The organism is Lachnoclostridium sp. An169 (assembly GCF_002160525.1).
Classification (GTDB): Bacteria; Bacillota; Clostridia; order Lachnospirales; family Lachnospiraceae; genus Mediterraneibacter; species Mediterraneibacter cottocaccae.
The window spans coordinates 57,672-115,342 of record NZ_NFKT01000014.1; the positions used below are offsets into that span (position 1 = coordinate 57,672).

A 57,671-nucleotide genomic window follows, 5' to 3' on the forward strand; every position below is an offset into this window, starting at 1 on the left:
TCTTATGCATATGTTTTACTTCAAATACTACTTCATTCATAATTTCCCTCCATACGTGGCTACTGTTGTTTTCTCCTTTCATCAGATTTTTGATCTGTTGTTATTCTAGCACGTATTTTTCTATTTTGTTATAACAATAATGGTTATAATTAGAAAAATTTTGTACCATTTTTCATATTTATAGCTGTTTTTATCATATTTTGTATTGACCTATGCGGAAATTATGTTAAGATACTGTCAAACCATTTTTTACTATTTTGGGGAAAAGAAGAGGTACATCGCCATGAACCACACAACAGTCTATTTTATAAAACGTCTCCTTCAGGATGCACTTTCATTGAATTTTAATTATCTGATTCCGCCTTTTGAAGATCTTTCTGCCGTTGATATCGGACTGCGGCGGGGCCTGAAATCTTCGGAAGAGCTGTACCGGAATTTCCGGGATATCCTGTCCGGAGCAGAACACAATATTTTTTATCTGTACAGCGACCGATATGATATCAATTATATTTTCTGCCTTCCCTATCCGGACCGGAAAGACCTGATCGTCGTCGGCCCTTTTCTCCGGAGTACAATCGATCAAAGCTTTATTAATTTTCTGATCGAACAGCATCACCTGAACCACACAGAAATCGAAAGCATCCGCGGTCTGCTTTACCATTTCCCGGTGATCGATGATAATTTCCGGCTGTTTTCCATTATGTCAGATATTATTAATTATATCAGTCCGGGACATGACTTTAACACCAGGACAGTAGATAATTCTCCGGAAAACGACATGAACACACCTTATGTTCCCGCAGACGACTATACACTGAACATGTCTTCCACAGAAGAGCGTTACGCCCTGGAAGAGCCTCTGCTCCAGGCAATTGCACAGGGGAAAACTGCAGAGGCACTGGCGATCACCCGCCATTTTATGAGTATCGTATATGCTCCCAGAATTAACGATTCCATAGCGGACAAAAAAGCATCTTTGTATTCTACCAACACCATGCTCAGACTGGGGGCAAAGAGAAGCGGAATTCATCCCATTTTTCTCCACGAGCTGTCCAGCAAATATGTAAAGCAGATCAGTATGTGCGGCTCTCTCCCCCAACTTGACCGGCTGCACGAAAAAATGGTACGCGGATACTGTCTTCTGGTACAGAATAAGGCCCGCAGCCAGTATTCCAGACTGGTCAGAGATACTATGAATTATATCGACCTGAATCTGAGCCATCCGCTCACGCTCCGAATTCTGGCAGAAAACAGCCATGTCAGCCCCTCTTATCTGTCCAAATCATTTAAGCGTGAGACCGGAACCACTATTACCGATCATATCGCCTCATGCCGGATCCACAGTTCACTGCACCTTCTGAATACAACGAACCTGCCGATCCAGGAAATTGCCTTCTATGTGGGAATAGAAGACTACAATTACTATACAAAAATATTCAAAAAGGTTATCGGATGTCCTCCCAGTGAATATCGGAAAAATCTGAAGAATAAAAAACAGAATGAGCAGGTGTAATGAATGGATATTAAAGACAGCTTGCGCAGCAGCATCTACAGTAAAACCCGGAACCTTGTTTCCTTCGGAAGCTATGAAGAACATGTCGCTTCCATGATTAAATCCGGCGTATTCTCCGCCGGCAGACATCAGCGGAGTATGCAGGACCGCTTTTCCCTGACCGGCTGGCATACCGGACCTTCCAGCAATATCCAGGAGGTATTCCTGTCTTATCTGTCCACAGAGGACTTCTATGCATGGAATACACCTTATATAAGCGGAATGTGTACTCCGGAGCACGCCCATTCCTGCCTGGAACTGTTCTATGTGGCAGATGGTTCCCTGAAGGTCCATGCTGCCGGGAGGGATCTTTCTCTTGCCCGTGGAGAACTCCTCCTGATCCGTCCCGGCGTTATGCACGCAGAATATCTGTACCCGGAAGAAAGCACCGTCTTTACCCTGGGGATCGACAAAAGTCTGTTTTTCGATTTTCGGTCTCGAAAAGGGACCGGACGGGACTTCCTTCTGTCCGGCGGCGTCCAGGGAAACGCAGAGCAGATCCTTTGTGCAGTATTTACCCCTAAGTCAAATTCCGGCGCCCTTTTTCATATTCTCTGTAGCATCTTTTACGAGATGAAGAACCGTCTTCCCGGGGGAAAACATCTGATCGCAGGTTCCGTTGAACGGATTCTTTACCTTATGGGTGAATGCTGCCATATGTGCGCCATATCAGAAGATCCGGAAGATTCCCGCAGCGGTCTGTTCCTGGAGATACAGGATTATATCCGCTGCCATTACGCCGATACTTCCGCAGCAGAAATCAGCCGGATCTTCTACTATAATTCAGATTATCTGAACCGGATCTTCCGAAAAGCAAACGGGGTATCCCTTTCCGTGTTCATTCAGAACGTCCGGCTGGAAGAAGCCTTTCGGCTGCTCTCCGGAACAGAACTGCCGGTCAGCGAGATCATCAGGCGGACCGGATATCACAATCAGGGATTCTTTTACCGAAAATTCCGCGAAAAATACGGCTGTCTGCCGGGGGATATAAGAAGACAATGACCGCTTTTCAGAACAGCTTTTTCAAACTCTTCTGAGGCGGACCGCCATATATTCCCGTCCCGGCAGTTCCACTTTCGTATAACCGCTGTGTATTCCCATATCGGTTACTGTCATATTCCAGGTATCGATCACTTCGACCTGGTATTTCTGATCCGACGGGAGTTCAAATTCCCTCTCTGAAGGTCTTCCGAAGCCGTAATAATGGATTTCATAGTCTGCGTATTCCACCGGTTCGAAGAACGAACGGGGCTTTACTGTCGTCTGGTACGGAACGCCAACCACCTCGTCAAAAGCCCGGTTCACACATTTCAGGAATTTTCCGGGCGTCTGTTCCATGATTTTCCTGAGGAAACGGATCCTCGGCTCACTGGTTCCCCGAAGCACACCGCCGTGGCTCCACCAGATCTTGTTTCCCATGTATGTCTCACCATGTCCGGCATATCCGCCGCGGACAAAAGCTTCCCAGAATCTTCTGACCAGTTCTTCCCCGGAGATATTGCCCCAGCCCTGGCTGACGTTTCCTTCATAACAGATCTCGTCCCAGACAACCGGCTTGTCATATTCCTCCATATACCGGTCTGTCAGTTCCACATGCTTATAATAGTCTATCCGCTGCATACTGCAGTGTGTAATCCATTCTTTTCTGTAATCATAAAACTTCATACAGTTGTGTATGGAGATCATGTGCCCGTAGGGATCGGCCTGTCTTATCGTCTGCGCCAGATCTTCCCACTCCTGCTCCGTTTTTGTCATCAGATCATATTCGTTTGCCATCGACCACCACACATTACGGTATGCACCATACCTTGCGGCGACATAGTTGAGATACAGCCGGTCACACTCCGAGGTCATATTTGCAAATCCCCATTTATCATAGGGATGCATCAGGATCAGATCCGCCTCGATCCCCATGTCGCGCAGTTGTTCAATCCTCCGGTCGAATTTTCGGAACATTTCCGTATTAAAACGGCAACAGTCAAAATCCGTAATATCTTTCACTTCAGTCTGTGTATGGAACGGCATGATCTTTGATTTCTTCAGCCTTTCTTCATCAATTCCCGCCCTGCTGCCGCGAAGATACGGATACATCTCCGGTTCTTCTTCGTTAAACCGGTAAAACTTCGGAAAAATACAGAAGCGGATCTTATTAAACCAGCTCGATCCCAGGGTGCGAAGAGTCTGTTCCTGCAGTTCCCGGTTCTGATGAACCCAGGCATAGCAGGTCGTCCCCACTGAATAATACGGCGTCCCGTCCGAATATTCCAGATAGTGCCGGTCCAAAACCCGAACCATACCGTGGTTGTTCCGACTGACAGGCTCTGTAACCTCTATACTCCCCTCGCTGACTCCGGCTCCGAAAGTACCATCCACACGGTAATGATAGACTCCTGTTCTCACCGGCATAAACCGCACCTTATAGATTCCCTCTCCATCATAAAACCCTGATACACGGACAATCTCTCCCTCTCTGGTAAAATCAGCGTGTATCTCATAATCTGTAAACGGATTTCCATCCTGCTTTCCGCTGAACGTAAGTTCAATCATCCCCCACTGTTCTGTTCTTTCCATTGTCTTATATCACCTCTCCTGTTTTTGACCTGAAAATTTCACATATTTTACGTCTTCATCTTATCCGTTTACATCACTAATTACAATGCCGGTTTCCTTCCTGTATACTCCATCCTGATTTACCAAATCCGACTTTTGTTCATCCCGTACTTTCCATGCAGATTACCATTCCAGACAGATCGCTGTTATCCGGGTTGACTGTTTCCGGAACTATCTGCGCCGTGCAAAAAAAAGACGGCAGCATGCCGTCTGTCTGATATTTTATATTACAGGACATAATCCATACCATCCCGCGGTGACCTGCGGACAGGCTTCGCTTTACCCGTCTGCAGGCCACGTGGGAAAAACATTTTCCTACCCCTGAATCTCCAGCAGCTTATTCTTGAGCTCCACTTCCATATTCCGAAGCTCTGCTTCCGCCTCCTGGCGTCTCTGCCTGCCTTCCTTCTGGATATTGAGCACTTCATCCAGGGTGGAGATCAGCGATTCGTTGGTTGCCTTGAGTGTCTCCATATCGACGATGCCGCGCTCGGACTCTTTCGCTGTGTCGATGGTTGCCATCTTAAGCTTCTCCGCGTTTTTGCGCAGCAGCTCATTTGTCATATCCGTCACCTGGCGCTGTGCCTCCGCCGCCTGCGCGGAGTGCTCCACTCCCAGGGCGAGCACCATCTGGCTCTTCCAGAGAGGAATCGTGTTCACTACCGTTGACTGAATCTTCTCCACCATCAGCGTATCGTTGTTCTGCACAAGACGGATCTGAGGCGCCGTCTGAATGGAGATCATCCTTGTCAGCTCCAGGTCATGGATCTTCTTCTCAAACCGGTTGCACATGGAGTCCAGATCCTTCGCCGCCTGGGCATCCTCCGGAAGACCGGACTGCTGTGCTTTCTGCATCAGCTGTGCCAGCTCTGTGCTGCGCACTTCCTGGAGCTTCTTCTTTCCTGCCAGAATGTACATGGACAGTTCCTTGAAATATGTGAGGTTCAGCTCATACATCTTGTCCAGAAGAGCCACATCTTTCAAGAGCTGCACCTGGTGGGATTCCAGCACTTTGACGATCTCATTGATATTCGTCTCCGCCTTGGCATATTTTGCCTTCATATTCTCGATCTTGTTGGAAGCCTTTTTGAAAATTCCAAAGAATCCCTTTTCCTCTTCCTCGTCAAAATTTTTCAGTTCCTTTACCACGCCGGTGAGAAGCTCGCCTACTTCGCCCAGATCTTTTGACTTTACATTTTCCAGGGCAGACTCGGAGAAATCCGCCATCTTTTTCTGGGTTCCCGCCCCGTACTGAAGTACAAGCTGGGAATTGGTCAGGTCGATCTGTTTCGCAAATGCATCGACAGTCCTGCGTTCTTCATCCGTCAGAATACTGTCATCCAGTGCAGGCTCTTCCTGCTTTACCGGAACTTTTTTCTCCTCCTGCGCCTGAAACGGGTCCAGTGTCAGGGTCGGTGCCGTGCTTACATCCTGAAAATCATTGCTCATTGTTCTTCCTCCATATAAGTTATTTTATGTGATTTCTGTTTCTTCACCGCTTTATATCATTACCGCCGCCTCACCGCTTTACCTTCAGCCCGTCCTCTGTCAGTCCTTCCTGGGCAAGCATCGTGTTGAGCACGGAGATATCAGAGGAGAGATCCCACGCCGTATCCTGGAAGAGGTCGTCCAGAAGCTTTTCAAATGCAGTGTTCAGCGTATCCAGCGTCTTTTCGATCTCGTTTTTCGCAGAAATAATATTCTCGCCCTGCACCGGCTGGGCATCCAGATCCTCATAGGCATCCAGGAGCTTGATGGTAGTGGGCAGATAATATTCCATCAGCCTGCGGATATCGGAGATCGAATCCGGATTCTCCTCCACCCTGTCAAAGATCCGGTCAACCAGCATCTCCATCCGGGAGATCTTCGCGGATATTGCCTCCCCGGGAATCGCATCGTTGGCCTCCCGGATCTTCCGCACATACTCGTCTCCGGCGTCCACAATCTTCTGCACCTCGGGGGAAAGTTTCTCATAATCCCGGCGTGCCTTGTCGGCAGCGGCTTTTGCCCGCGATTCTGCTGCCTCTTTCTCTTCCTTCTCTCTTCTCATTCTGTCCATCAGCCCGGTGTACTGACGGTAAGCGTCATCGCTGACCATAAGGCAGGTACCCTGCTCATCCAGATGCCCCTGACGGAACCATCCTTTTTTGATCATTTTACGCAGGTCTTTGGCAACTGCCTTCGCAGACCTGCCGGTCTTCTGCGCCAGTTCCTTTACATCACAGAACTCCCGCTCTTTCAGGATTCCCACATATTTCCGGAACCTTCCCACGCTGCACGCCATACCTGTCCCGATCCCCGCCATCACGGCAAATGCAATGACAAAGATTCCGAACAGAGACGCCACCATTCCAAATACCAGATCCCATCCGGTTGCCACTGCTCCGATCACAAAGAGGAGCAGAAAGATCAGTGCTCCTATCCCGAACACATAGCCTGTGGCCGCCAGAAACACACCGCCGATCCGTGTGGACGTAGCCTTGAGATAAAGTCCTTTTTTCGCAGGCTGCATCTGTGTCCCGCCGCCTGCAGCACCTGCAGGCTGCTGTGCGTTCCGCGCCGGCTGCCCCGGTGCAGGTCCGCCGTTCCATCCGGATGCCGACTCCGGTCCGTCCGGTTTTTGGCTGTTTGGATTCTCCCTGTACCAGCCTCCGTTTTTCAGGCCCCTGGAAACGTTATCCATTGCCTGTCCGATGGTATCGGTCACCGTCTGGTTCAGTCTGGTGAAATCCCTTGAATCCACGGCATCCTGTATTGTCCTGCGGATCTCATCCCCGAACCGTTCCCATTCATTATTTATCATGATTTTCTGTGATTTCCTCCTTAAACGCTTGACCAGATTTTTCTTTTATATGATAATCAGTTTAGTCGGAACGACCAGAAAAGTCAAGAATTGCAAAGCACAAAGGAGCATACATTATGAACTCTTTTTCATCAGGGAAAACTCTCCCGGATATCATACTCTACGAAGACCGCGATATCATCGTGTGCCACAAGCCCGCCGGCATCCCGGTACAGACGGGCAGGATCGGGACACAGGACATGGCCAGCATCCTGAAAAACCACCTGGCTTCTGAACAGGAAACGCCCGGGAAGGCCGGCCGTGAGCCCTATCTTGCCATAATACACCGACTCGACCAGCCGGTGGAAGGGCTGCTCGTATTTGCCAAAACGCCCTCTGCCGCAAAGGAACTGAGCCGGCAGCTCACTTCCTCCGGATTCGGAAAATATTACCGGGCACTTGTCTGCGGTCATCCCCATCCTGCGGAAGGCACTCTGGAAAATTATATGGTAAAAGACGCGCGCACCAATTCTTCCAGAGTCTGCACGGAGAACACGCCGGGCGCCAAAAAGGCTCGGCTTCATTACCGCACCATGGAAACTGCTGAAGAAACGTCCCTCCTGGAGATCCATCTGGATACCGGCAGACATCACCAGATCCGCGTGCAGATGGCAGCCCTCGGCTGCCCCATTGCGGGCGACCGCAAGTACGGCAAAGATCCCGCCTGCCAGTCCAGCACCGCCGCAGCACCATCCGCGGCTTCCACGGACCGCATTCCGCTGCAGCTGTGCGCATACCGCCTGGAATTCCGTCACCCCGCTTCCGGCCGCCCCATGCATTTTGAGCTCCCATGGCAGCCTGCGCACTGACGCCGGGCATTTCTCCGGAAATTCTCCGAAAAAACTGCCGTGCAGGCAGTATTCCCGCACGGCAGTCTCATTTTTTTACATCTCATCAACAACAGCTTCTTCGGGCTCTTCCTCAAGAGCCTGCTCATATCTCTGCAGAATTGTTGTCTGGATTCTCTCTCTTGTCCCGGAATTGATCGGATGAGCGATATCACGATATTCACCATCCAGGGCTTTCTTGCTTGGCATCGCAATAAACAGCCCTTTCTCCCCTTCTATCACCTTAATGTCATGAACGACAAATTCGTCGTCGATGGTAATAGAAACCACCGCTTTCAATTTTCCCTCTTTTGCGACTTTGCGCACACGTACATCTGTAATCTGCATACTCTCCAGGTCTCCTTTCTCCGTCTGCATTAGCGGCGCCGCATTCTTTTGTTCTTCTGCCTGCACCTTTTGTAAGTATTTTTAACTATAATGCATAACGTTCGTTTTTCTCAACTACCACTTTCACGCCGTTCTCACCGACATGACGCGTATTCGCCCTTATCGTATCGCGACTCTCCACAATGCAGTTCTCAATATATGTGTTATCTCCGAGATACACGTCATTGAGAATGATGGAGTTCTTGATCACACAGTTATTTCCCACGAAAACCTTCTTGAAAATCACGGAATTTTCAATGGTTCCATTGATGATGCTTCCGCTTCCGATCAGGCTGTTTTTCACTACTGCGCCCGGATTATACTTTGCCGGGGGCTGGTCGCTGACCTTGGAATAAACGCTCGGAAGCTCCTTAAAGAAGTAATTCCGCACCTCGGGTTTCAGGAAATCCATGTTTGTCCGATAATACGCGTCCACCGTTGATATGTTGCTCCAGTAGCTGTTTATTTTATAACCGTATATCTTCTTCAGGTTCTTATACCGAATCAGAATGTCGGTTACAAAATCGTGTCTCTCCTCCTCCGCACAGTGCTCCACAAGATCGATGAGCTGCCTGCGGCGGATGATGTAGATACCTGTCGATACTGTCCGGGAATGTGCAACCATCGGTTTTTCCTCAAACTCTTCGATCCTGCACGCCTCGTTCATGCGGATCGTCCCAAACCGTGTCGCATCCTCCTCCGGGCCGAGTTCCTTACACACCACTGTAATATCTGCTTTCTTTGCTATATGGTACTCAAGTACCTTGTTGTAATCCATTTTATAGACGGCGTCCCCCGATGTAATGATCACATAGGGTTCGTGGCACTTTCTCAGGAAATCAAGATTCTGGTAGATCGCGTCTGCGGTTCCCCTGTACCAGTATCCGTTGTCCGCCGTGATCGTCGGCGTAAATACATAGAGTCCGCCCTGCTTTCTTCCGAAATCCCACCATTTTGATGAATTCAGGTGTTCGTTCAGTGAGCGGGCGTTGTACTGCGTCAGCACCGCAACTTTCTGAATATGAGAGTTCGTCATATTGCTGAGTGCAAAATCAATCGCCCGGTAACTTCCTGCAATCGGCATCGCCGCTGCTGCCCTCTTCGCCGTCAGCTCATGCATTTTTCTGCTGCTGCCGCCTGCCAAAATGATACCTACTGCCCTCATAACCTGTCACCTGCCTTTATCAATGTCTCGCCGCTCTCCAGAACACCGCCCACATAATCCTCCGGCACGGTCACTCCGCTGATGGCGGTATTCTTTCCGATCTGTACGCCGGACGGAATCACGGAATTCTCTCCGATCGTAGCCAGACCGCCGCTGTAGATATTCGGTTTTGTCTTGTTCGGCACCTCGCCTCCGATTCCAATTGCCACATTGTCGCCGATAACCGTATCCTCCGCGATAATTGCCTTGTCAATCACGCAGTTCTCACCGATGGTCACTCCCTGCATGATGATGGAATCCCTGATAATGCTTCCTTTTCCTATCACAACGCTTCCGCCGAGCACAGAGCTGTGTAGCTCTCCGTAGATCTCCGAACCGTTGCTGATAATACAGCGGTCCACCACACCCTGTTCCGCGATATACTGGGGCGGGATGTTGGCGCTGTTCGTGTAGATCTTCCAGAACTCCTCATAGAGATTGAACTCCGGAATGATATCGATCAGCTCCATATTTGCTTCCCAGTAGGAACTCAGCGTCCCCACATCCTTCCAGTATCCGTTGTACTCATAGGCGAAAAGCCTGTCCCCTTTTGCGTGGCAGTAGGGGATCACGTGCTTTCCGAAATCACAGTTCGGCTGGTCTTTCAGAGCGATCAGCGCTTCCTTGAGCACCGGCCAGCTGAAGATATAGATTCCCATGGACGCCAGATTGCTGCTCGGCTTCTCCGGCTTCTCCTCGAACTCCTTAATCTTCCCGTCGCTGTCTGTCACCACGATTCCGAAACGGCTTGCCTCCTCCATGGGCACCGGCATGGCAGCAATCGTAACATCCGCCTTGTTGGCCTTGTGGTAATCAAGCATCACTTCGTAATCCATCTTATAGATATGATCCCCTGACAGAATCAGCACGTAATCCGGATTGTAAGTTTCCATATAATTCATGTTCTGGTAAATCGCATTGGCAGTCCCCGTATACCACTCGCTGTTCGAGCTCTTCTCATACGGCGGAAGAATCGAAACTCCGCCCACATTGCGGTCCAGATCCCAGGGAATGCCAATCCCAATATGCGTGTTCAGACGCAAAGGCTGATACTGGGTCAGTACTCCCACAGTATCGATACCTGAATTAATACAGTTGCTCAGTGGAAAATCAATGATTCGGTATTTCCCGCCAAATGCCACGGCCGGTTTTGCCACCTTTGCGGTGAGAACCCCCAGCCGGCTGCCCTGTCCTCCCGCCAGAAGCATGGCGATCATTTCCTTTTTATACATTGCGTCACCTCATTTCTAGTTGGTTTCATCTATTATACCATATATTTGTCTTTAGCCAATCATTTTTTACAATAATTTTTCATCATTTTTTCTTTTTTTGTATAGTTCCAACAAAAAGAAACTTCTTTAATTTTTCTTCATATATAGTATAATATAAGCGACTGAAAGATTTTATGACTGCTGTTTCAGAAAATAGTAAAAAAAGTCAACTAAAAAGGGGTATTAATCATGTATAAAATCGATTTTGAGAAACCGATACACATTCATTTTATCGGGATCGGCGGCATCAGCATGAGCGGACTTGCCGAGATTCTTCTGGAAGAAGGATTCACGGTATCCGGATCCGATGCAAAAGAATCTCCGCTCACAAAAAAGCTGGCATCCGAAGGTGCACGGATCGCATACGGACAGTGTGCGGAAAATATCACGGATGACATCGACTGTGTCGTGTATACCGCTGCCATCAACCGCAGCAATCCGGAGCTGATCGAGGCGGTAGCCCGCAAGATTCCCATGCTGACCCGCGCCGAGCTTCTGGGACAGCTTATGAAGAATTACGACATGCCGATTGCCGTATCCGGCACCCACGGGAAGACAACGACTACATCCATGATCTCCCATATTCTTCTGGAGGGCGATCTCGACCCGACCATATCCGTGGGCGGTATTCTGAAAGCCATCGGCGGGAATATCCGCGTGGGGAATTCCGAGACATTCATCACGGAAGCCTGCGAGTACACGAACAGCTTTCTCCACTTTTTCCCGAAGATTGCCGTGATCCTGAATATCGAGGAGGATCATCTGGATTTCTTCAAAGACATCGAAGATATCCGCCACTCCTTCCATCAGTTTGCGGCGCTTCTGCCCTCTGACGGCACGCTTGTCATCAACGGCGACATCCAGGACTACACGGAGATCTATGCCGGTCTGGACTGCCATGTGGTTACCTACGGCTCGTCGGCTGATTTCGACTACAGCGCAGACAATATCTCTTACGATGAGAACGGCCATGTCTCCTTTGATCTGATCAAATACGGCGAGAATGCCGGGCACATCCAGCTCTCCGTGACAGGCGACCACAATGTTTCCAACGCCCTGGCCTCCATTGCGGTAGGGGAACTTCTTAACATTCCCGGGGAGACCATCAGAAAAGGGCTGCTGTCATTTACAGGGACTGACCGGCGCTTTGAATACAAAGGCGAGTTTAACGGGGTGACTGTGGTGGATGACTATGCGCATCATCCCACCGAGATTGCAGCCACGCTGAAAGCGGCGAAACACTACCCGCACAACGCGGTATGGTGCGTATTCCAGCCCCATACCTATACCCGGACGAAAGCTTTCTTCCACGAGTTTGCCGAGGCTCTCTCCCACACGGACCATCTGGTTCTCGCTGACATCTATGCCGCGCGGGAGACAGACACGCTGGGGATTTCTTCGGCGGATCTGGCCGAAGAAGCAAGAAAACTGGGAACGGATACCCACTACTTCCCAAGTTTTGCCGAGATCGAACAATTTTTAAGGGACAACTGCCGTCCGGGCGACCTGCTGATCACAATGGGTGCAGGAGACGTTGTGAATGTCGGTGAGGACCTGCTCAAATAAGGTTTTCACGGGCTTTGCACAGGATATCCACAGGTTATCCACACTTTCTGCACATAGTTATCTACAAAAAACCCGGATTTACCCACGAAAAAAAGCTTTTTAACCGGAGCGTTAGATGATATATTATTGAAGTGACACAGGCAGTTTCTTACAGACTGCCATACCAAGGATAGAAAAAGAAAGTGGGACGGGATGACATGAAGACATTGACATTAAAAAATAAATTTCAGACAAATGCGACACTGCTGCCGAACGATTTCATTGACAATTACATGGTAAATGCAAACGGAGAGTTTGTAAAAGTTTACCTTTTCCTTCTGCGGCACCTGGACGATCCGTGCTCGACGCTGACCGTATCGACGATCGCCGACTGCCTGAACAACACAGAGGCTGATATTCTTCGTGCATTCCGCTACTGGGAGTCAGCCGGACTTCTTCTGCTCGAGCATGACGCCGAGGGAAGAATCACCGGTCTGGAGCTCCAGAAAGCGTCCATGAAGCAGATCGCACGCTCCGGATCTGAGGCAGGTAAAACGGAAGGCAGCACCAATGCCGGAACGCTGCGTGGCGCCGAAGCACAGACTTCTGCCGTATCTCTTCCGTCTGAGGCCGGAACCCCGGACGTGCCGGCGGTTTCCGCGGCGATGACTGCGGCGGTTTCTGCCCCGGCTTCCCGCAGGACAGTGGCAGTGGATGCCCTCCGTGCCCAGAAGGAACTGAAATCTCTGCTTTTCATCGCAGAACAGTATCTCGGGAAGACACTGACCCGCACAGAGATCGATACAATTACGTACTTCTATGAGACGCTCCACATGTCGGCAGATCTCATCGAGTATCTGCTCGAATCCTGTGTGGAAAACGGACATAAGAGTATGCACTATATCCAGAAAGTTGCATTCTCCTGGACAGAGGCCGGAGTCGAGACCGTCTCTCAGGCGAAAGAGCAGTCCATGCTTTACAGCCGCAGCTGCTTCACGGTTCTCAACGCTTTCGGCATCAAGAACCGCGGGCCTGCCGCTTCCGAACTGGTCTATATCAGAAAGTGGTCGGAGGATTACGGTTTCTCCTCGGATATCATCGAAGAGGCATGCCGCAGGACAATCTCTGCCACCCACCAGCCCAGTTTTGAGTATGCGGACAAGATTCTTACGAAATGGCATGACAGCAACATCCGCCACCTGAAGGATATCTGCACGCTTGATGAAGCTTACCAGAAAGAGAAAGCCTCATACAGAACTTCCGGCAAGTCCAGATCTCTCACGAAAAACCTGAACAATTTTGAGAGACGCACATACGATATGGACTCTCTTGAGGAGCAGTTGTTAAACAGTAATTAAAGGAGCCGATTCCCATGGGACTAAAAACCTCACAGTACAATGCAATAATGCGTGAGTATGAACAGCGGCAGCTTAAGAATCACAATATCCAGACTGCACGCTACAAGGAAGTCTACGAAAAACTTCCGGAGTTCAAAGAACTCGATGACTCGATTTCCATCCTCTCCGTTCAGTACGGCAGGAAGCTTCTGGGCGGAGATGAGAAGGCTGTCGATTCCCTCAAGGAAGAGCTCGCCATTCTCAGAAGCAGCAAACGCAGCCTTCTCGTCTCCGCCGGTTTTCCGGAGGATTATCTCGAACCGATATATGACTGCAAAGACTGCAAGGACACCGGATATATCGGAAACAAGAAGTGCCACTGCTTTAAAAAAGCCATTATTAAACTTTTATACGAGCAGTCCAATATCAAGGGATTTCCCGTCGAGGCATCTTTTGACAATTTCAGGCTTGATTTTTATCCCGCAAATTATTATGATAGAAAAACGGGACGCTCTTCCCGCGCTATCATGGAGGATACCCTCCGGATCTGCCACGAATTCATCGATACATTCGGGGAAGATTTCCGGAATCTCTTCTTCTACGGCAGCGTGGGGGTGGGAAAGACTTATCTTTCCACATGCATCGCCCGTGAGATTATGGACAGAGAATTTTCTGTTCTTTATTTGTCTGCGCCCCAGCTTTTCAATACACTGGCGCAGAATGCGTTTGACAAGAAAGACATCGACGCGAAAAATATGAATGAGTATATTTTCAACTGTGATCTTCTGATTATCGATGATCTCGGAAGCGAATATACCAATTCTTTCATTGCATCGCAGTTCTTTACATGCATCAATGAAAGACTGATACACAGGAAATCAACGATTATCTCGACAAATCTCTCCCTGGAGGCTCTTGCCGACCTCTATACCGAACGTTCATTCTCCAGGATTACGAGCAGTTATACTCTGTTGAAAATAATCGGTGATGACATACGAATTAAAATGAAGTTAAAAGGCAGGGAGGATCACTCATGTTACGTCGAACAGAACGAATCTTAGAAAACATTCCGGTGGGAAGTCTCGGGCTTATCACACTGGCGGGCTGTGAGGAACTAGGAAAAAAGGTGGATGACTATCTGGTAAAATGGCGCCACGAAAGCGGAAATGAATACCGGGACGACATTGCATTTTCCGGTTATGAAAAAGACACTTTTCTGATTAATGCAAAGGTGCCGCGTTTCGGTTCCGGAGAGGCAAAAGGAATCCTCGGAGAATCCGTCCGCGGCAAGGACCTCTATATTATGGTGGATGTATGCAACTACAGTGTCACCTACTCTCTGACGGGTCAGACAAACCATATGTCTCCGGACGACCATTTCCAGAATCTCAAGAGGATCATTGCGGCGATCGGCGGTAAAGGCAGACGGATCAACGTTATCATGCCATTCCTCTATGAGAGCCGTCAGCATAAGAGAAGCTCCCGGGAGTCTCTGGACTGCGCGCTGGCGCTTCAGGAGCTGGTCCGCATGGGTGCTGAGAACATCATCACATTTGACGCCCATGACCCGAGAGTGCAGAACGCCATTCCGCTGAGCGGATTCGAGACTGTGGCTCCCACATATCAGTTTATCAAAGGACTTCTGCGCACAGTCAAGGACCTTCAGATTGACAGCGACCACATGATGGCCATCAGCCCGGACGAGGGCGGCACGAACCGCGCGGTATATCTTGCCAACGTGCTGGGGCTTGACATGGGAATGTTCTACAAACGCCGCGACTACACCAGAATCGTAAACGGACGCAACCCCATCGTTGCCCATGAGTTCCTCGGAAGTTCCGTGGAGGGCAAGGACGTGATCATTATTGACGATATGATCTCCTCCGGAGACAGCATCATCGACGTTGCCACAGAGCTGAAGCGCAGGAAAGCGAAACGGATCTACGCGGCAGCCACTTTCGGACTGTTTACCAATGGTCTGGACAAGTTTGACCAGGCATATGAGGAGGGAGTCATCAACGGTATCCTCACAACAAACCTGATCTATCAGACGCCGGAACTGCTGTCCAAACCCTATTACATCAACTGTGACATGAGTAAATATATTGCCCTGATTATTGACACACTGAACCATGATGGCTCGATCAGCTCGATCCTGAGCCCGAATGAACGAATTCAGAACGTACTCAGAAAATACAAGAACGGAGAGCCGGTTTAATCCGGCTCTTCCTGCACATTTACTGCTTATGAAACGACGGATTATTTCAGATATACTTTTTACTGCGCTGATGCTGCTGGCTGCGACCGGACTCTCGTTTCTGTTTTTTCACTTTGGAAATAAGAATTCCGTCAATATTGCCATAGTATATATACTTGCGCTTATTCTGACGGCACTCAGGACCTCCGGTTACATCTATGGAATAGTTTTGTCCCTGTTCTGCGTGGTTGCCGTCAACTACTTTTTCTCCTACCCGTATTTTAAAGTGAATTTTTCTCTTGCAGGATATCCGGTTACATTTATCGGCATGCTTGCCATCTCGCTGATCACGAGCACCACCACCACCCGTCTCAAACGCCAGCGGAAAGCCATTGCCGAGCGCGAAAAAGCCCTGGTGGAGGCTGACCGTGAAAAGCTGCGCGCCAACCTGCTCCGGGCTGTTTCCCACGACCTGCGCACACCGCTGACGAGTATTATCGGCTCCGCCTCCTCCTTTCTGGAAAACGGGCAGGAACTTACCGAAAGCGAACGCACGGAACTGGTGGCAAACATCAGGGAAGACTCGGAATGGCTGCTGAATATGGTGGAGAACCTGCTCACTGTTACGCGTATCAAGGACGTCCCGGACAATCAGGTGAAGAAAACCTCCGAGGTCGTGGAAGAAGTCGTCTCTGAGGCCATTCTGCGCCTGCAGAAGCGTCTTCCCGACATAAAGATAAAGGTGACGATGCCCAATGATTTTCTGATGCTGCCCATGGATCCCACGCTGATCGAACAGGTGCTTATCAATCTGCTGGAGAACGCCTTTATCCATTCCGGGAGCTCGGAACCGGTAGATCTGATCATCTCGGAAGAGCCGGATCATGTCACCTTCCGGGTGCGTGACTACGGGCGCGGAATTGACGAGAGACGGCTTCCCTGCATTTTCGACGGACAGCAGGCCTCCTCATCGGATACCGACAGCCACAAGGGCATCGGAATCGGTCTGTCCATCTGCAAGACAATCATCCAGGCACATGGCGGAACCATAAGTGTCGCAAACCAGGAAGGAAAAGGGGCGGAGTTTACCTTTACCCTGCCGAAAGAAAAGGAGCTTTGAACTTATGCCAAAATTTTCTGTTCTGATCATTGAAGACGAAAAAAACATACAGACTTTTATGTCGAAAGTACTGAAGCGCCACGACTACCGTGTCACCTGCGCGGACAACGGCACACAGGGGCTTGAGCTGATCCGCTCCCAGTGCCCGGACATCATTCTGCTGGATCTGGGGCTTCCTGATATGAACGGGAACAATATCATCAGCGAAGTCCGCACCTGGACGAGCACGCCGATCATTGTTATTTCTGCCCGCACTGCCGAGCGCGAAAAGGTAACTGCGCTGGATCTGGGCGCTGACGATTACATCACCAAACCTTTCGGCACGTCCGAACTGCTTGCCAGAATCCGTGCTTCGCTGCGGCACAGCAACCGCCTGAGGACAGATGAAACACTGTACATCCGACCGTACCGGCACGGCGAGATGACACTTGACTTTTCAAAGAGACTTCTCACAATCGGGAAAAAGGAGATTCATCTGACCCCCATTGAATACAAGATTGTGGCATGCCTGGCACAGAACTCCGGTAAGGTCATCACTTATGCCTCTATCATCTCGGAAGTATGGGGACCTTACGCAGACAGCGACAACAATATTCTCCGCGTAAATATGGCGAATATACGCAGGAAGCTGGAGCGGGATCCCGCACAGCCGGAGTATATCTTCACTGAGGTGGGTGTCGGCTACCGCATGGCGGAGGACGAGGAAGAATAGGATTTCCCCTGTTTTCGCGCATTTGAAAAGATTACTCCAAACGTTAAGATTCCGCTAAGAACCCTTTTATTTTCTTTCCGCCCTTTCTGAACTGTTGTAAAATAAATTCTGGTTTTGTTTTTAGGAAACCTGCAGAATTACAGAAACCTGAATGATTACCGACTAACAGTCAGAAGGGATGTGCAATTATGAATATCGGTTTAATTCTCCTTATGATCATCGGCGGAGCAGCAGGACTTTTTTCCACACTGTACATACTGATCAGCCTTCCATACATGATCATTAAGAAAATTTACAGAAAAGCTCGTTTCGGGATTTCACTTTTTAAATAGGATTCCCCGCATTTTTCACATGTTTTATCTATCTCTAAGCTTTTTATAAAAAATATCCTCTGTCATAAGGCAGAGGATATTTTTTATGATCTGTGTGCCCGAAGGCACACATTTCTTTTATTGTTTTTTCATTCTTCCACAGGAGCTTCTGTTTCCGGCTCTTCACTTTCATCCAGTGTGATCTCGTCATCCAGATCAAGTTCATCATCCATCTGAATGTCTGTGTTCAGTTTTACGTCACGGTATTTCTTCATACCCGTACCTGCCGGGATATGCTTACCGATGATGACGTTCTCTTTCAGGCCTACCAGATGGTCTACCTTTCCGTTGATTGCAGCCTCGGTGAGAACCTTTGTCGTCTCCTGGAAGGAAGCTGCGGACAGGAAGGAATCTGTTGCCAGAGACGCCTTGGTGATACCAAGCATGATCTGCTCTCCCACTGCCGGTGTCTTTCCTTCTGCTGTGAGCTGTTCATTGACATCCTCGAACTCGAGTACATCCACCATAGTGCCCGGCAGGAATTCGGAATCTCCTCTTTCCTCCACACGCACTTTCTTCAGCATCTGACGCACAATAACCTCGATATGCTTATCGTTGATATCAACACCCTGCAGACGGTAAACTCTCTGTACCTCGCGGAGCATGTAGTCCTGAACAGCGCGCAGACCCTTGATCTTCAGAATGTCATGCGGATTCACACTACCTTCTGTAAGCTCGTCGCCCGCCTCAAGCATAACGCCGTCCTGGATCTTGATTCTTGATCCGTAAGGAATAAGGTATGCCTTGGACTCTCCTGTCTCCTCGTTCGTGACGATAACCTCGCGCTTTTTCTTTGTATCGCTGATTGTCGCCCGTCCGGCAAACTCTGTGATAATTGCAAGTCCCTTCGGCTTTCTTGCCTCGAAAAGCTCCTCCACACGGGGAAGACCCTGTGTGATATCGTCACCTGCGACACCTCCGGTATGGAAAGTACGCATGGTAAGCTGTGTACCAGGCTCACCGATGGACTGTGCGGCAACAATACCGACAGCCTCGCCGACCTGAACCACTTCTCCGGTAGCCATGTTTGCACCATAGCACTTGGAACATACACCGTTCTTGCACTTACATGTAAGAATGGTACGGATCTTGACTTTTTCGATGGGTTCACCGTTTTCGTCAACACCGTTCCTGATCACCCGCTCTGCACGGCGCGGTGTAATCATATGGTTTGCCTTGACGATTACATTGCCGTCTTTATCTTTGATATCCTCGCAGGAGAAACGTCCTGTGATACGATCCTGCAGGCTCTCGATCTCCTCGTTTCCGTCCGTAAATGCATGCACATACATGCCCGGAATCTCCTGATTCGGTCCGACACAGTCTGAATCATGAATGATCAGCTGCTGTGAAACGTCTACCAGACGTCTCGTAAGGTAACCGGAATCGGCTGTACGAAGCGCCGTATCGGAAAGACCTTTACGTGCTCCATGGGCGGACATGAAATATTCCAGTACGTCCAGACCTTCACGGAAGTTGGACTTGATAGGCAGCTCGATAGTACGTCCTGTCGTATCCGCCATCAGTCCGCGCATGCCGGCAAGCTGTTTGATCTGCTTGTCAGAACCACGGGCTCCGGAATCCGCCATCATATAGATGTTGTTGTATTTATCCAGACCGGAAAGCAGGGCCTCTGTCAGTTTGTCGTCGGTTGCTTTCCATGTCTCTACGACTTCTTTGTAACGCTCTTCCTCTGTGATAAGACCACGCTTATAGTTCTTTGTGATCCTGTCCACCGTGTTCTGTGCTTCCTCGATCATCTGCGGTTTCTGCGGCGGCACGGTCATATCGGAAATGGATACGGTCATGGCTGCTCTCGTGGAGAACTTGTATCCGATAGATTTTACATCATCGAGTACTTCTGCCGTCTGTGTCGCGCCGTGTGTGTTGATAACCTTCTCGAGGATCTGTTTGAGCTGTTTCTTTCCTACATGGAAATCAATCTCCATGAGCAGCTCGTTGCCCGGTACGTCACGGTCTACGAAGCCGAGATCCTGAGGAATGATCTCGTTGAAGAGCAGTCGTCCGAGGGTCGCATCGATGGTTCCTGTCTTCACAGTGCCGTCCGGCATTGTCTTGGACACGCGGACCTTGATCTGAGAGTGAAGGGTGATATAGCCGTTCTCGTAAGCAAGAATTGCCTCGCTCACACTCTTGAAGAACATTCCCTCTCCCTTTGCTCCAGGTCTTACCTGAGTCAGATAGTAGATACCGAGGACCATATCCTGGGAAGGGACAGCCACCGGACCTCCGTCTGAAGGTTTCAGCAGGTTGTTCGGCGAGAGCAGGAGGAAACGGCACTCAGCCTGCGCCTCTACAGACAGCGGTACATGGACAGCCATCTGGTCACCGTCGAAATCGGCATTGTAAGCTGTACAAACAAGGGGATGAAGCTTGATCGCCTTACCTTCCACAAGGATCGGCTCAAATGCCTGGATACCCAGTCTGTGCAGCGTGGGGGCACGGTTCAGCATAACCGGATGCTCTTTGATAACCTCCTCGAGCACATCCCATACCTCCGGCTGAAGTCTCTCAACCATCTTCTTTGCATTCTTGATATTGTGTGCTGTGCCGTTTGCCACAAGCTCTTTCATAACAAACGGTTTGAACAGCTCGATTGCCATCTCTTTCGGGAGACCGCACTGATAGATCTTCAGCTCCGGTCCTACGACGATAACGGAACGTCCGGAATAGTCAACACGTTTTCCGAGAAGATTCTGACGGAAACGTCCGGATTTACCTTTCAGCATGTCGGACAGGGACTTCAGCGCCCTGTTTCCCGGTCCTGTGACCGGACGGCCGCGGCGTCCGTTGTCGATCAGGGCATCGACAGCTTCCTGGAGCATACGTTTCTCGTTGCGCACGATGATATCCGGCGCACCAAGCTCCAGAAGTCTTTTCAGACGATTGTTACGGTTGATGATCCTTCTGTACAGATCATTCAGGTCAGACGTCGCGAAACGTCCGCCGTCGAGCTGTACCATAGGACGAAGATCCGGAGGAATGACCGGGATCGCTGTGAGAATCATCCACTCCGGACGGTTGCCGGACTCGCGGAACGCCTCTACCACTTCGAGACGTTTTACGATCCTTGCACGTTTCTGTCCGGTAGCGTTCTCCAGGGCTCCCTGAAGCTCTGCATACTCTTTCTCAAGGTCGATCCCCTCAAGGAGCTCCTTGATCGCCTCAGCACCCATTCCCACACGGAACGCTTTGCTTCCCCATTTTTCTTTCTGCTCCTGGTACTCTGCCTCGGAGAGGATCTGCCTGTTCTGCAGATCTGTCTCGCCTTTATCCAGCACAATGTAGGATGCAAAATACAGCACTCTCTCCAGAGTACGCGGGGAGATATCGAGGATCAGTCCCATGCGGCTCGGGATTCCCTTGAAATACCAGATGTGGGACACTGGAGCGGCCAGGGCGATATGCCCCATCCTCTCACGGCGCACGCTGGATTTTGTGACCTCTACTCCACAGCGGTCGCAGACCACGCCTTTATAGCGGATCTTCTTATACTTTCCACAGTGGCACTCCCAGTCCTTGCTCGGTCCGAAGATCCTCTCGCAGAAAAGACCGTCTTTCTCAGGTTTCAGTGTCCTGTAGTTGATGGTTTCCGGCTTTGTTACCTCTCCTCTGGACCATTCCAGGATCTTTTCCGGTGAAGCAAGGCCGATCTTGATCGCATCAAACGTTAACGGCTCATATTGTTGTTCATTGTTATTTGGCATAGAAACGGCTCCTCCTATTCTTCCTCATCACCCAGGTACTCGTCAAAATCTATATCCTCAAAATCGCTGTCATCCGGCTCTTCTTCCGGCTCAACATCTTCCAGGTCTTCGCCGACAAACTCCTGCTCGGTATACCCGTGATCCGCAAAGGACTCATTATCATCGCGGTATTTTCTGTCTCCCTCGATAATATGGCGCAGGTCTGTCTCACCGTAGTCCACGTTCTCCATAATCTCGACCTCTGTATTGTCATCGCGCAGCACACGCACATCAAGCGCAAGAGACTGCAGCTCTTTTAAGAGAACCTTGAAGGACTCCGGAATACCAGGTTCCGGAATATTCTCGCCTTTGATAATCGCCTCGTAAGTCTTCACACGGCCCACGACATCGTCCGACTTCACAGTCAGGATCTCCTGCAGTGTATAAGATGCGCCATAGGCCTCCAGAGCCCATACCTCCATCTCTCCGAAACGCTGTCCTCCGAACTGTGCCTTACCTCCCAGAGGCTGCTGTGTAACCAGTGAGTACGGGCCGGTAGAACGTGCATGGATCTTATCGTCTACAAGGTGATGCAGCTTCAGGTAGTGCATGTGTCCGATGGTAACCGGGCTGTCGAAATACTCACCGGTACGACCGTCTCTCAAACGGACTTTTCCATCTCTTGAAAGCGGCACACCCTTCCACAGCTTCCTGTGCTCCCTGTTGTCAGAAAGATACCGAAGCACTTCCGGGAGCAGTTCTTCTCCGTGTTTCTTCTCAAACTCATCCCACTCCAGATTCACATAATCGTTTGCCAGATCAAGAGTGTCCATAATATCGATCTCGTTTGCACCGTCAAATACCGGTGTGGAGATATTGAATCCAAGCGCTTTCGCTGCAAGGCTCAGGTGAATCTCCAGGACCTGCCCGATATTCATACGGGACGGCACGCCCAGAGGATTCAGTACGATGTCAAGAGGACGTCCGTTAGGCAGGAAAGGCATATCTTCCACCGGAAGCACACGGGAAACGACACCCTTGTTACCGTGACGGCCCGCCATCTTATCGCCCACGGAAATCTTTCTCTTCTGCGCAATGTAGATGCGGACTGCCTGGTTCACGCCCGGAGAGAGTTCATCTCCGTTCTCGCGGGTAAATACCTTCGCATCCACAACAATACCATACTCTCCGTGAGGAACTTTCAGGGAGGTATCCCTTACCTCACGCGCCTTCTCTCCGAAGATCGCACGGAGCAGTCTCTCCTCAGCTGTCAGCTCAGTCTCTCCCTTGGGAGTTACTTTGCCGACCAGGATATCCCCGGCACGAACCTCAGCTCCGATGCGGATGATACCTCTCTCATCCAGGTCTTTGAGTGCGTCATCGCCCACGCCCGGAATGTCTCTTGTAATCTCTTCCGGTCCGAGCTTCGTATCTCTGGCCTCTGCCTCATACTCTTCGATATGGACAGAAGTATAAACGTCATCCTGCACCAGTCTCTCACTTAAGAGAACGGCATCCTCGTAGTTGTAACCTTCCCAGGTCATAAATCCGATCAGCGGGTTCTTTCCGAGCGCCATCTCTCCGCCGGATGTTGACGGTCCGTCTGCGATAACCTGTCCTGCCTCAACTCTCTCGCCCTTGTCGACGATCGGTCTCTGGTTGTAGCAGTTGCTCTGGTTACTTCTCTGGAACTTGGTGAGCTTGTATGCCTTCTTTGTTCCGTCATCGTGGCGAACTACAATCTGGGTGGATGTGGAGCTTTCCACAACTCCCGCCTGCTCTGCGATCACGCAGACTCCGGAGTCAACCGCAGCCTTTACTTCCATACCTGTTCCGACAACAGGAGCTTCTGTTGTCAGGAGCGGCACCGCCTGACGCTGCATGTTGGATCCCATCAGTGCACGGTTTGCATCATCGTTCTGCAGGAACGGAATCAGTGCCGTAGCCACAGAGAACACCATCTTCGGGGACACATCCATGTAATCGAATTTATTTCTCTCATACTCCTGTGTCTCCTCGCGGTAACGACCGGATACATTTTTATTCACAAAGTGGCCTTCCTCGTCGAGGGGCGTATTCGCCTGCGCCACATGGTAATTATCTTCCTCATCCGCGGTCATGTATACAACCTCATCCGTAACACGCGGATTATTCGGATCAGACTTGTCAACCTTGCGGTACGGAGCCTCAACAAATCCGTACTGGTTGATTCTCGCATAACATGCAAGGGAGTTGATCAGACCGATGTTCGGTCCCTCAGGCGTCTCGATAGGACACATTCTTCCGTAATGGGAGTAGTGAACGTCGCGGACCTCGAATCCTGCACGGTCTCTGGAAAGACCTCCCGGTCCGAGAGCGGAGAGACGTCTCTTATGCGTCAGCTCGCCCAACGGGTTGTTCTGATCCATGAACTGGGACAGCTGGGAGGAACCGAAGAACTCCTTCACCGCTGCGGTCACCGGTTTGATGTTGATCAGAGACTGCGGGGAGATTCCCTCCTGGTCCTGAGTCGTCATTCTCTCACGGACAACTCTCTCCAGTCTGGACAGACCGATTCTGTACTGGTTCTGGAGCAGTTCGCCCACTGCACGGATACGGCGGTTGCCCAGATGATCGATGTCGTCGTCATTTCCCATGCCGTACTCAAGGTGCATGTTATAGTTAATGGAAGCAAGGATATCTTCCTTCGTAATGTGCTTCGGAATCAGATCATGAATATCCCTTTTAATCATGCGCTTCATCTCATCGATGTCGCCTGCGGATTCCTCGATAATTCCGGCCAGAACCGGATAGTAAACCTGCTCTGTCACACCGACTTCCTTCGGGTCAATGTCCACAACAGCCTGGAGATCCACCATCATATTGGAAAGGATCTTGATATTGCGGGACTCATCCTCGCCTTCCACCCACAGATACGGAGCGGCAGAATTCTGGATCGCATCTGCAATCTCGCGGGTAATCTTTGTCCCCTTTTCAGCTACAACTTCTCCGGTCAGCGGGCTCACTACATCTTCAGCCACAATCTGTCCCGTGACACGGTTTCTGAGCATAAGCTTCTTATTGAACTTATAACGTCCCACCTTTGCCAGGTCGTAACGTCTCGGATCAAAGAACATGCTTGTGATCAGGCTCTCCGCGCTGTCCACAGCAAGCGGCTCGCCCGGACGGATCTTTTTGTACAGCTCTAACAGACCCTCCTGATAATTCTCAGCAGTGTCCTTTCCAAAGCTTGCAAGGATCTTGGGTTCCTCACCGAACAGATCGATAATCTCCGCGTTTGTTCCGATTCCCAGGGCACGGATCAGCACTGTGATCGGGACCTTCCTTGTACGGTCAACGCGCACGTAGAAAACGTCATTGGAGTCCGTCTCATATTCAAGCCATGCACCTCTGTTCGGAATAACAGTAGCCGAATAGAGCTTCTTTCCAAGCTTGTCGTGGGCGATTCCGTAGTAGATTCCCGGAGAACGCACAAGCTGGCTTACGATAACACGTTCCGCCCCGTTAATGACGAAAGTACCGGTCTTTGTCATCAGCGGAAGATCTCCCATAAAGATCTCGTGCTCGTTGATCTCATCATTCTCTTTGTTGTAAAGCCTTACCCTGACTTTCAGGGGCGCCGCATATGTCGCATCACGTTCTTTACACTCATCGATCGTATACTTCACATCGTCTTCACAGAGTGTAAAGTCCACAAATTCCAGGCTTAAGTGACCACTGTAATCCGTGATCGGGGAAATATCGTCGAATACCTCTTTGAGACCTTCATCAAGGAACCACTGATAGGAATCCTTCTGAACTTCAATGAGGTTGGGCATCTCCAATACTTCTTTCTGCCTGGAATAGCTCATGCGGAAGCTTTTTCCGGTTTTGACGGGACGAATTCTGTTTTTCTCCATTGACGTTTTCACTCCTCATATATTTTTTTGCTGCAGTGCTGTCAAAACAGCTAGGCCACAGCTAATATGGCATAGCTTTCCATAATAGTGCATTTTTAACTATAACACAAACCCCTTTTTACTGTCAATAGCTTTTTAGGCAAAAACCAAAAGACCGCAGAAGCCGTTTATCTTCTGCGGTCTCATAATCATCTTTCGGTAAGCGATTATTTCAGGTTAACTTCAGCGCCCTGCTCCTCAAGTTTTGCCTTGATCTCCTCAGCCTCTGCCTTGGAAACAGCCTCTTTTACTACCTTCGGAGCGTTGTCAACGAGCTCTTTAGCCTCTTTCAGGCCAAGACCTGTGATCTCACGAACAACTTTGATAACTTTAACCTTGGAAGCGCCTGCAGAAACAAGCTCTACATCGAACTCATCTTTCTCTTCTACTGCTGCTGCCTCTCCGCCTGCTGCTGCAACTACAACGCCTGCTGCTGCGGATACGCCGAACTCTTCTTCACAAGCTTTTACTAACTCGTTTAACTCTAATACTGATAACTCTTTGATCGCTTCGATCATCTCAGCTGTTGTTAATTTAGCCATTTTAATATCCTCCATTTTCTAATTCTTTTTGATTATCTTTTTCGATTATCTTCCGGAGGGTTGTTCCTCCTCATCACGCCGGGATTCTCTCTTCTCCGACGCATATCCTGCCGCTGTTACTCTGCTGCAGGTGCTTCAGCCTCTGCCGGTGCTTCAGCTGTCTCTGCCGCCTCAGCCGGAGCCTCTGCTGCTTCTTCTGCCGGTGCAGCTTCTCCGCCCTGCTCAGCGATCTGCTTAATAACACGCGCAAAGTTTGTAATCGGTGACTGGAGACTTCCAAGCAGCTTGGAAAGCAGTTCCTCTCTTGAAGGAATCTTGGAAAGTTCTGTCAGCCCTGCTGTGTCATAAGCTGTTCCTTCTACGACACCGCCCTTAAGCTCAAGTGCCGGTGCGTCCTTTGCAAATTTGCACAGGATTCTCGCCGGAGCTGTCGCATCGTCTTTGGAAATAGCGATAGCGCTCGGTCCTTCCAGATAGCCCTCAAGCGCCTCGCACTCCGTTCCCTCGAAAGCTCTCTTCATCATCGTGTTCTTGTAAACCTTGTACACGATGCCTGCTTCTCTGAGCTGCTTACGGAGCTCTGTGTCCTGAGCAACTGTCAGTCCGCGGTAATCAACCAGTACAACTGACTGCGCGTCCTTAATCTCTTCTGCGATTGCCTGTACGATCGGCTGTTTTAATTCAACTTTTGCCACTTTCTGGTACACCTCCTTATAGATTCTGCGTGTACTGCCAAAGTCTGTATCCTTCCTGCCCGGGAATCCCGGATTCCCAAAGCGGACGAAATAAAAAACCTCCGTGCCGGAAGACACAGAGGTTTGTAAATTCATACATACGTAATAAATCTAACTTCCCTCGGTAGGCGTTTTGTCCTTACGCTTCACAGCACCTACTGTCTTCGGCAGTTGCTAAATTATAATAGCATATGACCTAACGCCTGTCAAGCATTTTTTTCTGCTTCTTCACCGCGTTTTCCTGCTGAATCCGGAGCATGGTGTTTCCATCCAGAGGATAGAACTTCATGGCGATCAGCGATATCACATGGCAGATCGCCGGGATGCCGAACATACATACCATAAGCGTGATCCGAAGTGCTCCTTCTGCCGGAACGTCCGGTGTAATAACTTTATCGCCATATCCCGCGATTGCCAGCGCAACACCGAGAATAAATGTGCTGAGCGAAGATACGAATTTATCTGCAAAAGAAAACAGGGACCCTACCATTCCCGGAATATACCGTCCGGTACGGTTCAGCTCGTAATCTGCACAGTCCGCGATCATCGGGTTTGAAAGATATACGGACACTGTGGAAAACGCCCTTTCCAGCATAATCAGGAGAAGCAGCGGTATGCCGTACTGTGCATCCGGATGCAGTGCGATAATCCCCAAAATGCTCACAAGGGAACAGACATTTGTTATCACATAGATTTTCTTCATTCCCCGTTTTCTTGCAATCATCGGTCCGATCGTCGTTGCCAGGATCGTTGGAAGAATAGCTGCTGTTGCCAGTGTTCCCTGCATGGAACTGTTTACAAGAATGTTCGCATAAAAATATGTAACGGTGGAATTGTAAATCATCCATCCAACTTTCTCTGTATTTGCGGAAATCATCAGGTAGCGCAGACCTTTATTTCCAACTAAAAGCTTTCCGAACTCTTTCAGAGAGAACTTCATGTCGTTCTTCTCCCCCAGTCCGAAGTATTCCGTCCTGTCTTTCTCCCAGATCCCGATTACGGCGAGCACGGTAAAGAATATCTGTACGCCTACAGCTATAAATACGATATTCTGCCATACAACGGGGTTCAAAAGTCCCCCTTCATATCTCGGCGCCAGAATTGTCGTAAGAAGAAGGCTTAATCCGGCATTGACAACTGATGACGCAATACTGTCGGAGATTGTGAAAAGGGGTCTCTGGGCCGGATCGTTTGTAAGAGCTGTCTGTCCGCCTTTCGTCACACAGGTCTGGCAGGTATAGCCAATAACATACAAAGCATAAAACGCTATGATATAGACTAACTTTGCCACTCCCGGCATATTCTGCGGGCAGAAAAAAATCATAATCATGGAAATATTCATAATCACAGACCCCACTACCATATACGGGCGGTACTTTCCAAACTTTCCGTCAGTCTTGTCAATCATAAATCCGACAATCGGATCTGTTACTGCATCAAACACGCGCATCCCCGTGGCAATAGCGCCTACAAGCACAGACGCCATTCCCAGAATATTCTGTGTAAATACCATAAAAAACGCCATCATGGCAAGGTTTGTATTCGTTGCCGAATTATTAAATGAGAAAAAAGCAACCTGCCATACTTTCGCTCTGTTGATTTCCGTCTTTTTTTCCATTTTCGTTTTCTCCTGTACTTCTTACTTATACTCTGCCGCTGCTTTTGCCCCGCGCAAAAGTGCCTTTACATTCTCAAGGGGCGTCCCGGTCTCCAGATAATCCGAGCAGGCAAAAATGTAATGTCCGCCCTTTTTCCCCACCATCATCTGCTCATACGCACATTTTTCAATCTCCTCCGGGGATGCCTCTTTCAGAAAATGAACCTGATCAAAATTACCGGAAAGAATCAGGTCAGTCCCAAAGTAGTCCTTTGCCTCTTCCAGCACATTGTCACCCTGAGGTTTCGGTGAAACGGTTTCCCAGACAGTGATTCCCAGTTTCTTATACTCCGGATAAAGCACCTTTGCGTTTCCACAGTTATGATATATCGTCGGCTTTCCTGCTCTGATCAGCACATCCAGTGCTCTCCGCTCATACGGCAGTACATACTGGTCAAAATAGTCCGCGCCCATGATGGCGCCGTTTGCAATATTCCCCTGGATTCCGACTGCATCGAAAACACTCCGGGCATATATCTCATTTTCTTCTGCTACCATATCGGTAAAATAATTCATATATTCTTCGTAATACTCCTCATCTGCAAGTGCGTCACAGAGCATATCCTGCACATCCATATAGGTTGCTACGAGATTGTAGACTCCTCCGATCGCCCATGGACAGGTAATCCCCAGGTCTCCTACTTCCTCTTTTGCAATCACACCCTGACTTAAAATGAATTCCTCATCTTCTGAGGAATGCTTCGGGCAGTACTTCCGGAAGGCCTCAAAATCCTCCTGCTCTTTTAACAGATATTCGGTCGTACTGAAATGAATCCCGGAAAGAATTTTTTCATTATACTCCGCTGCTTCCACCTGCTGCAGAGTCCGCTCGGGAGTGACAATCGTTGTTCTTCTGACATAATTATTTCCCTCTTTTCCCTCTGTGATCGTAACCCTCCATCCCTCGGCATCTTTTTTCAGGAAATACGGGATCGGATTGATATACTGCCTTGTGATCAGGTCAAAATCAAGTTCCTTCGCAAGCTGGACCGCATCATAAAGCCGGCTTGTATTCTTCCTGTCAAAATACCAGGACAGATACTCCTCCTGTACAAACGGACTTACCGGAACCCGGTCCGGGATCTCTCCTCTCAATACACATAATAATCTTTCTCTTGGTGTCATGCCACAATATCTCCTTTCATAAATGTTTCTATTTTTTCTTTTTCTTCCGGCTGCGCGGCAAATTTAACACTGTTGTCCATATTTCTGTTCTCAATGACAAGAACTTCTGTGTCTTCTTTCAGGATCAGTATGTGAGGTTCGCCTGCCTCAACCATATAAATCTGTTTTTTTTCAAGCTGAAATACCGACATCCTGCCGTCCTCTTCCGCGCCTTTAACCGCAAGCGCCGCACTTCCCCGAATCAATACAAATACCTCATCTGAATCTCTGTGTATTCCCCATGTCCCCGCCGCTGCCATGCCATTGACCGTTTCTTCGTACACATGATGAGCAATACGCCACTGCCCGCTTTCCTCAAAAACACCGAAACCTTTTTTTCCGTCCCAACTGTATTTTTTCATTTCTCATTCCTTTCTGTTTTGTTTTAGTATATTCTTTTACTAAAACGTTTTACTAATACGAAGTTTATATCATACATTCTTAATTGTCAACATCCTTTCTAATCTTTGGTAATCTCATCCAGATTTCCAGACTTCAATTTATATATTTTCCACAAAAAAGATCCCTCAGAATTTTCCCGATTCCAAAGGATCTCATCTTTGATTCTTTTATGAAATATAATACTGATAATTACTTCTCATGACAATGCCAACAGGGAGATATATTTTCTTCCTGTCCAGTTCTGCCAGGGTCAGGTAGCGGTAAAGAACATCCACCGCCGTTCTTCCCTGTTCCACATTCGACTGATAAATAGATGCATTCAGTATTCCGGAGGAAAAGTACGGTTCCAGTTCCAGAAAAACATCTGTACCGACGCAACATATATCGTGCTTATTCATCTCATCCAGAATTCTGCAGATCGAATATGTATTCCGGGCAGTACAGGAAAAAATACCGGTTATGTGCTCTTTCTTCAGCAGTTCCCGAACCTTTGCTCCTATTTCATCCATACCGAAACCGTCCACAAGAATCATATCCGACTCTCTTCCCCGTGTCCCTTCGAACTGGACAAATCCGCCCGCATACTTTTCATTGCTGTATATCTCCTTATTTCCGGTAAGAACCATGAGTTTACCTTCCCGTTCTCCGCATACACTGTCCAGATATTCTGCTGCCAGCCTTCCGGCAACTTCGTGATCGGCCCGTATACTGCACAGACAGTCTGACTCATCGCTGTAACTGGAAACAGAGACCACAGTCACTCCCTGCTTCCGGAATCTCCGCACCCACGCTGCTGTCTCCTCATCATCTGCAATGGTAATGATTCCATTGATGTCATCCAGAATCGTATCAAACAGATTCTGAAGCTCCAGCGAGATATTGCCGAGTCCGTATGCAGACTCCACATACCGGAACTCAATATTATAGGGGGCGAGTTCTTCTGCCGCATCCTGTATTCCCTTCCACAGTCCCCGGAAATAAAAGCGCTCGTCCCCCTCACACTTCGGGAGCACCACAGCTATAACAAGCGTTTTCCTCTTAATTGAGGCTGCCGCGGAATTAATCTGATAATGCGTCCGCTTTATCTCTTCCAGAATCTTACGGCGCGTTTCCTCCCCCACGCCTGCTTTTCCATAGATTACTCTGTGTACAGTTCCAACGGAAACGCCCGTGTTTTCCGCAATCTCTTTTATTGTTACCTTCTTTTTTCTGTCCATTTCCCGTCTCCGGCATAAATATATGCATTTTGAAAAAGGAACTATCAGACTGTACAGCCGATAGTTCCTCTATATGATTTCTTATGCAAGCTTCAGCGGGTTAACCTTCACGCCAGGGCCCATTGTTGATGTAAGAGTTACACTCTTCAGGAACTGTCCCTTGACTGCTGCCGGTCTCGCCTTGTTGATTGCATCGATAAGCGTCTGGAAGTTGTCCGCTAACTGCTCCTCGGTGAAGGAAGCCTTACCGATCGGCACATGGATAATATTTGTCTTGTCAAGTCTGTACTCGATCTTACCTGCTTTGATATCGTTGATCGCCTTTGTCACGTCCATTGTAACTGTTCCGGCTTTCGGGTTCGGCATAAGACCTTTCGGTCCAAGTACACGTCCGAGACGTCCTACAACGCCCATCATATCCGGTGTTGCAACTACAACGTCAAAATCAAGCCATCCCTCGTTCTGGATTCTCGGGATCAGTTCGTCTCCTCCGACAAAATCAGCGCCTGCTGCCTTTGCCTCCTCAGCCTTTGCATCTTTTGCAAAAACAAGGATGCGAACCTTTTTACCTGTTCCGTGCGGAAGTACAACTGCGCCACGGATCTGCTGGTCTGCATGACGTCCGTCACATCCGGTTCTGATGTGAGCCTCAATCGTCTCGTCAAATTTTGCTACTGCTGCTTTTTTTACTAATGCAACTGCCTCGTCTCTGTCGTAGAGGGTTCCTCTCTGGATCAGTTTGGCAGCTTCGATATATTTCTTTCCTCGTTTCATCTTTACAATAACCTCCTTGTGGTATTAGCGGGATTACCCCTCCCACCTGATTCGATTCTTATGCTTCAGGGCGGCTTTCCTATCCGGCATCCATGCTCCGTACCGGTGCAGAGCCGGGTGTACAGCGCCTACTCCTCTACTACAACACCCATGGAACGGCATGTTCCTGCGATCATGCTCATAGCTGCCTCAACGGTTGCAGCGTTCAGGTCCGGCATCTTTGTCTCTGCGATCTCTCTTACCTGCTCTTTCGTGATCGTAGCGACTTTGTTCTTGTTCGGTACGCCTGAACCGGATTTGATCTTGCAGGCTTTCTTGATCAGAACCGCTGCCGGCGGTGTCTTTGTGATGAAGCTGAAGCTTCTGTCATTGTATACCGTGATAACAACAGGGATAATCAGATCTCCCTGGTCTGCTGTTCTTGCATTGAACTGCTTTGTAAACTCAACGATATTTACACCGTGCTGTCCAAGTGCAGGACCAACCGGTGGTGCCGGAGTTGCCTTGCCGGCAGGAATCTGTAATTTGATGTATCCTTGTACTTTCTTTGCCATTTTAAATAACCTCCTTGTGGTATTGGCGGGATCTCTCCCTCCCACTTTTCATTAATCCATTTTTTTCACTTCTGAAAAACCAAGTTCAACCGGAGTCTCACGGCCAAACAGCTCTACATTGATCGACAGGCTCTTCTTCTGCTCGTTCATGCTCTGTACGACCCCGACGGTTCCTTCCCATGCGCCGCTTAACACGGTCACGGTATCGCCCACGCCGAAATCGACAACCACATCGTCCCGTCTGATTCCGAGATTCTCCATCTCGCTGTCATCCAACGGAACCGGCTTGGATCCGGGACCGACAAAACCGGTTACGCCGCGGGTATTCCGCACGACATACCATGTATCGTCATTCATGATCATATGGATCATAACATATCCCGGCAGCATCTTTCTCTGAACCACTTTCTGAACTCCGTTCCTGAGCTCCGTAACCTCCTCAAGAGGAACACGAACCTCAAGGATCTGGTCTTCCAGATGACGGTTCTCGATCGCCTTCTCAATGTTCGCCTTCACCTTGTTTTCATACCCGGAATAGGTATGGACTACATACCATTTTGCGTCTGACATAAAATCACCTTTCTGCTGCGGTCAACTATTTAACCAATAAGTCAATCCCGTATCTTAAGATAGCGTCGATCACTGCGATGACCGCCCCTAATACTACGGAAACAGCAACAACTGCCGTGGTCTGTCTTGCAAGTGTTTTTTTGTCCGGCCAAATGATCTTCTTAAACTCAGCCTGAAGACCTTTGAACCAGCTCTTTTTCTGAGTCTTCGTATTCTCACTCATAACATCCACTTCCTTCCGAGCATTACTTCGTCTCTTTGTGCAGTGTGTGTGATTTGCAGAATCTGCAGTACTTCTTGGTCTCCATGCGTTCCGGATGAGCTTTCTTATCCTTCGTCATGTTGTAGTTACGGTTTTTGCATTCCGTACACTCCAGAGTAATTCTTGTGCGCACAACTTCCACCTCGCTTTTTACTTATTCATCTGCGTGTTACTGATGGTTGCGAAGCCATCGATTTTTAGGCATAAAAAAAAGACCTACTTCCATTCGCCATGCTATTGTAGCACGGCGCTGTATGGGAAGTCAAGTCTTTTATTTCTTAATTGTCTTAATTACACTTCTTTAACCATATCCGGAAAATACACAGGACCGGCACGAAATACCACGCCGGTCCTCACTCATTTTTATATCTTATTTCTCAGAACATCACTTCTGCTTATCTGAAGCCCGACCTTTTTCTGACTGCAAAAATCACTCCTGCCGCTGCCGCTATAACAACTGCCGCGCAAGCTACCACCGGTGCAGTATCCCCCGTCTTCGGGACATCAGAATTGCTTCCGCTGCCTGCTCCCGGTGTGTTTCCGTTTCCGGCAGAAATATTCATATCTGTCGGAGGCACTGGCTGGGCATCGGAAACAGCCGGAACTTTCTCCACGATCACATCACCGCACACGGAGCACACAGCTTCTCTCTGTCCCTCCTCCGTCTCAGTAGGTTCTTTTGTCACAACCCACTCTCCGTAGGAATGTCCTGACGCCTCAATCACCCGCGTCGTTGTTTCGCCACACCGTGTGCAGACCGATGTTTCTTCACCGTCTTCGGTACATGTGGCAGGTACTTTCACTTCCCAGTCAGCAAAATCATGACCAAGTGCATTGATTCCCCGTACGGTAGTCTCCCCGCACACGGTACACTCAGCCGACTCGACTCCTGCTTCCGTACAGGTCGCCGGGGTCACTACCGTCCACTCTCCGTATGTATGAGGCACCTTTTCTGTTATACGGCTGTCAGTCACAGTACCACAGACAGTACAGGTTCTCTGCTCAAGTCCCTCTTCCGTACAGGTTGCTTCTTTCACTGCCGTCCACTCTCCCGGAGCATGTTCCGTCATAGGGATTTCCTTCACTGTATACTCTCCGCATTCCGGTTCCTTACAGTATACCTTCATACTTCCCGTCTCTGTGCATGTCGCCGGGGTAATAATCTCCTCTGCTCCACTGAAATCATGCACATGTGATTCACTTAACTTCGGAATTCTCTCACTGCGCACATCACCGCAGTTTTCACAGGTAGATGTCTTAAGCCCATCCTCATGGAATGTAGCTTCCTTTTCCACAACCCACTCTCCATAGGAATGTCCTGTTGCCGGAATTGTCTCTTCCCGGGAATAATTGCACCGGGAACATGTCACTTCACGTACACCGTCCTCGGTACACGTAGCCTCCTTTGTGACTTTCTCCACATAATCATGTCCAAGGGCATCTACGTCCGCGTTTTCTGTTTCGCCGCAGCGCCCGCATGTTCTCATCTGCACGCCCGCTTCTGTACAGGTCGGCTTCTTGATCTGGGTCCACTCTCCCCAATCATGTCCGAGAGCGTCGACCGCCTCTGTCTTTGTATCTCCACATACCGTACATGTATATGTAATTTCCCCCTGAGTTTCACAGGAAGGCTTCTCTGTAACTGTTCCCTCATCCCACTGATGGTCACAGTAATCCGCAATCGGGTCTGCGGAAATAATCAGGCAGTCATAGACTCCCCGGTAACGGTCATCCATAAACCATTCCGTTTCAAAGGCTTCATCAAAATCCGCCTGTCTGTCCGGAGCTTCATCCCCGACATAATAATAATTCTGAGCGGGATTTTCCATCTCGTAAAAATAAATATTATACGGGAAATGGTCATCCTCGTAAGATGATTTTGTCACACACGTAACCGTAGAATCCTCTACAGAGAGCGAACCGCCCTCGATACCGCTTCTGCGCAGACCCACGCCGATACCAAAGATTTCACCGTTTACTACTTCTACATTAATATCGGAATTTTTCACAGTCATATTTCCATTCTGTGCATCAATGCCCACGTTCGTGCCTGCGATTCTGGCATCGTCTGCGATGGCACTGTGAATATTGACTTCCGCATTTTCCACGGTAAGATTTCCTGCACCGGTATTCGCATCTTTTGTGATCCCGTAAAAGAACGGCGAATATGCAAAATCCCCGGTAATATTAAGCTCACAGTCCCGTATCGTCATAAAATCATCATACATGATTCCATCGCCGCCTGCGGTCTCTGACATATCAATCGTCAGCGAACCGGAACCGCCAATAGAAGCACTGTCAACCGAAACTGCCGTTACCGTATTGTTTTTCCCGTTGTCCACGGTCAGAACATTTGCACCTTCAAGACGGATCTTGAAATCGTCACCCATACCGCTGCTGTTCAGCACAGTGTCTTCTGACGTCACCTTGTAATCTTTCAGCGTCAATGTGTTTGTCTGCAGATCATAGCTGACTCCATCCGGTGCATTTCCCGTCACTCCACCATATGAGACAATCGGTACGCCTGCGACAGTCAGACTGGCGTAGTAATCCAGTTCACGCGCCGCTGTATTCCCATCCGCTGCGTACACCGGCATTCCCAGTATAAGAGCCGCGGCTCCGGTAACAGCTATTACTCTTCTTCCTTTTCTCATAGCGTGTTTCCTTCCTTTTTTATTGGCATTGCCATTTATATCCAGACTTGATTATACCCCCCCCCCGAATTCTGTCAACCATCTCTTTGCAAAATATTGCTTTTCCGTAAAAGCGCAAAAAACCGGGGAATTCGGACCTTGCAATCCGTTTCCCCGGTTCTCCGGAATTCTACAATCTATCTCCGTGCTATTGCCGCTCATCTGTATTCTGTTTTCTTTCGTGCCCTTCTGCATCCTCTGCTATAATGTCATCCGCCGCCGTCTCCTCCTGCGCTCCCGCTGCCCGCTTTCTCTCCGCTGCCCGCGCCGCCTCTTTTTCCGGCTGACCGTTCTTAATATTCCGGTGCTTTTTCCTCAGATGCTTGTACACACTTGCCCGGAACAGGTTATACACCACCGATACGATGGGAATAAAGATCAGCATCCCGACAATCCCCATCAGGCTTCCGCCGATGGTCACGGCTGCCAGCACCCAGATCGACGGAAGGCCCACCGAGCGTCCTACCACTTTCGGGTAGATGAGATTACCTTCAATCTGCTGCAGCACGAGGAACATGATTATAAATCCGACCGCCTGCAGGGGATCTACCATTAATATAAGAAGAGCTCCCACAAAGCAGCCGATAAACGCGCCGAATATGGGGATCAGCGCGGTAAAGGCGATCAGAACGCTCACCAGAAGGGAATAGGGCATACTGAAGATGTTCATCACCACAAAGAACATCATCCCCAGAATCAGCGCCTCCACGCACTGTCCTGTAAGGAAGTTCGTAAAGGAACGGTTGGTCAGCGAGCACACCTCAAGGCACCACTCCACCCGTTTTTCTGAGAGGAATGCATACATCACTTTCTGCACCTGGACTCTGAGTTTCTCTTTCTGCAGAAGAACATAGCACGCAAACACAAAGGCAATCACAAACGTGGTCACGCCGCTGACAATCGAGCCGATTGCCGACATTGTAGAATTCAGAATATTGCCCGCACCGTTCTGGAAGAAGCCAACCGCGCTCTCCATGATCCGGTCCACATTCAGGTTCAGGCTGTCCAGCCATGCGGAAATCTCACTGTTATCCGTAAAAAGTTCCTCAAGGAAACGCTGTGCCTCCGGCACAAAATCACGGATCGTGATTCCCAGTGACAGAATCGTACGCGTCAGTTCCGGAATCACAACGAACATAACCAGTGCAACGACGCCGATTACAATCAGGAGTGTCAGCACAAGCGACACCGGTCTGGCAAGACGGTTTGCAATCTTCTTATTTTTAAGCCAGCGGTTATAAAATACCTTTTCTTCCATAAAATTCATGGGAACATTCAGTACGAAGGCGATTCCGCCGCCAAGCAGGAACGGGAAAATAATGCCGAACACAAACACGACCGCGTCGATAATGATCCCGTAATTCCACAGTGCGATCAGTACGATAATTGTAAATAAGATCAGCTCTTTTATCTTTCTCATATTTTCCCGGTCAAGATTCATAGTGTTCCTCCTTCTCCATGTTTGTCTATTCTATCACGCGTCCGCCATATGCTTCAACCCCCTGCAGCTTAAAAGTTTCTTAAACTTTTCTAAAGGCGAATATTATTTTCAGAAAATTTCGAAAATTAAAACAGCGCAGGTAATATCCCTGCGCCGTTTTGTTTTCCTTACTGTCCTGTTTTCTCTGATTTCCCGATTCCTAGACTCTTCTCCCCTTTTCCACAAACACCTGGAAAGTATCTGCTCCCCGGAGCTTTCTGTTTTCCGTAATCACCACATTTTTATCTGTAATCACATAGTCAATGTCCGCTCCGGATTCCACGACGGTATCCTGCATCAGCACGCAGTTTCTTACCTTTGCTCCCTTGCGGATCTTAACGCCCCTGAACAGAATACAGTTTTCCACATCACCCTCAATCACACAGCCGTCAGCGACCATTACGTTTTTCGCCCTGGCTCCCGGAATATAACGTGTCGGATTGTCATCACGGATCTTTGTATAGATCTGCCCTTTATCGAACAGGGCATCCAGGTTCGCATCATCGAGCAGCTTCATATTTTCCTCATAATAACTCCTCATATCGCAGATCCGGGCACAGTAGCCATCATACCTGTATCCCTGCACGTTAAGTGTCACAAGGTGAGGTGAAAGAATATCCCGCTCATAGAAAACATAGCCGCGCACAAACGCCTGGCTGATCTGATCAATCAGAAGCTCTCTCTCAATGGCATAAATATTCATGGAAAAATTCTGTACGCCTGCCGCCTTGGAATTGATACGTATATTCGTCACCCGTTTATTCTCAAGTTCCAGTGTGTAATAGAGGGACTTGCTGTTCGTCTCGGACTCCAGGGCACTTGGCGGAAGTTCCTCCTCCCGGTACGCAATGGTTACATCCGCACCGCTTGCAATATGTTCCTCGAGAAAAGCGCCAAAATCAAAATTCACGGCAATATTTGTATCTGCCATCACAACGTATTTCTCTTTCTGGCTCTTCAAAAATCCCAGAATGCTCGCCAGAGCCTCAACACGCCCATTGTAGACCTTTACCGTCTTCTCTGCAAACGGAGGCACAATATTCAGTCCGCCGTTCTTCCTGGTCAGATCCCATTCTCTTCCGGAACCCAGGTGATCCAGCAGGGAGTGGTAATTCTTGCGGACAATAACCGAAACATTGTCAATACCGCAGTTCACCATACTGGACAAAATAAAATCGATCATCCGGTAACGTCCCCCAAACGGAATGGAAGCCATCAGGCGGTCCGCCACAAGATCCGGGACAAGGTCATCATAACTGTTCGGGAAAATGATTCCCAATGCATCAATATTCGAATTTACCACTGCTCTTCACCTTCCTTTACATGATTGCTGACCATGGCATTGGGGCCGATCTTGGCTCCGGCTCCCACCTCTACGCCGCTTCCCACTGTCGCCACGCCTCTGTTGTCCCCCTCAGGCATCGCACCAACCACGGCATTCTCACCGATCGTAACATTCTCCGCCACAATGCAGTGTTTCACCACTGCTCCCGCTTTGATCGTTGTACCGCCCATCACAACGGCATCTTCCACTTCCGCGCCTTCTTCCACTCTCACTCCCGCAAAAAGGATGGAATGTTTTACATGGCCGTTAATCCGGCATCCATCTGTAATCATGGAATTCTCCACAACCCCGGTCTCGCCGATCTTATGTCCGGTCATACCGCTGTTTCTGCTGTAGATCTTCCACTCTTCGTCAAACAGGTCGATTCCGCTGTGCTCCGGATCGAGCACTTCCATGTTCGCCTCCCATAGAGACGGGATCGTACCCACATCTTTCCAGTACCCGCTGAAACGGTAGGCATACATCTTTCTCTCGTCGCGGAGCAGATTCGGGATAATGTTGTTTCCAAAGTCATTCTCGGAATTCGGATCCGCCTCATCTTCTTCCAGATATTTTCTCAGGATATCCCAGTTAAAAATATAGATTCCCATGGACGCAAGGTTCGACTTCGGGTTCTTCGGCTTCTCCTGGAACTCGGTGATCCTGTCGTTCTCATCCGTTACCATCAGTCCGAAACGGGACGCATCCTCCCAGGGCACTTCCATGACTGCCACAGAGAACTCCGCCCCTTTCTCTTTGTGGAACTTCAGAAAATCACTGTAGTCCTGTTTGCAGATCTGGTCGCCGGAAAGGATAATCACATATTCCGGATCATAGCGCTCAATAAAGGAAATATTCTGATAGATGGCATTTGCCGTCCCCTTATACCAGTCGGAACCGGTCGCCTGCTGATACGGCGGGAGCACATGGACGCCGCCGTGCAGCCGGTCCAGATCCCAGGGCTGTCCGTTTCCTATGTACTCATTCAGCACCAGCGGCTGGTACTGGGTAAGGATTCCCACCGTATCAATTCCGGAGTTGACGCAGTTCGACAGCGGAAAATCGATGATACGATATTTTCCGCCGAAAGGAACCGCTGGTTTTGCCAGATTCTGTGTCAGGGCATAGAGACGCGACCCCTGACCTCCGGCAAGAAGCATTGCAATCATTTCTTTGGCCATAATTCTTCCCCCATTCTATATTATTTTGCATTTTTGGGTATAAATCATATTCTTATTATCCAAAACCGCAATATATATGATTAAATTGTACATCATATTCATAGAAATTTGAAGAAAATTTATGCAGAAATAACATTTTCCCATTTTCTTTTTCCCCATTGCCGTCTATTATCGTGGCATGGTATACTTATAATAAGTATGTACTTCAATTGACACATGACACATATTCCGTGCAGGCATACATTCTAAGTTGAACAACCCCATAGAAGCAGACCAGGAGGTGGTGCGGCATGAAGCCAGTTACAACAGGTACAGAAGATTTCAGAGAATTTCTGACAGGGAACTTCTATTATATTGATAAAACCGATTTTATTGAAACTGTCTTTCACGAAAAAGTCTCGCTGTTCACGCGTCCCCGCCGCTTCGGAAAGACGCTGAACATGAGTATGCTCTATTACTTCTTTTCCAACAAAGAACAGGAGAGTGCCCGGTTATTTAACGGAATGAAGATCTCGAAAAATACGGAGATCATGCGTCATCAGAATCAGTATCCGGTTATCTTTCTGACACTGAAGGATATGAAAAATCCGGATTTCAAACAGCAGACTGATTATTTTTCTTTCCTCATTGCACGGGAAGTTCGGAATCATGAAGAATTATTCGAAAGCCCGCATCTTCTGCCAAGCGAAAAGGAAACACTGAAACGTTATGATTTCAGGCAGGCCGACCTGATTGATCTGCAGAATGCACTGCTTAATCTCTGCACCTGCCTTGAAAAGCATTATCAGAAAAAAGTAATCCTTCTGATTGATGAATACGACGTTCCCCTGCAAAGCGCGTTTCTCAACGGCTATTATAATGAAATGTCTCACTTCATCAGCGCTGTGTTCAGCTCTGCCCTCAAAACGAACCCGAGCCTGGAGCGGGGAGTGCTGACCGGATGCCTTCGCATTGCAAAGGAGAGTATTTTTACCGGTCTGAATAATTTCAGCGTATACTCAATCTTCAACAAAGACGCCTCCTCACGTCATTTCGGTTTTACAAACGATGAAGTCGACCAGATCCTGCGGGATTATCAGCTGACCGATTATAAAAACAAGACCGCAGAATGGTACAACGGATATCTTTTCGGGAATGAAGAGATTTACAATCCCTGGAGCGTCCTCAATTATGTGAAGCAGATCGTATACGGCAATGATGCGCAGCCCAGATCCTACTGGGCAAACACAAGCAGCAATGATATTGTCTACAATTATATTAAGACAGGCACATATGAGATGAAGCAGACGTTCGAGGCACTGGTGCAGGGGCATGCGGTTACCGAGCACATAGCAGAAGAACTGACCTACCGGGAAATGGATGATACGGAGAATATTTACAGCTTTATGCTCTTTACCGGATACCTGAAAATAAAGGAATCAGTCTGCGGCACGGATGGCGAACCGCTGCCCGGAATGTACCGCCTGGTCATTCCCAACAAAGAGGTACAGATCATATTTGAGAATCAGTTCCAGAAGTACTTTTCTGACTATGTACGGGACAAAAAAGGACTGCTCCTGGATGATCTGAAAGAAGGCAGGGTAAATCAGGCGAACCTGCTGCTGAATGACATTCTCTTCAACTCTGTCAGCTTTTATGACAACTACGAAGCATTTTATCATGGTTTTATGACCGGACTGTTTGCAGGATATTCTGTAGAATCCAACATGGAGAGCGGCGAAGGACGGTTCGACATCGCTGTTCTCTCTCCCAGCCCGTTTGGCACGAACGTGGTAATCGAATGCAAGAAATCAAAGGAACGGAAAGACCTGAAAACAGACAGCCGGAACGCCGCGCAGCAGATCATTGAGAAAAAGTATATCGAAGGCCTGCATGCGCGGGGTTACGATATAGTACGGGGATATGGGATTGCTTTTTATGAAAAGGGGTGCTATATCACAGCAGCGGAATGACATTCCCCTCTTTAATAAAAATATGGAATTACAAAAATCCGGAAGATTCTCCTGTATCAGCAGAAGTCTTCCGGATTTTCAGGCAATCCCCCGTATCATATAGTTAAAGCTTGTGTTTTGCAAATTGTACCAATATCACATTTCTATCATATTCCTGCCATATTTCCCGCACTTACAATATATTCCCAGAGCGGAGCCGCACAGAGTCTGTGATCCTTATTCTGCCTGTCTACGGCATAAGACAGCCTGTCTTCTTCCAGCTCCTCCAGACGTTCAACCTCTCCGGAGATCCATGCTTCCAGGCGTCTCCGGGCAGATTCCAGGCGGACTGCCACCCCACCGAAACGGATATCCAGCACCTCATATCCAAATGGCCTGCACTCTTCAAACCAGATTTTTCCTCTTAATTCCTTCATTTCTCGCACTTTTTCCACACAGAAACCAATTTTTTCACAGAGTTTTTTCATCCTTTTCCGGTCATTTTCGAGATATGTCTGCCGGATCTCTGTACCCAGCCCTGCTTTCTCCGCAAGCAGCTGCGCCACTGTTCTGTAATAGATGAACAATTCTTTTTCCGGTGTTTCCGCCCTGCCTTCTGTCACCAGTTCCAGTTCTTTTGCCAGGCCGCGGTAATATTTATCCAGTCCCATTCCTTTCGTCTGCTCATCAAAGAGCCCCAGCATGACATCCTGATAGAAGAGAAATTTCGAGGGGTTATCTGCACACTCATTATCCGGAAGAATACCCGCCGGACTGTCGAACTTATCGAGAATCCGCCACGCCTCCGGACTGTACCCGGTCAGCAGTTCCAGCCACTTATTAAAATGTATATCCGCCAGTGTTTTCCGTTCTGTATCTTCTTTCTCCGGCGGATAGCAGAGCCGGGCAAAGTACAGTGCCGAAAAGAACAGTGTCCGCACCGGCGTCTCTGCCCCGTTGTCAAACCAGAATGTACAGAACAGTTTTCTGATTCCCTGTTCCCGGCACGCTCTCACCCCCTCGGCAAGTGTCCGCTCTGCCTTCCGGTAGTTCGGAGACAGACCGTTCCACGTCCATCCGCCTCCTGCAAAGACAATCCTGTCTGTCAGTTTCCGATGCAGGCGGATATTCTTCTCATAGTCGCTGCCGTCATGATGGTAATAGTCCCAGTAGACCAGAGACAGATTGCCGGGGATCTGTATCTTTGCTCCGGGTTGTGCGTCGGAAAGGATAAATTCCGTGTCTTCCGGCAGATCATAATATCCGCCGGAAGGTGATTTCAGCCGGAAGAACATATCGCTCCACATCATCGGCTCCACCCCAAGCTCCTCACAGATCCGGCACACCATCTCCAGATGATCTGTCATAATCCGGTAACGCTCCCGATAGCCGTTATTCCGGAGATACTGCCCCAGTCCGAGCATGGCAGCCTCATCCATTCCCACATGAATCTTTTTTGTGGAAAAAGGCATGGATGCATTCCGGATCATCCTGCGCACAAGCATTTCCGTGTCCGGAGATCCTGCCAGAAGGATATCCTCCGTGTCTCTGTAACGGGCACTCTGATTCCAGCGAAGGTATGTGTGAAGATGCGCCAGTGTCTGAATCGTCGGGATCAATTCCACCCCGAAGTTTCTTCCATATGCGTCCAGCTCCTGCAGTTCTTCTCTTTTGTATCTTCCGCGGAAAGCACCGAAATACGGTTCTTCCGGAATCTCATACAAATCTTCCATATACAGGTAAAGCTGACCGATACCGCAGGCCGCGCAGAGACGGATTACCTCTTTTAAAAACGGCAGGGCAGGCGCTGCATTTCTGGAACAGTCCAGCATAATCCCTGTTTCGTCAAAAGCAATCTTCTCTGTTATCTCAAATGTCTCCCGCTGTTCCAGGGCTTTCTCCATCAGCGCAAGGTGCAGACCTCGGTAGAAATGCACCGCCTGCTGCCCGGAAATAACAAGAGAACTTCCATCGTATGCCACCCGCAGGGAAGAAACGGATTTATCCGGTATCCAGCGCAGAATAACGGAAGGTATCCCGGTTTCGGCAGTTATTTCGGCGGTTTCGGAATCCGTTCCCGCACATTTGTGTCCGTAATGATATAGAAACTCCCGGGCCGAACGGGCAATTTCAACGGGTAAGGATGTCAGATTGAATCTCATGGCGGATCTCCTCTCTGGTTGATGATTTTTACAACAACAGCTCTTTTTCATCAATTTACCATATGAGGAAAAACGGCGCAAGATAAAGCATAAAAAATGGACGGGAGACATCCCTAAGGATTATGTCTCCCGTTTCCAGATCCGATACTCCCCGCCAAGCGCCAGCAGGGCAAAGAAATACAGACAGTTATCGTAATACCTTCTCCCGCCTGTCCGAAGCGGCGTCTCCCAGAATCTTCTCACCCACTCTTTTGCATAAGGACCGTCCGCAGCCAGGGACGCCTGGGCGTTGACCGCCGCCACTGCAGTCGGGTGAAGCGCCCTCTGATCCACGGGAGTTCCGTCCGTCAGATATACGCCGTCCAGGCTTTCGCCGGCATCTTCAGAATAAAATTTCTGAAGCCTGTTGGCTGTCTCGCGCTCCCACTCATGCGGACCGAACCATGCGTAATCCAGTCCGATGTTTGCGATTGTCCGGTATGCATCGCTGTAGTACCAGTCATGCCTCCCGAACTTTTCCGTATCTCCGGTGTGCGGTTTTCCGTCATAATCCGCGTACTCCGCGCTCAGACCGGTGAGAGGATGGCAGGCTTTTCTCAGATACTGCCTGCTTGCCTCCGCCGCTTTTTTCCAGAACGCCCGGTCCTCCTCATCCGCCCACAGAGCAAAAAGTTCGTAAAAATGGGGCAGATGATAGGACGGGTCCGTAAATTCACAGTCCGGAATAAAGCGGATCAGCCGGTTCTCCCGGTTCCACATTGCCCTGCCCGTCCCCGGCTTTTCTCCTTTATGGAGGCAGTCTCGGAGGATCTTTCTGGCTTCCCGGGAATATGCAAATATCCCCTCTCCGTCGCCCCACCGTGCCGAGGCGAAGAACAGCGCCATTGCAAAGAACTCCTCTCCGTCCGGGGCAGGACCGTACGAATTTTTCGTTCCGTCCGTGGCGCAGGACCAGGCAAAATATCCTGCATTTTCTCCGCTTTCCATATACATATAGGTTTTTGCCCATTTCCATATCCGGTCAAATTCATCCCTGCGGTTCATCTGAACGCACATCATCATTCCATAGGACATCCCCTCAGTCCGCACATCGTGGTTTCCCGTATCTTCTATATATCCCATATCACTGCCCACGGGATGATAGATCCGTTCTTCCTCGGCACCGTAAAACAGCGTCAGGAATGTCTGTTCGATTTTCCTGCTGACTTCTTCTTCGGAGTATCCGAGCCTGAGGAACCAGTTATCGTATTCTCCTGTATAAAATGCTCCGCACATCGTCTCATTCTCCCCCTTCATATTTTGAAAATACCTTCACAAAAAGGACTGACTGCACGTATGCCATCACGGAAAAACCCGCTACTGCCATGAACGTCCAGAATGCCTTCGTGAAAATCAGCAGGAAAATAATTCCCGCCCAGATCAGCAGCAGAAGCATCGTTTCCTTCAAATCAAATACCGCCAGGATCAGCGCGTTTTTTACGGTCGCTGCGATGCTGTTTTCAAATCTGGCTGTCAGCGCAAATACATAGAGCAGGGATAGGATACCGCAAGCAGCGAATATACACAGAACAGCCAGCGCAGCTGTCTTTATCCCTGCTGTGAACGCCCCCTTCTGCCAGTACGAAAATCCATAGGCAATCAGGACGCCTGCCCCGCAGTAGATGCAGGAAAGCGCAAACGACTTTCCGAAGTTGGCGGCAAACGCCTTGAGATAGGGTTTTACAATATACCCGTCCTCATGGCGCGCCTGCCGCATGGAGACGGCGTACAGGGCACTCAGCGCTGGTCCGGCCGTAACAACCGGAGCGCAGCATATAATAAACAGAATATTCAGAATCATAAAATCAGCTGCTCTTCCAAGAAACTCCAGCACCGGGCTGTCCAGATTAATCTTCATTCTCACATTCTCCTTTTCCCTGTATTCTCACGCCTGTTCTTCCACTCCTATTCCTTCACGCCGCCGAGTGTAAGTCCCGTCACAAAATATCTCTGGAGGAACGGGTAGATACAGATAATCGGCAGCATAGTCAGCACTGTCGCCGCGGCGCGGACTGTTTCCGGCGTCACGGAACCTGCTGCATTTTTCATCGCTTCCGCGGAACTTCCCTGGTTTGTCACCGATGAAAGGAGCTTCATCAGTTCATACTGAAGGGTGGTCAGATGGGACGCCATCCGGTTATAGAGCATGGCGTCAAACCATGAGTTCCACTGTCCGACCGCCACAAACAACGCAACCGTAGCATATACCGGTTTGCACAGCGGCGATATAATCTTTGTAAATATGGTAAAATATCCTGCTCCGTCCAACTGTGCAGATTCCTCCAGACTATCCGGAAGTCCGTTCATATAAGTGCGGATAACGAGCATGTTGAACGCGCTGATCATTCCCGGCACCACATATACCCAGAAGCTGTTTGTCAGCCCCAGGCCCCTGTAAAGGAGGAATGTCGGGATCATTCCTCCGTTCACATACATGGTAATCACCCAGAACAGGGAAAGCTGTCTGCGGAAAAGGAACCGCTTTCTGCTCACAATATACGCCAGTACAGCATTGGCCAACAGAGCCGTAAATGTGCCGAGCAGCGTACGGGCCACTGTTATGTATGCCCCGGTAATCAGGTTATCCTTCTGGAGCACTGTAAGATAATTCTTAAGCGTCCATTTTCTCGGCCAAAGATAGATTCCGCCGCGCAGGGCGTCTGTCCCGTCGTTAAAAGATATTGCCAGAGTATTCAGGATCGGATAAAGCGTGATAACCACAAACAGGATCATAAATATTGTATTGCATACGGTAAACACTTTGTCCGCAGGCGATGTTCTGATCTTTTTCTTTCTTTTCATCCGAATTCCTCCTTAAAACAGCCGTTCGTCGCCATTATGTTTTGCAATCTGATTCGCGATCACGATCAGAATGATGCTTACAACACTCTTGAATATTCCTGCAGCCGTACCAAGAGAGAAGTCGCCCTGGCTGATGCCCCAGTTCAGCACATAGATATCAATGGTCTGGGATACACTCTGCACAAGTCCGTTTCCGAGCAGGTACTGGATCTCAAATCCCGCGTTGAGCACATTTCCCACATTCATCAGCAGCAGGATCATAATCGTCGGCCGGATTCCCGGAAGTGTAACGTTTTTGATCTTCGCCCATCTTCCGGCACCGTCGATCGAAGCCGCCTCATAAAGAGACGGATCAATGGAAGTAATCGCCGCCAGATAGATGATCGCGTTCCAGCCTGTTTCCTTCCACACATTCGCAAATGCAACGATCGGCCAGAAATACTGCTTATGCGCAAAGAAGTTAATGGGTTGGTCTATGATATTCAGGTTCACCAGAATTTCATTGACAATACCGGTTCCGGAGAGCATATCATGAAGGATACCGGTCACAATGATCCAGGAAAGGAAATGGGGCAGATAGGAAATCGTCTGTACAACCTTTTTCCCTCCTTTTGTCCGCACCTCATTGAGCAGGATCGCAAAGGCGATCGCCGCAACAAAGGTCACTGCCAGGTTGATCACTCCCATGGCAAGGGTATTCCGGATCACCCGGAGAAATGTGGCATCGGAAAAAAGCTGCTGGAACTTTTCCAGTCCGATAAATGCGGAGTGAAAAAGCCCGTCCTTCGGCTTATAATCCTGAAACGCCATCACCCAACCCCCGAGGGGCAGATAGTAGAAGATCACACCGTAGATCACGATCACCGCTGACCAGATGAGAAGGGCTTTCTGTTTTTTTACTTCCTTCCAACTCAGTTTCACCGGTGCCTCCACGACGGTCTGCTTTTTTTTCTTTGACAGAAAAGCCATGTCTACACCTCATTTCTATTCATATTTTGCCGCTTCTTCTATCCTCCGGTCGAGTTCTGCCTGCATCTCATCGAGAAACGCCTGGGGATCACAGTCTTCGTATACATCCATATACTCGTCCCACGCTTCCTCAAAGTCCGGAGCCATAACGACTCTCGGAAGATATTCATGCTTGATCTCGCCCATCTTCGTCCATGCCACACCGCCCGGCGTGCTCGTCGTCATCGTATTGGAGTAGGAATACATCGGATACCATGGTCCGGGTGCCTCATTTGTCCCGAGCATATCTACATATGTCTCACAGCCGTAAGCTTCAAAGCATCTCTGCACTGCGGAATTCAGGCTGTCGAAGAACTCTCCCGGCTGCTCTTCCGGCTTCATGGCGTTGATTCCGTCGTCGCTGGTTCCGTTATACTGCGGGAAATAGGAATAGGTACAGATGTGTGACGCCTTGTATGCCGTGTCCGCGGCCTGTGTGCGCTGTTCCTCCGTGCGGTAGAACAGGCCGTCGTCGCCTACTTCATAATCGGTTCCCTCTACGCCCCAGAATCTGAGGTCATGGATCTCCTGACTGAGAAGATCGTCGATAAACTGGAGAGCGCCCTCCACATCATCACAGCTTGTACTGATACCGAGTCCGCTTCCCACATTCAGAACACCGCCGGAATTATGCCACTGATTCCGGATTCCCTCATCAATCGTAATCGGAAGAGGCACGTAGCTGCATCCCTTCTCGTCAAGTCCCTGCTGTTTCAGGGAATCATTCACACTGTACGCGAAGTTCCACCACTGGTCGACCATTCCCAGAACACGTCCCGTGGACAGCTTGGCGATATATTCGTCATATGTCTGTGTAAAAGATTCCGGATCCACGATGCCTTTCTGATACTCATCGTTCAGTTTCTCAAAATACCTCTTTGCTGTCGGCGTCGTATTGTAGTCAATGATCTTCAGTTCTTCAGGGTCCACAATCACCGAGCCGTCGTTGGGATATCCGTCCAGGAACTGGGGCGCATTCTCAAGGCAGTAATATCTCCAGTCCTCACAGAGGATCGTGTACGCGATATTCTCTGTTCCGTCCTCCATCGTCGGATTTGCCTCGACATAGCTTTCCAACAGATCAAAATACTGATCCAGTGTATGTACCTCCGGATATCCGGCCCACTCCAGGACTCTTGTCTGGATCCAAAACGCCTCATCGTTGTGGGTAGTGGACTTTTCCTCGCCTTTAATATTCTGGAACTGGTTGATCCAGTAGATATGGCCGTCATCCTGGCGGAGTTTATCCCACTCCTCCTCTGTGTAATAGTTCTTGATATTGGGATAGTCGTCCAGGTACTCATCCAACGGAACGAACGCTCCTGCTTCATAGAGCTGTCCCGCTGCATCCCCACCGTCAATAAAATCCGGATATTCTCCGCCGGCGATCAGGGTTCCCACTGCCTCGGACGCCGTCTGTCCGGTCAGCCAGGTCTCTTTTACCCTGACTCCTGTCTTCTCTGCAATGATCTGTTGGATTTCATTATCGTCGTTGATCTCTGACCCGGGAACTGCGAAAAATGCGGTAAATTCTTTGACTCCGTCCTCATTTTTCGACTCTCCGCTGCATCCTCCAAGGAGTGACACCGCCATGACACCTGCCAGGATCATCCCGGCTGCACATTTTTTCTTCATCAACATTTCCTCCTCTTTATTCTTGATGATTCTATTTTATTCTCCCGGCGTTTTTTTACAATCTGACAAAATATTTGAAAAGGCAGGACAAATTATAGGCCTGCAATTTGTCCTGCCTTTTTTCTTTCCATCTCCGGATCTGTCGGATTATCCTCCTTATTTGTCTGTATTTCCCGCCTGCTTCCGGTACTTTGCCGGAGTACACCCCTTGATTTCGATGAATCTGTTCACAAAATAGTCCAGATCGTGGTATCCCGCCTTCTCGGCGATCTGGTAGATCTTGTCCTCCGTCCGCAGAAGCATCTGCGCCGCCTGTTCGATCCTGTAATGGTTCAGGTAATCCCGGAATGATTTCCCGTATTTCTTCCGGAAAAGCTGTCCGAGATATGCGCTGTTCAGATAATACTTGTTTCCAAGTTCTTTCAGCGTCAGATTTTCCGCGTACCGCTCCCGAATTTCTTTTTCTATCTTACCGAGAATCCCTCTTGAAGCATTTTTCCTCATTTGCATCAGATAATCCCCATATTCACATGCCACTCTGCAGAGATGCGCCTTGCTTCCCCGCAGAACTCCTGATTCAAAGGTGCCTTCGCTGATCGTCCTGAGCACCTCCTCCTGATTGACCGTATCATCCTGTTCCGCCGCCAGATGGATCAGTTGGAAAAGCAGGTAGTTGATATTCAGCTTCATGATGTCCCCTGACATTCCGCGCTGCCGCATTTCCTCAAAGAACAGATCCGCTCCCTTCATGATCTGTGCATGATCATTCTGCTCGATCGCCCGGAGCAGGAAGTCCAGACTGTTTTTGCACAGGACCACTCCGTCCGTATGGACCTGCACTTCTTCCTCATAGAAATAGATCTGCTTTTTTTCCCGGAATCCCTGAAATGAACGGAGCATGCGGGCTGTACTGTAAGACTTCGCGATATCGCCCAGGTTTTTCACTTCTTTCCCGCAGATCATGACTACCGGCATATCGAGCACGCCGCAGAGGTATGCCAGGAAATCAGAAAGGTACTTCTTCTCCCCCGTATTCTCCCACATATACCCGCAGAGGATAAAGCCGGTGTCATAGATTTTTTCATGGCGCGACACGTCCATGATGCAGTGGGTCCAGTCTTCCTGGAGGTATTCCAGACATGCGCGATACAGCCTCTTCTGTTCCGCGCTTTTCTCTTCATCCCCTCTCTCGAGCCAGTCCGGCATATCAATCAGGATCTCAATGTACCGCACTTTTTCCGAAAGCCGCATATGTTTTCCCGCATAATCCAGATCCGACTCGTCATATTTCCCCTGGATGACGGCGATCAGCTTCCGGTCGAGATAAGAACCCTCCAACTTTTTTGTCTCTTTTGTTTTCTCGATCTCTGCACTGTACATTTTCCGGATCTTCCTGAGTACCTGGAGGAGCTTCTCCTTTTCCACGGGTTTCAGGATATAATCGGTGCAGGAATACTGGATCGCTTCCTGCGCATAACCAAAATCCGCGTATCCGCTGAGGATGACAAACTGGACGCTGCTGTTCCTTTCTGATGAACGCACCCGTTTCAGCAGCTCCAGTCCGTCCATAACAGGCATATTGATGTCCGCCAGAATCAGATCCACCCGGTTGTTCTCAAAATATGAAAGGGCCTCTGCCCCGTCAGACACAGCCGCCGCGATCTCGAAGCCTTCCTTCTCCCAGTTTACCAGTTTTTCCATTCCCTGAAGTATGAATGGCTCATCATCCACCAATAGAACTTTCAGCATGATCCCTTTTTCCTCCCTTTCCCTCAGACCGGGACTTCTGTGTATCATCATAGGGAATCCGGATCAGGACCGAGACTCCCATTCCTTCCTCCGCGCTCACCTCAAACTCCGCATGACCGTCTGATGCCATCTTCAATCTCAGACACGCATTCACGATCCCTACACTCTTCTCATTTTCAAGCATCTCGATGCTGGCGCTGTTCATACGTGCCTGCATCTTCTCCGATTCCTCCCCTGACATACCTTCCCCGGTATCCTCAACCTCAATGCAGAGTTTTTCTTTTTCCCGGAAGACACGGACAAAAACCCATCCCGGAGCCGGTTTGCACTCAATTCCATGCACACATGCATTCTCTGCAAACGTGACGATCGTAAGCTTGGGAATCCGCTGCGCAAGGCAGTCCTCCTCCACATCCAGGTCATAGGACAGCCTGTCTCCGAAACGGTACTGCTGCAGATCCAGATAATTCCTGACATTTTCCATCTCCCCTGCAACCTCGATGAGATCCTCTCCCCAGTCTACATACTGTCTCTGCATAACGGCCAGCTTTTCGACCATGTCCGCGGTTGTAATCTCCCTGCGGAGTATGCTGTGCATCCGGATACTCTCCAGGGCGTTAAAAAGGAAATGCGGATTGATCTGGCTGCGCAGAGCCAGAAGCTCTGCCTTCTGCCTCGCCACCGTCATCTCCTGTTCCCGGATCCGGTTCTTGTACACAATTCCGACAAGCATGCGAATACGCGCAGCCATCTTATTGTAGCTGCGCATCAGATCACCGATCTCATCTGCGGCGGAAACATCTTCAATCTCAACAAGATTCTCATCTTCTGTATTCTGGAATATTTCCCGGAGCCTGGATATTCTTTCCGTCAGGGACCGGTTCAGGATCAGGATCAGCAGGATCGGAAGAATCAGGTTCACCAGGATGAGCAGAAGGAAAAGAGGCACTGCGTCCAGCAGTTCCCTCTGCAGATCCGTCACCGGAGCGAGGACGGCAATATCCAGCGCCGCGCCGTAAATACTGCTCTCCTCGGAATATTTTACCTGAGCCTCTGCGCCGAACTTCTCATACGGTTTTGCAATACTGACATCAGCTCTGTTTGAAAAAATCACACGGTCATTCCAGAGGACATACACCGGCATATCATAGTTCATATTATTCAAAGACTGTGCCATATCCGTATAATTCAACTCAATCTTCAGCACTTTTTCCCTCTCTCCGCCGAAATAATTCATATTCCTTACAAAATAGACATGGCGCTGCAGATTTTCCGTACCCACTTCGGATTCATAATCAAAATAGAGAAGCTGATCCGCACCTGAGCCGATCAGTTCCCTGTACCACATACTGTCCTGGACCTGTTCAATGCTGCGTACTGTTCCCCCGCTCACCACAGAATCATTGTCCGTATAAAGGGTTATCACAGAATTTCCCGTCATATCCCCGCTATTAAACAACGTATCCTTGAAAAACTGCTGATAATGGAGTACATAATCCAGAGGATCGGCGTATTCCCGCTCAAGGAACTCGTCGATATAACTGTTGGTATAGATGCTCTTTGCCACCCGCGAGACACTGTCCACATCATAAAAAATCTGGTAGCGTACCGCTTCCGCGATATCTTCCATCTCCGAACTCTGAAGCTGCTGTTCTGTGTGGAAGACCGTATATATGATCGCCCCGTCTGTCAGGAACAGGGGGATCAGCATACAGAAAATATAGACCAGAAGCATCTTCTTTCTGATCGTAAGATCATCTGTAAAATTCAGCAGTTTATCAAGGATTCTTTTCATGTGACGTTCTGCCCCCGTTTCTCTTTCTTCCTTCCGCTACCATCTCTTCCGGGAAAGCGGGCAGTGCCTCACCCGGACCGCCGCCCTCATTTCCACGAAACATCCACATTCCCTGCACATTCCGTTCAGCAGGCTGCTGCACTGTCTGCACTTTGCAAGCCTGTTTTCATACTCGGTCCGTTCCGTTTTTTCATCTTCCGGAAGATTCCTGATGTAAAGATACATATTTTCATAAAATTCCTTTTCCGGCATATCCCGGAGGAGACATTTTCTGCATTTCATATTATACATTTTACTCTGGATCGACCGCAAGATGGACAACACTGCATGCCGGGATGGTAAACAGAAATCCGTTTTCTGCAGGTGTTACAGAATTAAATTGCGTGATTCTGACACACTCCGGATCCTCAAAAGTATTCTTTGCATGCATTTCACTGACAAGTATCTCTCCCCGAATCTTTCCCAGTCTGTAGTTTCCGGCGTCTTGTTCCATAACAGTCGACACATTCACTGCTCTTTCTGCCGACAGATTGGTCATGGTGATATGTATTACCCCGTTATTATCCACCGACACCGATTCCGTCAGTTCCGGCACCCTCCATTCATCAGGACCGGTCATGTCTGTCCTGAGGCTGCTATCCAGAAGCTGTGCGTCCTGATGGTATTTATACATGTCAAACACATGATATGTCGGGGTTTTCACCATCTGCGCCCCCTCCGTCAGAAGCACTGCCTGAAGGACATTTACCATCTGGGCGAGATTTGCCATGCGGACCCTGTCACAGTGTTTATTGAAGATATTGAGGGTAATTCCCGCAACAAGGGCATCCCTCATCGTGTTCTGCTGATAGAGAAATCCCGGATTTGTTCCCGGTTCGCAGGTGTACCATGCTCCCCACTCGTCCACAACAAGAGCCGTCTTTTTTTCCGGATCGAACTCATCCATGATCTCCGCATGACGGGTGATCAGTTCATCCATATAAAGTGCCTTGCTCAGCGTTTTATACCATACTTCCGTATCAAATTCTGTGGCGCTTCCCTTGATTTCCCCGCCTTCCGGATAAACATAATAGTGAAGGGACAGACCGTCCATGAACCCGCGGTCCGAGTCTCCATGGCGGTTATAGCAGACTGAAAGCACCTTGCGCGTCCAGTCATAATCGTCTCCGGCCGGGCCGCAGCAGATCTTCTGCAGTCTGCGGTCTTTCTGATAGTCATGGACAAAAGTCTGATACCTGCGGTACTCATTAGCATAGTACTCCGGATGCATGTTGCCGCCGCATCCCCAGTTTTCATTTCCGATGCCGAAGAAATCCACCTTCCAGGGCTCTTTTCTTCCATTTTCCGCACGCATCTGCGCCATCGGTGAGATACCGTCAAAGGTCATATACTCCACCCATTCTGCCATCTCCTGTACGGTCCCGCTTCCGAGATTTCCATTAATATACGCTTTACAATCGAGCTGTCGACAGAGTTCAAAAAATTCATGTGTGCCAAAGCTGTTATCTTCTACAACGCCGCCCCAGTTTGTATTAATAATCTTCTTTCTTTTTTCCTTCGGTCCCACTCCGTCCATCCAATGATATTCATCGGCGAAGCAGCCACCCGGCCAGCGCAGCACCGGCACACGGATCCTGCGGAGAGCCTGAACCACATCCGAGCGCATTCCGTTTACATTTTCGATATCCGGATCATTCCCGACATAAATCCCACCGTAAATACATCTTCCCAGATGTTCCGAAAAATGTCCATATATTTCTCTGCTGATCCTGCTCTTTTTTTTGAACGGATCGATCTTCAGTTCAGCTGTTCCAGCCATAAAAGTATCCTCCTTTTCTGCAGTATTACCCGTTTTTTTATATATTACAGAAAAAAAAGGCACGGGTAACCGGATAAATTATAGTAAATACCATTGTAAAGCATGAATCTTTTATCCGGCCGGCAGGCATGTTTCAGGCTGAAAACAGGAAAGTGTTCTCTGTTGATGACTGTTTCTGTAATTTTTGACTCTAAAATTTTCGGGGGACGCACCGGCGCTCACGAGCCGTCTGCCTCCCCTGTTCATATCTTAATCCTCTTTTCCTATTTTTCCCTATAATGATGCGCATCCTCAAGCATCATATCCTTCACCTTCATCAGGCGTATCTGCGTACTCCGCTCATTTTCATCCAGTTTCATGGAAATATACCGGATACTCTCCTCCGTCTCCGGTATGATCACATGTTCCAGTGCATTTACCCTCCGCCTGGTGCGCTCGATCTCCGCCGCCATAAGCTGGCACGCCTTCTCGCACTCGGCGAGCCGGATCATATCCGGCAGGATGTCAGCCAGGGATTTCACCGCGCCGTCCAGATCCCCGGACGTGAAGGCAAATCCGTAGGAATAGATATCGTTCTCATCCGCCGTCCTGGTCTTATATTCAAACGCCGGGATCTCCACGCTCATCACATTCTTCTCCTCTACTTCAAGCTGCACTTCCTGCTTCGGCGCCATGAGCGCCGTATTCAGTACAGCTTCGGACATTCCCGCTCTGGCAAGCACAAAATTCCGGTTTGCCGAACGGATGCCCGCCTCCACTTTCTTGCGAAGGTTCATGTTCTCCCGCACAAGATCCAGATACTGCCGCATCAGTTCATCCCGCTTGTCCTTGAGCAGCTTGTGGCCGCGGACAGCCGTTGTCCGTTTCTTTTTCAGCCTGGTCAGCTCCATACGGGTGGGATTCACATGTTTCGCCGCCACCTGCGTCACCTCCTTTACCGGACTTCCGGGACAGTCCCACTCCGCTTACGCTTCGGGGACAGTCTTCTTCCGGTCCTTCCGGACTTCCGGGACAGTCCCGCTCCGCTTATGCTTCGGGGACAGTCCCGTAGTACATGTCTAAATATTTGTCGTCGATTCGTTTCAGTTCGGTCCGCGGCAGCATCCGCAGGAGTTTCCAGCCGATGTCCAGAGTTTCCTCGATACTGCGGTCGGTATTATACCCCTGGGATACGTATTCTTTTTCGAATGCGTCAGCGAATCTGGCGTACATCAGGTCGATCTCTGTCAGAGCCGCTTCCCCCAGAATCACCATGAGTTCCTTGGCGTCTTTTCCGCGGGCATAGGCGGCGAAGAGCTGGTTCATGGTATTGGAGTGGTCTGCCCGTGTCTTGCCCTCACCGATTCCCTTATCCTTCAGACGGGACAGGGACGGCAGCACATCGATGGGCGGTGTAATGCCCTTCCGGTAAAGCTCACGGCTCAGGATAATCTGCCCCTCTGTGATATAGCCGGTCAGGTCCGGGATCGGATGGGTCTTGTCATCCTCGGGCATAGTCAGAATGGGGATCATGGTGATACTTCCCTTCTTTCCTTTCTGCCTTCCGGCTCTCTCGTAGATAGAAGCCAGGTCCGTGTACATATATCCCGGATAACCGCGGCGTCCGGGCACTTCCTTTCTCGCCGCCGAGACTTCACGCAGAGCGTCCGCATAGTTGGTAATGTCCGTGAGGATGACGAGCACATGCATCTCTTTTTCAAATGCAAGATACTCTGCCGCTGTCAGCGCCATCTTCGGCGTGGCAATACGCTCGATGGCAGGGTCATTTGCCAGGTTCACAAAGAGAACGGTGCGGTCAAGAGCCCCTGTCTCGCGGAAGCTCTCGATAAAGAAGTTGGACTCCTCAAACGTGATACCCATGGCTGCAAATACAACGGCAAAGCTCTCGTCCGTCCCCAGCACTTTCGCCTGTCTGGCGATCTGCGCCGCAAGCTGCGCATGGGGCAGTCCGGATGCGGAGAAGATGGGAAGCTTCTGTCCGCGGACAAGAGTGTTCAGGCCGTCAATGGCGGAAACTCCTGTCTGGATAAACTCCTCCGGGTAACTTCTTGCCGCCGGATTCATAGGCAGGCCGTTGACGTCCAGCCTGGCTTCCGGCAGGATCTCCGGGCCCTCGTCGATGGGGCGTCCCAGCCCGTCGAACACGCGCCCCAGCATGTCTTCCGAAACGCCGAGTTCCATGCTTCTTCCCAGGAAACGCACTTTGCTGTTGGACAGGTTGATCCCCGCAGAACTCTCGAACAGCTGAACCAGGACATCGCTTCCGTCTACTTCCAGTACTTTGCAGCGGCGCGTCTCTCCACCAGCCAGTTCAATCTCTCCCAGTTCATCGTAAGTCACGCCCTCCACACCGCGCACAAGCATCAGCGGACCGGCAACTTCCTGTATGGTTCTGTACTCTTTTGGCATTTACCGCTCCCCCTTTCCGAATGCTTCGGCAATCTGGGCGTCCAGATTTTCATTCACCTTCGCATATTCTGTATCCAGTTCGTCTTCTCTGACATATTTGAAACGTCCGATCTGCTCCCTCACCGGCATACTGATCAGCTTCTGCAGG

At 49.4% G+C, this 57,671-nt stretch carries 48 protein-coding genes and 1 other annotated feature (2 of these 49 cut by a window edge); of the genes, 11 read left to right on the forward strand and 37 right to left on the reverse strand.

What is annotated here, in order from left to right; translation table 11 throughout:
• On the reverse strand, positions 1 to 40 hold the 5' portion of the coding sequence (locus B5F07_RS11230; RefSeq protein ID WP_087161375.1) for a sugar ABC transporter ATP-binding protein. It extends 1,466 nt beyond the left edge of the window; the window shows 40 of its 1,506 coding nt (coding positions 1-40); it begins with the start codon at positions 38 to 40; the stop codon falls past the left edge of the window.
• A gap of 243 nt (positions 41 to 283) precedes the next feature.
• Between B5F07_RS11230 and B5F07_RS11235 the strand changes: the two genes are divergently transcribed.
• Together B5F07_RS11235 and B5F07_RS11240 are read left to right on the forward strand one after the other, a co-directional pair.
• The gene (locus tag B5F07_RS11235) at positions 284 to 1,513 is read left to right on the forward strand and encodes a helix-turn-helix transcriptional regulator (RefSeq protein WP_162613117.1); all 1,230 of its coding nucleotides are present in this window, start codon (positions 284 to 286) and stop codon (positions 1,511 to 1,513) included.
• 3 nt (positions 1,514 to 1,516) lie between these two features.
• On the forward strand, positions 1,517 to 2,554 hold the full coding sequence (locus B5F07_RS11240) for a helix-turn-helix domain-containing protein (RefSeq protein ID WP_087161377.1): 1,038 nt from the start codon (positions 1,517 to 1,519) through the stop codon (positions 2,552 to 2,554).
• Between the two features lie 21 nt (positions 2,555 to 2,575).
• On the opposite strand, the gene B5F07_RS11245 is transcribed toward B5F07_RS11240, so the two are convergent.
• The 3 genes from B5F07_RS11245 to B5F07_RS11255 all read right to left on the reverse strand — a co-directional run bounded on the left by B5F07_RS11245 (position 2,576) and on the right by B5F07_RS11255 (position 6,965).
• Entirely contained in the window at positions 2,576 to 4,123 is a 1,548-nt protein-coding gene (locus B5F07_RS11245; protein ID WP_087161378.1) for a DUF5605 domain-containing protein, read from the reverse strand.
• Between the two features lie 354 nt (positions 4,124 to 4,477).
• The gene (locus tag B5F07_RS11250; RefSeq protein WP_087161379.1) at positions 4,478 to 5,611 is read right to left on the reverse strand and encodes a toxic anion resistance protein; all 1,134 of its coding nucleotides are present in this window, start codon (positions 5,609 to 5,611) and stop codon (positions 4,478 to 4,480) included.
• A 70-nt stretch (positions 5,612 to 5,681) separates the two neighbouring features.
• Complete coding sequence (locus B5F07_RS11255; RefSeq protein WP_087161380.1) at positions 5,682 to 6,965, reverse strand: 5-bromo-4-chloroindolyl phosphate hydrolysis family protein; 1,284 nt, start codon at positions 6,963 to 6,965, stop codon at positions 5,682 to 5,684.
• 116 nt (positions 6,966 to 7,081) lie between these two features.
• Here B5F07_RS11255 and B5F07_RS11260 point away from each other — a divergent pair, with 116 nt between their 5' ends.
• Positions 7,082 to 7,813, forward strand: coding sequence for an RluA family pseudouridine synthase (locus B5F07_RS11260; RefSeq protein WP_087161381.1), 732 nt, complete (start codon positions 7,082 to 7,084; stop codon positions 7,811 to 7,813).
• 75 nt (positions 7,814 to 7,888) lie between these two features.
• Here the strand turns inward: B5F07_RS11260 and spoVG are convergent, their stop codons facing one another.
• The 3 genes from spoVG to B5F07_RS11275 form a co-directional block, all read right to left on the reverse strand.
• Complete coding sequence (gene spoVG / locus B5F07_RS11265) at positions 7,889 to 8,179, reverse strand: septation regulator SpoVG (protein ID WP_087161429.1); 291 nt, start codon at positions 8,177 to 8,179, stop codon at positions 7,889 to 7,891.
• A gap of 85 nt (positions 8,180 to 8,264) precedes the next feature.
• Positions 8,265 to 9,383 carry a glucose-1-phosphate adenylyltransferase subunit GlgD gene (gene glgD / locus B5F07_RS11270; protein ID WP_087161382.1) on the reverse strand — a complete coding sequence of 373 codons (1,119 nt, stop codon included), beginning with the start codon at positions 9,381 to 9,383 and terminating at the stop codon, positions 8,265 to 8,267.
• Positions 9,380 to 10,654, reverse strand: a complete 1,275-nt coding sequence (locus tag B5F07_RS11275; RefSeq protein WP_087161383.1) for a glucose-1-phosphate adenylyltransferase — start codon at positions 10,652 to 10,654, stop codon at positions 9,380 to 9,382. Before B5F07_RS11275 ends, glgD (B5F07_RS11270) begins: the two co-directional genes overlap by 4 nt.
• 228 nt (positions 10,655 to 10,882) lie before the next feature.
• Between B5F07_RS11275 and murC the strand changes: the two genes are divergently transcribed.
• The 7 genes from murC (at position 10,883) to B5F07_RS22840 (ending at position 17,936) form a co-directional block, all read left to right on the forward strand.
• Positions 10,883 to 12,259 carry a UDP-N-acetylmuramate--L-alanine ligase gene (gene murC / locus B5F07_RS11280; protein ID WP_087161384.1) on the forward strand — a complete coding sequence of 459 codons (1,377 nt, stop codon included), beginning with the start codon at positions 10,883 to 10,885 and terminating at the stop codon, positions 12,257 to 12,259.
• A 197-nt stretch (positions 12,260 to 12,456) separates the two neighbouring features.
• Entirely contained in the window at positions 12,457 to 13,596 is a 1,140-nt protein-coding gene (locus B5F07_RS11285) for a DnaD domain protein (protein ID WP_087161430.1), read from the forward strand.
• Between the two features lie 14 nt (positions 13,597 to 13,610).
• On the forward strand, positions 13,611 to 14,636 hold the full coding sequence (locus B5F07_RS11290; RefSeq protein ID WP_087161385.1) for an ATP-binding protein: 1,026 nt from the start codon (positions 13,611 to 13,613) through the stop codon (positions 14,634 to 14,636).
• Positions 14,609 to 15,793 carry a ribose-phosphate pyrophosphokinase gene (locus tag B5F07_RS11295; protein WP_087161386.1) on the forward strand — a complete coding sequence of 395 codons (1,185 nt, stop codon included), beginning with the start codon at positions 14,609 to 14,611 and terminating at the stop codon, positions 15,791 to 15,793. Before B5F07_RS11290 ends, B5F07_RS11295 begins: the two co-directional genes overlap by 28 nt.
• Positions 15,794 to 15,821: 28 nt before the next feature.
• Positions 15,822 to 16,892, forward strand: a complete 1,071-nt coding sequence (locus tag B5F07_RS11300) for a sensor histidine kinase (protein ID WP_087161387.1) — start codon at positions 15,822 to 15,824, stop codon at positions 16,890 to 16,892.
• A 4-nt stretch (positions 16,893 to 16,896) separates the two neighbouring features.
• The gene (locus tag B5F07_RS11305) at positions 16,897 to 17,604 is read left to right on the forward strand and encodes a response regulator (RefSeq protein WP_087161388.1); all 708 of its coding nucleotides are present in this window, start codon (positions 16,897 to 16,899) and stop codon (positions 17,602 to 17,604) included.
• Positions 17,605 to 17,792: 188 nt separating this feature from the next.
• Positions 17,793 to 17,936 (forward strand): hypothetical protein, encoded by a 144-nt coding sequence (locus B5F07_RS22840; protein ID WP_191404354.1) that lies wholly within the window; start codon positions 17,793 to 17,795, stop codon positions 17,934 to 17,936.
• Positions 17,937 to 18,064: 128 nt separating this feature from the next.
• Here B5F07_RS22840 and rpoC read toward each other — a convergent pair whose 3' ends face one another.
• From rpoC to B5F07_RS11390, 17 genes are all read right to left on the reverse strand, one after another.
• Positions 18,065 to 21,703 (reverse strand): DNA-directed RNA polymerase subunit beta', encoded by a 3,639-nt coding sequence (gene rpoC / locus B5F07_RS11310; protein ID WP_087161389.1) that lies wholly within the window; start codon positions 21,701 to 21,703, stop codon positions 18,065 to 18,067.
• A 14-nt stretch (positions 21,704 to 21,717) separates the two neighbouring features.
• Positions 21,718 to 25,581 (reverse strand): DNA-directed RNA polymerase subunit beta, encoded by a 3,864-nt coding sequence (gene rpoB, locus B5F07_RS11315; protein WP_087161390.1) that lies wholly within the window; start codon positions 25,579 to 25,581, stop codon positions 21,718 to 21,720.
• A 206-nt stretch (positions 25,582 to 25,787) separates the two neighbouring features.
• Positions 25,788 to 26,162 carry a 50S ribosomal protein L7/L12 gene (gene rplL / locus B5F07_RS11320; protein ID WP_087161391.1) on the reverse strand — a complete coding sequence of 125 codons (375 nt, stop codon included), beginning with the start codon at positions 26,160 to 26,162 and terminating at the stop codon, positions 25,788 to 25,790.
• A 116-nt stretch (positions 26,163 to 26,278) separates the two neighbouring features.
• Complete coding sequence (rplJ, locus tag B5F07_RS11325; protein ID WP_087161431.1) at positions 26,279 to 26,857, reverse strand: 50S ribosomal protein L10; 579 nt, start codon at positions 26,855 to 26,857, stop codon at positions 26,279 to 26,281.
• Positions 26,858 to 26,940: 83 nt separating this feature from the next.
• Positions 26,941 to 27,082: a sequence feature (ribosomal protein L10 leader region), on the reverse strand.
• Positions 27,083 to 27,092: 10 nt separating this feature from the next.
• A complete protein-coding gene (locus tag B5F07_RS11330) occupies positions 27,093 to 28,514 on the reverse strand; it encodes an MFS transporter (RefSeq protein WP_087161392.1) in 1,422 nt (473 codons plus the stop codon).
• A 21-nt stretch (positions 28,515 to 28,535) separates the two neighbouring features.
• Positions 28,536 to 29,678: a uroporphyrinogen decarboxylase family protein gene (locus tag B5F07_RS11335; protein ID WP_087161393.1), complete on the reverse strand. Its 1,143-nt coding sequence runs from the start codon at positions 29,676 to 29,678 to the stop codon at positions 28,536 to 28,538.
• Positions 29,675 to 30,079, reverse strand: coding sequence for a hypothetical protein (locus tag B5F07_RS11340; protein WP_087161394.1), 405 nt, complete (start codon positions 30,077 to 30,079; stop codon positions 29,675 to 29,677). The genes B5F07_RS11335 and B5F07_RS11340 overlap by 4 nt, the downstream gene beginning before the upstream one ends.
• Positions 30,080 to 30,286: 207 nt before the next feature.
• Positions 30,287 to 31,336: a substrate-binding domain-containing protein gene (locus B5F07_RS11345; RefSeq protein ID WP_087161395.1), complete on the reverse strand. Its 1,050-nt coding sequence runs from the start codon at positions 31,334 to 31,336 to the stop codon at positions 30,287 to 30,289.
• Between the two features lie 81 nt (positions 31,337 to 31,417).
• On the reverse strand, positions 31,418 to 32,110 hold the full coding sequence (gene rplA, locus B5F07_RS11350) for a 50S ribosomal protein L1 (RefSeq protein WP_087161396.1): 693 nt from the start codon (positions 32,108 to 32,110) through the stop codon (positions 31,418 to 31,420).
• Between the two features lie 128 nt (positions 32,111 to 32,238).
• Complete coding sequence (rplK, locus tag B5F07_RS11355; protein WP_087161397.1) at positions 32,239 to 32,664, reverse strand: 50S ribosomal protein L11; 426 nt, start codon at positions 32,662 to 32,664, stop codon at positions 32,239 to 32,241.
• Between the two features lie 51 nt (positions 32,665 to 32,715).
• Positions 32,716 to 33,234, reverse strand: a complete 519-nt coding sequence (gene nusG / locus B5F07_RS11360) for a transcription termination/antitermination protein NusG (RefSeq protein WP_087161398.1) — start codon at positions 33,232 to 33,234, stop codon at positions 32,716 to 32,718.
• A gap of 25 nt (positions 33,235 to 33,259) precedes the next feature.
• Positions 33,260 to 33,457: a preprotein translocase subunit SecE gene (gene secE, locus B5F07_RS11365; protein WP_087161399.1), complete on the reverse strand. Its 198-nt coding sequence runs from the start codon at positions 33,455 to 33,457 to the stop codon at positions 33,260 to 33,262.
• Positions 33,458 to 33,479: 22 nt separating this feature from the next.
• Positions 33,480 to 33,629, reverse strand: a complete 150-nt coding sequence (rpmG, locus tag B5F07_RS11370) for a 50S ribosomal protein L33 (RefSeq protein ID WP_087150328.1) — start codon at positions 33,627 to 33,629, stop codon at positions 33,480 to 33,482.
• Positions 33,630 to 33,891: 262 nt separating this feature from the next.
• On the reverse strand, positions 33,892 to 36,150 hold the full coding sequence (locus B5F07_RS11375; RefSeq protein ID WP_087161400.1) for a right-handed parallel beta-helix repeat-containing protein: 2,259 nt from the start codon (positions 36,148 to 36,150) through the stop codon (positions 33,892 to 33,894).
• Between the two features lie 187 nt (positions 36,151 to 36,337).
• Positions 36,338 to 37,630 (reverse strand): AI-2E family transporter, encoded by a 1,293-nt coding sequence (locus B5F07_RS11380; RefSeq protein WP_087161401.1) that lies wholly within the window; start codon positions 37,628 to 37,630, stop codon positions 36,338 to 36,340.
• Positions 37,631 to 37,829: 199 nt separating this feature from the next.
• Positions 37,830 to 38,972 carry a glucose-1-phosphate adenylyltransferase subunit GlgD gene (gene glgD / locus B5F07_RS11385; protein ID WP_087161402.1) on the reverse strand — a complete coding sequence of 381 codons (1,143 nt, stop codon included), beginning with the start codon at positions 38,970 to 38,972 and terminating at the stop codon, positions 37,830 to 37,832.
• A complete protein-coding gene (locus tag B5F07_RS11390) occupies positions 38,966 to 40,174 on the reverse strand; it encodes a glucose-1-phosphate adenylyltransferase (protein WP_087161403.1) in 1,209 nt (402 codons plus the stop codon). The genes glgD (B5F07_RS11385) and B5F07_RS11390 overlap by 7 nt, the downstream gene beginning before the upstream one ends.
• Before the next feature lie 290 nt (positions 40,175 to 40,464).
• Between B5F07_RS11390 and B5F07_RS11395 the strand changes: the two genes are divergently transcribed.
• On the forward strand, positions 40,465 to 42,126 hold the full coding sequence (locus B5F07_RS11395; RefSeq protein ID WP_087161404.1) for an AAA family ATPase: 1,662 nt from the start codon (positions 40,465 to 40,467) through the stop codon (positions 42,124 to 42,126).
• Positions 42,127 to 42,272: 146 nt separating this feature from the next.
• Here B5F07_RS11395 and B5F07_RS11400 read toward each other — a convergent pair whose 3' ends face one another.
• From B5F07_RS11400 to B5F07_RS11460, 13 genes are all read right to left on the reverse strand, one after another.
• Entirely contained in the window at positions 42,273 to 44,267 is a 1,995-nt protein-coding gene (locus tag B5F07_RS11400) for a beta-N-acetylhexosaminidase (RefSeq protein WP_087161405.1), read from the reverse strand.
• Positions 44,268 to 44,387: 120 nt separating this feature from the next.
• On the reverse strand, positions 44,388 to 45,542 hold the full coding sequence (locus B5F07_RS11405) for a glycosyl hydrolase family 8 (RefSeq protein ID WP_087161406.1): 1,155 nt from the start codon (positions 45,540 to 45,542) through the stop codon (positions 44,388 to 44,390).
• Between the two features lie 4 nt (positions 45,543 to 45,546).
• Positions 45,547 to 46,164, reverse strand: a complete 618-nt coding sequence (locus B5F07_RS11410) for a YesL family protein (RefSeq protein ID WP_087161407.1) — start codon at positions 46,162 to 46,164, stop codon at positions 45,547 to 45,549.
• Between the two features lie 47 nt (positions 46,165 to 46,211).
• Positions 46,212 to 47,108 (reverse strand): carbohydrate ABC transporter permease, encoded by an 897-nt coding sequence (locus B5F07_RS11415; protein ID WP_087161408.1) that lies wholly within the window; start codon positions 47,106 to 47,108, stop codon positions 46,212 to 46,214.
• Between the two features lie 12 nt (positions 47,109 to 47,120).
• Positions 47,121 to 48,077 carry an ABC transporter permease gene (locus B5F07_RS11420; RefSeq protein ID WP_087161409.1) on the reverse strand — a complete coding sequence of 319 codons (957 nt, stop codon included), beginning with the start codon at positions 48,075 to 48,077 and terminating at the stop codon, positions 47,121 to 47,123.
• Positions 48,078 to 48,092: 15 nt separating this feature from the next.
• On the reverse strand, positions 48,093 to 49,751 hold the full coding sequence (locus tag B5F07_RS11425) for an extracellular solute-binding protein (protein ID WP_087161410.1): 1,659 nt from the start codon (positions 49,749 to 49,751) through the stop codon (positions 48,093 to 48,095).
• Between the two features lie 156 nt (positions 49,752 to 49,907).
• Complete coding sequence (locus B5F07_RS11430) at positions 49,908 to 51,500, reverse strand: response regulator (RefSeq protein WP_087161411.1); 1,593 nt, start codon at positions 51,498 to 51,500, stop codon at positions 49,908 to 49,910.
• Positions 51,475 to 53,295, reverse strand: coding sequence for a sensor histidine kinase (locus B5F07_RS11435; protein WP_087161412.1), 1,821 nt, complete (start codon positions 53,293 to 53,295; stop codon positions 51,475 to 51,477). Before B5F07_RS11435 ends, B5F07_RS11430 begins: the two co-directional genes overlap by 26 nt.
• Before the next feature lie 36 nt (positions 53,296 to 53,331).
• On the reverse strand, positions 53,332 to 53,586 hold the full coding sequence (locus tag B5F07_RS11440; protein WP_087161413.1) for a DUF6171 family protein: 255 nt from the start codon (positions 53,584 to 53,586) through the stop codon (positions 53,332 to 53,334).
• A 1-nt stretch (position 53,587) separates the two neighbouring features.
• The gene (locus B5F07_RS11445; protein ID WP_087161414.1) at positions 53,588 to 55,114 is read right to left on the reverse strand and encodes an alpha-N-arabinofuranosidase; all 1,527 of its coding nucleotides are present in this window, start codon (positions 55,112 to 55,114) and stop codon (positions 53,588 to 53,590) included.
• Positions 55,115 to 55,377: 263 nt separating this feature from the next.
• Positions 55,378 to 56,034 carry a V-type ATP synthase subunit D gene (locus B5F07_RS11450; protein WP_087161415.1) on the reverse strand — a complete coding sequence of 219 codons (657 nt, stop codon included), beginning with the start codon at positions 56,032 to 56,034 and terminating at the stop codon, positions 55,378 to 55,380.
• 106 nt (positions 56,035 to 56,140) lie between these two features.
• Positions 56,141 to 57,523, reverse strand: coding sequence for a V-type ATP synthase subunit B (locus B5F07_RS11455; protein ID WP_087161416.1), 1,383 nt, complete (start codon positions 57,521 to 57,523; stop codon positions 56,141 to 56,143).
• Positions 57,524 to 57,671: the 3' portion of a V-type ATP synthase subunit A gene (locus B5F07_RS11460; RefSeq protein WP_087161417.1), read on the reverse strand. It continues 1,619 nt past the right edge of the window; only the last 148 of its 1,767 coding nucleotides appear in the window; its start codon lies beyond the right edge, outside the window; it ends in the stop codon at positions 57,524 to 57,526.

Bases quoted from the DNA above. Each gene is read 5' to 3' on its own strand.
- B5F07_RS11245 (WP_087161378.1), bottom strand. From the start codon at position 4,123: ATGGAAAGAACAGAACAGTGGGGGATGATTGAACTTACGTTCAGCGGA.
- B5F07_RS11405 (WP_087161406.1), bottom strand. From the start codon at position 45,542: ATGTGCGGAGCATTTTATACAGGAGAATACGATAACTGGTTCCTCAGG.
- B5F07_RS11420 (WP_087161409.1), bottom strand. From the start codon at position 48,077: ATGGCTTTTCTGTCAAAGAAAAAAAAGCAGACCGTCGTGGAGGCACCG.
- B5F07_RS11295 (WP_087161386.1), top strand. From the start codon at position 14,609: ATGTTACGTCGAACAGAACGAATCTTAGAAAACATTCCGGTGGGAAGT.
- B5F07_RS11250 (WP_087161379.1), bottom strand. From the start codon at position 5,611: ATGAGCAATGATTTTCAGGATGTAAGCACGGCACCGACCCTGACACTG.
- B5F07_RS11375 (WP_087161400.1), bottom strand. From the start codon at position 36,150: ATGAGAAAAGGAAGAAGAGTAATAGCTGTTACCGGAGCCGCGGCTCTT.
- rpoC (WP_087161389.1), bottom strand. From the start codon at position 21,703: ATGCCAAATAACAATGAACAACAATATGAGCCGTTAACGTTTGATGCG.
- murC (WP_087161384.1), top strand. From the start codon at position 10,883: ATGTATAAAATCGATTTTGAGAAACCGATACACATTCATTTTATCGGG.
- B5F07_RS11400 (WP_087161405.1), bottom strand. From the start codon at position 44,267: ATGAGATTCAATCTGACATCCTTACCCGTTGAAATTGCCCGTTCGGCC.
- B5F07_RS11285 (WP_087161430.1), top strand. From the start codon at position 12,457: ATGAAGACATTGACATTAAAAAATAAATTTCAGACAAATGCGACACTG.
- B5F07_RS11445 (WP_087161414.1), bottom strand. From the start codon at position 55,114: ATGGCTGGAACAGCTGAACTGAAGATCGATCCGTTCAAAAAAAAGAGC.
- B5F07_RS11275 (WP_087161383.1), bottom strand. From the start codon at position 10,654: ATGTATAAAAAGGAAATGATCGCCATGCTTCTGGCGGGAGGACAGGGC.
- rplA (WP_087161396.1), bottom strand. From the start codon at position 32,110: ATGAAACGAGGAAAGAAATATATCGAAGCTGCCAAACTGATCCAGAGA.
- rpoB (WP_087161390.1), bottom strand. From the start codon at position 25,581: ATGGAGAAAAACAGAATTCGTCCCGTCAAAACCGGAAAAAGCTTCCGC.
- glgD (WP_087161382.1), bottom strand. From the start codon at position 9,383: ATGAGGGCAGTAGGTATCATTTTGGCAGGCGGCAGCAGCAGAAAAATG.
- B5F07_RS11235 (WP_162613117.1), top strand. From the start codon at position 284: ATGAACCACACAACAGTCTATTTTATAAAACGTCTCCTTCAGGATGCA.
- B5F07_RS11440 (WP_087161413.1), bottom strand. From the start codon at position 53,586: ATGTATAATATGAAATGCAGAAAATGTCTCCTCCGGGATATGCCGGAA.
- B5F07_RS11455 (WP_087161416.1), bottom strand. From the start codon at position 57,523: ATGCCAAAAGAGTACAGAACCATACAGGAAGTTGCCGGTCCGCTGATG.
- B5F07_RS11345 (WP_087161395.1), bottom strand. From the start codon at position 31,336: ATGGACAGAAAAAAGAAGGTAACAATAAAAGAGATTGCGGAAAACACG.
- B5F07_RS11260 (WP_087161381.1), top strand. From the start codon at position 7,082: ATGAACTCTTTTTCATCAGGGAAAACTCTCCCGGATATCATACTCTAC.
- B5F07_RS11255 (WP_087161380.1), bottom strand. From the start codon at position 6,965: ATGATAAATAATGAATGGGAACGGTTCGGGGATGAGATCCGCAGGACA.
- rplL (WP_087161391.1), bottom strand. From the start codon at position 26,162: ATGGCTAAATTAACAACAGCTGAGATGATCGAAGCGATCAAAGAGTTA.
- B5F07_RS11390 (WP_087161403.1), bottom strand. From the start codon at position 40,174: ATGGCCAAAGAAATGATTGCAATGCTTCTTGCCGGAGGTCAGGGGTCG.
- B5F07_RS11300 (WP_087161387.1), top strand. From the start codon at position 15,822: ATGAAACGACGGATTATTTCAGATATACTTTTTACTGCGCTGATGCTG.
- B5F07_RS11435 (WP_087161412.1), bottom strand. From the start codon at position 53,295: ATGAAAAGAATCCTTGATAAACTGCTGAATTTTACAGATGATCTTACG.
- B5F07_RS22840 (WP_191404354.1), top strand. From the start codon at position 17,793: ATGAATATCGGTTTAATTCTCCTTATGATCATCGGCGGAGCAGCAGGA.
- B5F07_RS11430 (WP_087161411.1), bottom strand. From the start codon at position 51,500: ATGCTGAAAGTTCTATTGGTGGATGATGAGCCATTCATACTTCAGGGA.
- B5F07_RS11305 (WP_087161388.1), top strand. From the start codon at position 16,897: ATGCCAAAATTTTCTGTTCTGATCATTGAAGACGAAAAAAACATACAG.
- B5F07_RS11290 (WP_087161385.1), top strand. From the start codon at position 13,611: ATGGGACTAAAAACCTCACAGTACAATGCAATAATGCGTGAGTATGAA.
- B5F07_RS11395 (WP_087161404.1), top strand. From the start codon at position 40,465: ATGAAGCCAGTTACAACAGGTACAGAAGATTTCAGAGAATTTCTGACA.
- B5F07_RS11415 (WP_087161408.1), bottom strand. From the start codon at position 47,108: ATGAAAAGAAAGAAAAAGATCAGAACATCGCCTGCGGACAAAGTGTTT.
- B5F07_RS11380 (WP_087161401.1), bottom strand. From the start codon at position 37,630: ATGAATCTTGACCGGGAAAATATGAGAAAGATAAAAGAGCTGATCTTA.
- B5F07_RS11410 (WP_087161407.1), bottom strand. From the start codon at position 46,164: ATGAAGATTAATCTGGACAGCCCGGTGCTGGAGTTTCTTGGAAGAGCA.
- B5F07_RS11425 (WP_087161410.1), bottom strand. From the start codon at position 49,751: ATGAAGAAAAAATGTGCAGCCGGGATGATCCTGGCAGGTGTCATGGCG.
- B5F07_RS11240 (WP_087161377.1), top strand. From the start codon at position 1,517: ATGGATATTAAAGACAGCTTGCGCAGCAGCATCTACAGTAAAACCCGG.
- B5F07_RS11335 (WP_087161393.1), bottom strand. From the start codon at position 29,678: ATGACACCAAGAGAAAGATTATTATGTGTATTGAGAGGAGAGATCCCG.
- rplK (WP_087161397.1), bottom strand. From the start codon at position 32,664: ATGGCAAAGAAAGTACAAGGATACATCAAATTACAGATTCCTGCCGGC.
- B5F07_RS11340 (WP_087161394.1), bottom strand. From the start codon at position 30,079: ATGAAAAAATACAGTTGGGACGGAAAAAAAGGTTTCGGTGTTTTTGAG.
- spoVG (WP_087161429.1), bottom strand. From the start codon at position 8,179: ATGCAGATTACAGATGTACGTGTGCGCAAAGTCGCAAAAGAGGGAAAA.
- secE (WP_087161399.1), bottom strand. From the start codon at position 33,457: ATGAGTGAGAATACGAAGACTCAGAAAAAGAGCTGGTTCAAAGGTCTT.
- nusG (WP_087161398.1), bottom strand. From the start codon at position 33,234: ATGTCAGACGCAAAATGGTATGTAGTCCATACCTATTCCGGGTATGAA.
- B5F07_RS11330 (WP_087161392.1), bottom strand. From the start codon at position 28,514: ATGGAAAAAAAGACGGAAATCAACAGAGCGAAAGTATGGCAGGTTGCT.